Origin of the sequence: Anabaena sp. AL93, from assembly GCF_001672085.1 — a bacterium.
GTDB classification, from domain to species: Bacteria; Cyanobacteriota; Cyanobacteriia; order Cyanobacteriales; family Nostocaceae; genus Dolichospermum; species Dolichospermum heterosporum.
Map to the genome: position 1 here is coordinate 1 of NZ_LJOU01000049.1, position 42,117 is coordinate 42,117.

The window sequence follows — 42,117 nt, forward strand, 5'->3', positions numbered from 1 at the left end:
CTCCCCCAACTCCCCCAACCCCTCTGCCTCTTTACACCTGTATCCATCCGTGCATTGGTGCGATCGCTTTAGTGACTGACTCAATTATTTCTGGAGGTGCTTCTGAAAGCATGACACTGGGATAAACGGCGGTTCCCCATTGGGGATGGACAAGGACATGGCATTTATTTTGAATGGCGGGATATTTAAGTAAGGCTTGGGCTACTGCTGTGTCATCATGGGGAACTAGGCCAGAATGAGATAGTAATGGATAACCTGTGCGGGGATCTATGAGGTCTGTTAAATATCCGCGATCGCGCAAATTAAATGCCACATCGCAACCAAAACGCATAAATTTTTCTCGCAGTTTCTCTTTTTCTTGTTCTGTTTCTATAGTCATTTCTTCTAACGGATATTGTGATTGCTGCAAGACAACCACCACCCACAAAAACTGTTGTTGTTTCCAATCGGGTAATATCTGTTCGCAGTTGGCACAGATATATGGACTGGGAGTATGAATAGAAATCTCTACAGCTTGTCCTGTTTTGCCAACTAAATGAATCGGACAGCTAGGGTCAGAAATACAAACTTGGGGATAATACACCACATTAATTTGGTTTATGAAAGTTTTTATTTTATCTTTGTTAAAAATAATAACTCTTAAATCTGCAAATAAATCATCAAATTTTGCAAATACTTGAAATATGTTTTTTGTTAAAACTGCACATCTATCAGCATTTTCTGCCATTCTGAACTATTGTGGGGATTTTCTGCATCATCCTCCCAGTTTTGAGGATTATTCCCAATATATTCTTTAATATTACTTAAATGTGTTTCGTCCCTAATTATAGATTCATAATAATTACGTTGCCAAAAAGGCAGATCAGAATGATAACGAATTAAATTAACGCGCCGAGTCACAGAGGATTTAAACCCATTAATAAAAGAACCGAGCGAACCAGACCGTAGGGGCTTACGGCGTAAGCCCTCTTGGTTTAACTCCTTATTGCGTAAATCCTCATGGTTTAATTCCTCAATGCGATCGCACCTTCCCTGATCTTGATCCTGAATCCAAACAATTCCATGTAAATGATTAGGCATTAAAACCCATTCATCTAATTCAATCTCTTGGCGAATTGCTGATGATTTTAACCATTCTTGAACGACTATTTGACCAATTAGATTTAGTTGCATTTCCCCCCGTTTAATATCACCAAACCAACATTGTTTTTTATAAGTACATATTGTGACAAAATAAGCACCAGCTTGACCATAATTGTAATTAGGAAGCCGAATTGAACGCCGGTGATGTTTTTCGGGATCGAACTTCATATAACCAAATCAATAATTGTTAATCTCGTAGGGGCTTACGGTGTAAGCCCTCTTAATTTAAAATTATATACATCATATATGGGAAGGGCGCAATATGGAAGGGCGCAATATGGAAGGGCGCAATATGGAAGAGCGCAATATGGAATATGGAAAGAGGGCGCAATATGGAAAGAGGGCGCAATATGAGAAGAGGGCGCAGGCCCTGCGCCCCTACGGGTATTATGGTTTAGCCGCTGGTTAGTTGTTTAATATGAGCCGGGAATCTGCCATTTTGTAATGCTTGGACTGCTGTTCCCGAATCTTGTACCCAAAACTGTCTTCCAAAGCGGACAATTTCTCGGTGATCTCCAGCCTGAACAACACCAATGACAGGTATTCTGGATTTATCTTTATCCCCTGCTTGTGCTTTGAGAATTGTATTCAAACGATGTTGTTCTTCAATTGTTCCTGCTTGTTGTGGACTCAGTTCCACTAAAATCATTTTTACAGTTTCGACAGTTTCCGCATCTTCCAGAATAAATTGAACTTGATCGTCGCGGCGATCTATCTTACCCCAAATAATCAATCTGGCATCAACTTCGAGTAAAGAACTAATGCGTTCATAGGTTTTAGGAAAAACCACCGCTTCCGAGGCAGCAGATAAATCTTCAACTTGCAGAATTGCCATAGAATCACCTTTTTTGGTGACAACCTTTTTGACATTATTCAACATTACTACCGCACAAAGAATAGAATCATCTTTTTGTTCTGCCAATTGTGCTAAGTTAATAGGTGCAAGGACTGAAGATGATTGTCTGATAGATTTAAGAGGATGATCTGAGAGATAAAATCCTAATAATTCTTTTTCCATTCGGAGTTTTTCTTGAGGTGGTAAATCATTGACAGGGGGAGCTTTTGGTGCAGATTCATAGGCATTTTTCTGGGGTTGATGATTATTCCCTGCCAATCCCCCTCCTAATAAATCAAATATATTACCCTGTCCACTAGCTTTGTCTCTAGCGCGGGATTGCGCCCACTCATAAACTAATTCTAAATCATGAATTAATTGGTTGCGATTAGCTTGAATTTTGTCAAAAGCACCGCAGTTAATGAGTGATTCTAAAGTGCGGCGATTCATGGCACGTAAATCCACGCGATCGCAAAAATCCGCCAAAGATTTAAATGGGACTAATTCTCCTGATTCTTCCCTAGCTTCTAAAATTGAGGCGATCGCATTTTGTCCCACATTTCGCACCGCCGAAAATCCAAATAAAATCTTCCCATCCACCGGCGTAAAATCTAAACCAGAGCGATTCACATCCGGTGCATCAATCACAATCCCCATATTAGAGCAATTATCAAGATACTTCCGCACCTTGTCTGTATCCCCACTATTAGCGGTTAACAACGCCGCCATATATTCCAATGGATAATTTGCTTTTAAATATGACGTTTGATAAGTTACATAAGCGTAAGCTGTAGAGTGAGATTTATTAAAACAATTGGCAGCAATAAAACCATTTTTAATGACGAAATTATGGTCATTTTCCACACCAATATCATAAACATTGGCTTGACCGACATAAGTACGAGAAATTATTTTAACCATATCACTTAGCTTTGCCAAATTTGTTTATTTACATCTTAATAGCCATTATCAGCCACACAGATACCTTTACATTTAATACCATTTGTAGCAGTGCGTAGACAATGGGGACAGAGAACCTCTTCCTTCTCTGTTTCTTGATTTATCACTATATTAGTGCTTGTCTGGAGCTTATCTTTTTCGGTCTGGAGTTTGTCATTCATAAGAATAGATTTAATGAATTTCCATCTGCTGAAGTTTCTCTATTAAATCACCACGTCGGAAAGTGGCAGAAAGTTGTTGTAAAGAAATTTCCTGGTTTCCGTAAAGTGCTTGAAGTGCCTCTTGAACATCTCCGACTGAATCATTGAAATAATTATCCCAATTTTGATTAATCAACTGATTTGCATCCTTAAAATTACGGTGGTTAATTTCCTTCATTTGTAGATTCATTTTTTTGAGAAGTCTTTTCCCCATTTGCATAGCAATAAAGCACGAAGCATAACGGACACAAGCAGGATCATGGGGATACGGACGTTTACGTAGGGTTTCGGCAATTCTATACAACTGTACAGCTATGACGACTTGTGCGCCATTAAGCTGCTCAGTAAAAATTACATTATACAGTTTACCAAAATGCTCACGAGTGAAAAACTTAGCTTGATGAGGCTTTTGTCGCCAAACCGCCAGTATCGCCTCAGCCGCTACACCCGAAGTAATATCTGTGGATCTAGTGCCTGTATCAGAGCGTTTACGGCGATAATTAAATCCCAACTGTTGGATATCCATTTCCAGCCGCCGCTGTAGATTATCATTAGCTCGAAGGTCACGCAAATCCACAGGGTTCTGACTATTAGTAGCATAAGTAATTTTTTGGACTAAATCATCATTATCAGTAGGTAATTGATAAAGCCGAACTAAAACATAAGCTTGAGTATTTTGTTGGCAGAAATTTGGGTCTTGAAGAGTTTTAAAAATGGTCATACAAGTTTGACCACCATTAATAATTTGCAGGTTCTCAACTCGTACCTGATAATCACCATTTTGCAGCGCGTTATAGGAAAAACTGTCGCAAGTTAAAGTGATGCCATTATTATAAAAATAGAAATTGTTTTTTTCATCGCTATTTAAAGTATCCCGAATACCCTCGTTGACCCGGTTGCCTTGCAGCCCTAAATAACGGCGGATATTACGTTCTAACAAGCGTTCTCCGTGTCGCTCAATCAAAGCCGCAATTTCAGTTATAGAAATTCTGCCCACAAGTACCCGACTGAAATTCATATCTTCAACTACAGCTTTGCCACTTAGTTGTAAAGTATCTTTAACTGGTTTAGAAGCTTGCAGAATTTTGATCAGATGTTCATGATTAATGTGTTCCCATGTCACCTGATCACCGAATCCAGATCGATCAATTGCTTCTTGAGAAGAGTCATTCCATTTTATGCCATTATTACAACCTAATGCCCGCACCTGGGGAATATATCCATCCCGAATTAAACTGCGGGCTTCTTCTACTTTGGCAAGTAAGCGTTGATTAATATGCTCTAATTTTGCAGTGGGATCAAACAAAAATCGAATCGCATTAATGAGAGCCGTGATGCCATTTTCAGGAAAATTAGTCTTACCTTCTAGATTATTTACATACTTTACCTGAAATAAACTAACTGTAAACTCACCATCATATTCTTCAGAAATGTGCATGGCATCCACACCAAAATCTCCACCACCTTCTGTTAAACAATCAAAGGTATTAGAGTCTTCTAAATCTAGAATTGTTTGCACACAAAAATATACAAATGCCAAAGATTTAAGTTTGCCAGCATCATTAATATTTAATTCTTCAGCAGCCCGTTGTCGAATGACATTAGTTACTGAGCCTAAACGTTGATCAATAATAGAGGCATTAATATTCATGATTTGTATTTGAGAGAGTGACTTTGTAGACTTACAAATAATTGATCAATACTACTATCTTCATCGGCATATACAGCATCTATTGTTGAGTAATTTGATCCGGTTTGTGTAGTTGCAAATATTCTTGAAGTGCCACAGAAATGGAAGAATTTGTCGCTATAATTTGTTATACTTCTTCAAAGTCAGCCCACTCAATTCCTAGTTGTTTTATGGCTGTGCGTAACGTTCCTAGTTTTAAATCGCGGCCACTCCAATCAGGAATTACAGTTGCTTTCTGAGTAATTGGATTAAACCACTTTCTATGTGAACCTCCACCACGTCTGGGGATTTCTTCACATCCAAGTCTAGATAATTTCTTTGCAACTTCTCTATAGTTCATCTGATGGAGATAATTGTTTCTATTAAAGCTGGTGAGTTTTGGTCTACAGATTGTAGGTTAAGGGGAAGTTCTTTACCTAAATCTTGATATGTTTCCAGAACTGCTTCAAAGGCATCTCTAACATTGGCTAAAACCTCATCCATAGAGTCCCCCTCGGTTATCAATTCTGGCAATAGTGGAGAAGTTACGGTGAACCCTCCTTCTGGTTGAGGTGTAAGCAGTAATGGAATTTTGTAGAACATAATTGTGATTGTATAGTTGAGTTTATTCTATTTTAGATGTTTAGCTAAAAAACCATTAACAGATTTACCTGTGAACATAGAATATATACCTGCTATAATCAGTATCAGACCAAGGATGAAAACACCATGAGATAGACTCTACTCTGTTTACTAAGTGCTGAAACTAATATAATACATCTTCCAACACCATTCAAATGTACCAATGTTATAAAATAGATAAAAGCTCAACCCTAACTTTCCAATCATGAGTCTCCATCCTCTCTTAAAATTTGACATTTCTGAACTCAGCATTGCAGAACGTATCCAACTTGCTGAAGATTTATGGGACAGCATCTTAGAACAGCAAGAGGAATTACCCTTGAGTCCAGCACAACAACAAGAATTAGATCGACGGTTAGAAAATTACAAAAAAAACCCTACAAATGGTTCTAGTTGGGAAGAAGTTAAAAAACGGTTAGGATTCTCCCAATGAACTATAACCTAATTATTCAGCCAGAAGCAGAATACGATATCCAAAATGCTTTTGAGTGGTACGAATCTCAAAATCCAGGTTTAGGTTCAGAATTTGTTCGTGCTGTTGATGCTTGTTTGTCTGGAATTGGAAGACAACCTCTTGCTTACCAAGTTACCTACAAACAGGTAAGAAGAGTATTAATTCGCCGATTTCCTTACATAATTCTCTATGTTTTTGACCAAGATACTGTTTTTGTATTTGCTTGCTTCCATGCAAAACGCAATCCAAAACAGTGGTTAGATAGAATTGAATAAAACTTCTTTTCCTTGCCAAAGCCAATTAAATAATAGCATATCCCGTATATTGCCTAACATTTTGCGGATGAAAACCTAAAACAATTTTATCTTTAGGAATTCCCGCTGCTTCTAATTCATAAGTAACACCATCTTCAGTATCATCTCTTTGCACCCAGATTTTGCCATCAATAATATCAAGATGCACCAAACAACCATGAATTCTTTTATGATCATGCCAACCAAGAGTTATTAATAAATAGCTATCATTTTCATCATCAAAAACTGTTTTACATTCAATCACTCCATAGGAATAAGGAATTTGTGTATAAGGTATTAACACTTCTTTAATAATCCGGCGATAATTATCTAAGGTATCCATTGGGTAATCCTCTCAGCATCAGAATTAAAAACAAGTAAATTTCAGATTTTCGCTTTCTCTTAAAAGTTTACCAATTGGTTCTTCAAACAAATCTGTTAATACTATATTCATTGACTGCTTTTCTTTTGATTGTTTCGGGATGTTTCCATCTCTATCGCTTTACGATAAGCAGCATCTGGAATGTCAGGACTTTCTTGTGCTAGACGAGACAAGGCTTCAGCAAGTTGAGAAAGCTCGGCAACAGCTTCCGATTCAGGAGGATGTTCACTTAATTCATATTTGAGCGAAAACAAGTCTAATTTTCTTTTAACATCTCCATAATTAGCTCCAGCAATTCGATGTTTCTCAGCTAGTTCAGAAAACTTAAAAAATGTTTGTAAAGCTGATAAACCAGCACCAAGAAGTGAAATTAACCCCGTAAAGATTTTGATAGAATTATCAGGATTGCCATTCAAACTTGAAAATATTGCAGTTCCTACAATTGTACTGATGAGTGTTGCAGGAGCGCCAAGAAAAATATGTCTTTGGTTTGCTATTTTAGCGGCTCGATAATGCGCTGCTCGATTCATTAAAGCTGATTTTGAGTAACTTTCTGCTAGATACAAAGTTTTTTCCATGCAATTTTATATACCTTATATTCCTGTAATATACTTAAAGTTACTTGATACTGAACCTTAGCAGACAAAGTTTTGTTACATTTTGATGGAAAATTTTTCTTATACCAAGATATCACTAATCTTACCCCTACAAACAACGCAAACTCTATTCGTATAAATCCCTTACACAATCGAAAATTCCCCAAACCCCAGCCCTGTAAATGCTAAAATCAATGACTTGAATCATAAAGAGAACAATTATGGCATCCATCCGCGAGTTGCACGAACAGATAATTAGTAAAGAACGTTCTGCCGTTGAAATTACCCAAGAAGCATTAAATCGGATTCAAGAGTTAGAACCCAAACTGCACAGTTTCCTCACTGTCACGACAGAACAAGCCTTAAAACAAGCTCAAGCTGTGGATGCAAAAGTCGCTGCTGGAGAAGAAATTGGCATCTTAGCGGGGATTCCCATCGGCATTAAAGACAATTTGTGTACAAAAGGGATTGTCACTACCTGCGCTTCCCGGATTTTGGAAAATTTCGTGCCACCTTACGAATCCACCGTCACCCAAAAACTAGCTGATGCTGGGGGTGTGATGGTAGGTAAAACCAACTTAGATGAATTCGCAATGGGGAGTTCTACAGAAAACTCCGCTTATCAAGTTACCGCTAATCCTTGGGATTTATCCCGTGTTCCTGGTGGTTCTTCTGGTGGTTCAGCAGCAGCCGTAGCAGCCGATGAATGCGTGGTTTCCCTGGGTTCGGATACAGGGGGTTCAATTCGGCAACCTGCTTCCTTCTGCGGTGTGGTGGGCATGAAACCGACTTATGGGTTAGTTTCCCGTTATGGTTTAGTGGCTTATGCTTCGTCTCTCGACCAAATCGGACCATTTGGACGCAGTGTAGAAGATACAGCAATATTGTTGAGTGCGATCGCTGGCTATGATCCGCAAGACTCTACCAGTCTCAAAATCAAAGTTCCTGACTATGCAGCTAGTTTAAAACCGGATCTCAAACTTCGGAAAAAACTTAGAATTGGTGTCATTACAGAAACCTTTGGTGAAGGGTTGGATTCAGAAGTACAAGCCGCTGTCACCAAAGCCATTGAACAACTTCAAGAACTAGGTGCGGAAATTCATCCGATTTCCTGTCCCAGTTTCCGCTATGGTTTACCAACTTACTACATTATCGCCCCTTCAGAAGCATCAGCTAACTTGGCGCGTTACGATGGCGTTAAATATGGTTTGCGTTCCCCTGATGCAGACAATCTTTTATCAATGTATACCCGAACTCGTTCTCAGGGATTTGGGGCGGAAGTCAAACGCCGGATTATGATTGGTACTTATGCCCTTTCCGCTGGTTATTATGATGCTTACTATTTGAAAGCCCAAAAAGTCCGCACTCTCATTAAAAAAGATTTTGAAAAAGCTTTTCAATCAGTAGATGTGTTAATTTCTCCAACTGCACCAACTACCGCATTTCGAGCCGGAGAAAAAACTACCGATCCTTTGAGTATGTATTTAAATGATTTAATGACTATTCCCGCGAATTTAGCTGGTTTACCAGGAATCAGTTTACCTTGCGGTTTTGATAGTAAAGGTCTACCAATTGGACTACAAATAGTTGGTAAAGTGTTAGGAGAAGAGCAACTTTTCCAAGTAGCTTATGCCTATGAACAATCAACTAATTGGCATTTACAAAAACCCAAAATTGCTTAGAGGATGGTTGAAAAGTATCAGAATTAATCGAGATCCCCCCAACCCCCCTTACAAAGGGGGGCTAAATTCCTCAAAGTCCCCCTTTTTAAGGGGGATTTAGGGGGATCTAAAAATATTTGATACACCATGAGGGACCACCCTCTTAGTTTCTCACTCGCGGGGGTTTACGCCGTAAACCCCTACTACAGAGGTTTTACAATTATAGTGCATTGTAGCCCCCTCATCGCTTGCGGGGAGGGGGTTGGGGGTGGGGTTCTTGTACTTCATAATAAACTATTCAACAAAGAACTTTTCCAGACAGCGGACAAACATTTCCACACCCATTGGTAAAGCTGTTTCATCAAAATCAAATTGGGGATGATGATGAGGGTAATCTAATTTTTTCTCTGGATTTGCAGAACCAAGAAAAAAGTAACAACCGGGAACTTCTTGCAGAAAAAATGACATATCTTCCCCACCCATTGTTTGACATTCGGGAACGATACCAATAGGGGTTTCTACGACTTCTTCTGCTACTGAATGCACTAACGCTGCAATTCCCGTATCATTGATAACTGGTGGATAAAGATGAATATAATCTAAGTCATAACTTGCACCATGACTTTGGCAAATTCCCGCAATAATTTGTTGAATGCGTTCTTTAAAAAAACCTGCCAAATCAGGATTAAAATATCTCACTGTTCCCCCCATTCTCGCGGTATCAGCAATCACATTAACTGCTGTGCCGGCGTGGAGTTCTCCCACTGTGACTACAGCCGAATCAATGGGGTTCACATTACGGGAAACTATTGTTTGTAAAGCATTGACTATTTGCGCTGCTACCACCACAGAATCCACTGTTTGATGAGGAATTGCCCCATGTCCACCTTTACCGAAAATGGTGCAACGGAACAATTCGACAGCAGCCATTAATGCCCCAGCCCGGACTCCTACAGTTCCCAATGGCAGATTATTCCATAAGTGTAAACCGATAATGGCATCAACATCAGGGTTTTTAAGTACACCTGCTGCAATCATTGGTTTTGCTCCACCGGGACCTTCTTCTGCGGGTTGGAAGATAATTTTGACAGTGCCGCTAAAGTCTTTTCGGTGTTGATTGAGGTAATAGGCTGTACCGAGAGCGATCGCTGTATGTCCATCATGTCCACAAGCGTGCATGACTCCATCATGTTGAGAACAATAGGGAACTTGATTCTGTTCTTGAATAGGTAAAGCGTCCATATCCGCCCGAATTGCTAACACTTTGCCATTCCCAGGTTTTTCACCTTTAATAATAGCGACAATTCCCGTTTGAGCAATTCCGGCTTGATGGACAATTCCCCAATTTTGCAATTTTTGGGCAATAAATTCGGCGGTAATTTTTTCCTGAAAACCTAATTCTGGTTTTTGGTGGATCTGTCTTCTCCACTCCACTAATTGTGGTTGTAAAGCCCGAATTTCTAACCGGACATTTTTGAGATTTACTGTTGAAGCCAGAGGAAATGTAGAAACCATATTTATCAATTAAAAATTAGTGATTAGATTTATATTTCTTCCCTGTTCCCTGTTCCCTATTCCCTGTTCCCTATTCCCTACAATATATTTCCCAGTCCAAAGCCGCAGCCACTTCGGCAAGTTTTTCCAAATCTCTAGGATTTTCTAGGTAGGGAACACAACCTAAAACGGGAATATTTGTTAATGATCGAATTAAATCTGGTGGCGTTAAATCAGCAATTTCTTCCTCAGTGCGAGGTTGGGTACAATTGAGAATAATCCCCCGCAGATTGATTTTAGTTTGCCTAGCTAATGCTACATTAGCCACAGCACTAGCGATCGCCCCCAACCTCACCGGCACAACCAAAATAGTTTTCAATCGCCATTCACCCGCCAAATCAGCCACAGTCAACTCATTGGTAACTGGTGAACCTAAACCCCCCAAAGATTCGACCAACACAAAATCACGCTGTTTTTGTAAAGATAACAAAGTTCGCCAAGCGATCGCCAAATCAACTTGACGATTTTCCTTCGCAGCCGCAATTGGAGGTGCTAAAGGCGCTTGAAAATACAAAGGTGTAATTTCCTCCGCCGACTGTTCCAAATTAAACAGACTTTGGTACAGTTCCCTATCACCCACCCCCGATTGAATTGGCTTCATAATCCCCAAACTGCGCTGAGGATAATATTTTTGCCAATAAGCCGCTAAAGCTGCCGTCACCACAGTTTTACCAGCATCCGTATCAGTTCCCGTAATCAATAAAGTATTCAACAACGTTTTCCGTTAAAAATGACAACTTAATTTGCTTCCTTTCCTAATTTAGCCCTAATTAGTCCCATTAAACCCTGGTGTTGACGTTGGCGTTGGTGTTGCCGTTGGCGTTGGTGTTACCGTTGGTGTTGGTGTTACCGTTGGCGTTGCCGTTGGTGTTACCGTTGGTGTTGCCGTTACCGTTGGTGTTGTCGTTGGTGTTGGTGTTACCGTTGGCGTTGCCGTTGGTGTTGGTGTTACCGTTGGCGTTGGTGTTGCCGTTGGCGTTGGTGTTACCGTTGGTGTTGGCGTTTCTAAAGCCACATTCAAACTATAATTAACCTCTGCCACACCCCCGGACAAACCTAATTGAATAATATATTTGCCATCATTCGCTAATATTCCCTCATAAGATGTAGATTGTTGATCTTGAGTATTCACGACTTCACCATCAGCAGTTAAAATCGTCAGAATAACACCACTGTTTTCATTTACAGATACAACTAACTTTTCCCCAATCTTACCTTGCAAACTATATTGAACTAATTCATTTTCCCGCAGTGTTCCCTCAACTCTCGCCATATTAGACCTGTCTAATTTCAGCCGTTGGCGATTAATCACAGGTTCGCTATTAATCGGTGTTGGAGTTGGTGTTAATGTGATCCCACTAGGAATAACTGGAGAAGGAAAAGATTGTGGCGTTGTCATCGTTTCTGCCGATGAACGAGGCTTATTTTTAAGTGAACTTACTAGATTCCAAGAACCAAAACCTGCTAAAATAATTACAACAAAGCCGATACCCCCCAACGCCCAACCATTATCCAAAATAGAGCTACTTTGCCCAGAATCTACTGAAGGTTGCGGCTTTTCAGATGCTTTCGATATAGGTTCAGGACGGTGACCAATAGCAATAGTTTGTAAAGAAGATAAATTAGCTGGAGGTTGACTACTATAGCCTATGTTCAGCAGTGCCTGAGTAACATCAGCCGCACTTTGATAGCGTTCCCCAGGTAGATAACTCAACATTCGCTGTAAAACCTGAGCAAATTCTGGTTTCACCGTTGCCCATTTTTGCCAATTCCAGGTTAGTTGCTGCTCATCAAATAAATCTGCGGGTTCTTTCCCAGTCAATAAAACTATAGAAGTCACAGCTAACGCATACAAATCACTACTAGGATATGCCCTGCCCGTCTGCATTTGTTCGCTAGGCGCATAACCTAACTTACCTACAGTTGTTACTGATGTAGCACTTGATGATTGTAATTTTGTGGCTAACTCCTTAACCACTCCAAAATCAATTAACACAGGCAGAAAATCATTTTCCCGTAAAATTATATTTTCTGGAGATATATCTCGATGAATAATTCCCTTTCCATGAATATAACTAAGAACAGGTAATAAAGTTCTTAATAAATGCAGTACATCGGCCTCATTAAAGGTTTTTCCCAGGTCTTGACGTTCTTTGAGCAAATTGCGGTAAGTCTTACCAGCCACAAAATCCTGTACCAAAAATAACTTTTCGTTTTGGGCAAATTTTTCTCGAAATTTGGGGATTTGCGAATGTTCAATTTGATACAATGTTGCAGCTTCTCGTTCAAATAACTCCTGTGCTTTTTGCCCATGGGATGTTTCTGTGATTGGGGCAATTAATTCTTTCAGAACACAAAGTTCATTAAAGCGTCTTTGGTCTTCTGCTAGATAGGTTCTACCAAATCCCCCCTGTCCAATAATGTGAATTATGTGGTAACGATTTTGTAGGATAGTACCAACTGTAATCGGTGATTGCATGATCTATTAATTGAATATAATAGCAACTGAGCTAGAACTTAGTAAAAGCATCATCCATCCACAACGTGACACAATATGTCTCAATTGTAGCTTCCGTAATTTTCCTCAGTCACCCCGCCTGCAAGGAAGTGTATACTGGAAATAAGTCTTGCATTATTCTATTCTTACGTTCTGCCTTAAGTCAGGATGTGTTCAATATGGTAGCGTTTTTATACAGGTTGATTACCTTTCCTGTCTATTGAGAAGATGATAACATCAAATATAATCAACTTATCACTGGGGGATAAATCCCCTCTTACAGCTTTCATCCCCGACTTACAAGACATTGATACCTAAAAATTTTGGGGATTTTTAGGGATAAATTCCGGGGTTTTGAGCCTATCTTCTTATAAATCAAGCGGTTTAGTTCACGGCAAATTTTTCCAGGTCTGGGGATTTATTAAAATTAATATTTAATCTTCAGTTAACTGGGTTATTAATTGGTAATAAGTATCATAAAATAATTGTTTGCACGTTTGGTGCTATTTAATCATAGGTGTTGTAACACCCCAGAGCTAACTGGAAGATCAATATTATTTGTTTACTCAATTTCGGCGAAATTTGCTCAATCTCTGATGATATTTCTATGAATGCACTTCGAGGATCTGCTGTGCTAAGTTCTGCCACTTTACCAATTCAGTCAATAGCAACGGGACTACCTGACAATAATCGTCTGCGGCTTTTTTCCGGTTCTGCCAATATAGCACTGTCGCAAGAAGTTGCTCGTTATCTAGGTATGGACTTGGGGCCAATGATTCGCAAAAGATTTGCGGACGGAGAACTTTATGTTCAAATCCAAGAATCAATTCGGGGTTGTGATGTCTATTTAATCCAGCCCAGTTGTCAACCCGTCAATGATCATTTGATGGAATTACTCATTATGATTGATGCCTGTCGTCGAGCATCTGCACGCCAGATTACAGCAGTAATTCCTTACTATGGTTATGCTCGCGCTGACAGAAAAACAGCCGGCAGAGAGTCAATTACTGCGAAGTTAGTTGCTAATTTGATTACTGAAGCAGGTGCTAACCGCGTTCTAGCGATGGATTTGCACGCAGCCCAAATTCAAGGCTATTTCGATATCCCCTTTGATCATGTCTATGGTTCACCAGTTATCCTAGATTATCTCATTAGCAAAGGATTACAGGATATTGTGGTTGTTTCTCCTGATGTGGGTGGGGTAGCACGGGCTAGGGCATTTGCGAAAAAATTGAATGATGCACCATTGGCAATTATTGATAAACGTCGTCAGGCTCATAATGTCGCCGAGGTTTTAAATGTGATTGGTGATGTGAGAGGCAAAACTGCCATATTGGTGGATGACATGATTGATACTGGCGGTACGATTGCGGCAGGGGCTAAGTTACTACGTCAAGAAGGTGCAAGTCAGGTATATGCCTGTGCTACTCATGCTGTATTTTCCCCACCGGCAATTGAGCGATTGTCTAGTGGGGTCTTTGAGGAAGTTATAGTCACTAATACTATTCCCATCCCAGAGGCTAATCAGTTTCCGCAATTGGTGACGCTTTCTGTCGCTAATCTCCTGGGAGAAGCAATTTGGCGGATTCATGAGGATAGCTCACTCAGTAGTTTATTCCGTTAATCAACCAATAACTATCTTCCTAAAGGAAGAAAAAAGGAGTCAGGAGTCAGGAGGAAGAAAGAAGAAAGAAGGAGTAAAAGCATGATAACTTTGTACTTCCTGTAACCTGCAATATGCTGTAAATAATGAAGGATGAAAGTTTTCGTTCTTCATTTTTTGTATGCAGCTAAAATTTCTAATTCGGAAACTACTCTTTCTAGTTCTGCCACTAAGGGCGTAATTTGATGTTTTTGGAAAGCATTTGCTAGGGAACGATAATACCAAAGTGTGCCTTCTTTGCCACCTTGAAACCGTTCCCAAACTGCATCACCAATCATCCGATAATCTTTGAGAATTGAACGGACGTTATGGAGTTTGTCAGCGGCAGAAACTAGCAATACTTCTGGGGAAGCGGTGGAAATATGGGCAATATAGGCTTGTTTCCGGGGTTTCCAAGGGGGTTTAGGTGTGGTGTCTGTGTCTGTACAACCATCAACAATAGCAGTGACATGATCCCCAAATCGCCGACGAATTTCTGCTCTGGTGGCTGCTCCACCTTGGTCTTCTATGGCATCATGTAATAGGGCAGCGATCGCTTCATCTTCATTAGCACCATATTCTAAGGCTATGCTGGCTACTCCTAGTAAATGGGTAATATAGGGAATATCACCAGCTTTGCGTTTTTGCGTGGCGTGGAGTTCATGGGCGTAGGTAAGCGCTTGGGTAAATCTTTCTGATAGCATTTTTAGTTAGAGGTTATAGATCCCCGACTTCTTCGAGAAGTCGGGGATCAGGGTATTATTTAGTTAAACAGGTATTTCGGCGTTAGTGGTAGTATTACTAACAAGACTTACACAACTGGCATATTCACAGATTACTACGTGCATTCTAATTTAAGGGTTTTTAGAACATGATTTTGAAATCCTACTAATCCTCCTCGTCTTCCCCAATGTTGGTTGAATGTAGGCGTTTCTAATTTCATCACTTTACCCCCTTGAAGATGAACCTGATAATCAAACACCATGTCTTGTTCTGGAGGTACACTCGAAAAATCTGCTATCCAAACTATTTGAACTAGACGAGAGATACCAAATTCTCCACCATCAGGCTCTTTATACAAAGTCCTGTTCAGAAGTTTAACAATATGGGTCACTTTGGCACGCTGTCTTAAAAGAATGAGTTCACTTTCCTCTGGTTTAAGGGCATTCTTTTCTTGTTCTGTTTTCCAATTTAACCGAAAAATTTTTAAGTCCGAATCAATATCGTGATAAGCCCAATATTTATCATCACCCTGATGATTTATATTTTTAGTCCACTTTAGTTTTGTCAAATCCATAAATTTAGTCTCTATTTAAACAACAAACTTTATATATTAATCTCAGCTAGTCCGCTGTTAGTGAAGGTTTGTTTGTAGAAAATCCTAACAACCACTCTTAAACCTAATTCTTTTTCTATGGTATATTTACCATCTTGTAATTGCTGTCCTGACAACCAAGCCATAACCTGTAAACTTATAAATCTATAAGTTCATTTTGGCACAATTTTAGTTGTAAGTGCTAATTTCAGGTTATTATCTGTCTAAAATAGTAGAAAACACTTGACTACAAACTAAAAACCTGTGCCACAAACAATTCTCAAGGAAATTCTCAGTCAGCTTGATAGTTTAGAACAAGATGAACTACAGCAACTTAATCAAGCTATCCAAATATGTCTAGCTGATAAAGCACAAGTTAATCAAATCACAAACTTTCATCAAGCACTGTTAAGTTCTGGTTTGGTGAAACAAATTAAACAACCTGCTGACAGTAAACAACATGAAAGAAAACTTATTCAGGCAGAAGGAAAACCTGTTTCTCAAACTATTATTGAGGAACGTCGCTAAATGTCCGTTTATTTTTTAGATAGCAGCGCCTTAGTTAAACGCTACGTTGCGGAAATAGGTTCAGGTTGGGTTGTTAGCTTGTGCAATCCTACGTTAAAAAATGATGTATTTATTGCTGCTATTACTGCTGTAGAGATTACTGCGGCAATTAGTAGGCGATCGCGGGCTGGAAGTATTAATATTCAAGATGCTACAATGGTCTACCATCAGTTAAAAAATGATATCGAATCTGAATATCAAGTGATAGAAATTACAGACAATATCATTAATTCAGGAATGAGATTAGCTGAAAAATATTGTTTACGCGGCTATGATGCAGTTCAATTAGCTGCTGCTGAGTCCATAAATACCCTTTGCATTGCAAATGGTTTACCTCAATTAACTTTTGTATCTGCTGATAAAGAATTGAATATAGCCGCTGTCAGTGCAGGTTTGCTTGTGAAAAATCCTCACAACTATTCTTCAACCTAAACCATGCTCTTGATATTTATTATTAAAATAACAATATTTGTGACAATTAAGGTAGAATTATTAAAGGTTCGTTACAGATTTGGTAAATCATCTCCACTTCTGTTAAAACGACCGAAAATTAGCTTCTTAATCTAAAAACCTTAAAGTTTACCGAAACCCTCTATGACGCTCCCAATTCGTAACGTCGCCATTATCGCCCACGTTGACCATGGTAAAACCACCCTTGTTGACGCTCTCCTCAAACAGTCCGGCATTTTCCGCGAAGGCGAAGACGTTCCGGATTGTGTCATGGACTCCAATGATTTGGAGAGGGAACGAGGCATTACAATTCTTTCTAAAAATACAGCGGTTCGTTACAAAGACACTCTGATTAATATCGTTGATACCCCTGGACACGCTGACTTCGGTGGAGAAGTAGAACGGGTACTCGGCATGGTGGACGGTTGTATTCTGATTGTTGATGCCAACGAAGGTCCAATGCCCCAAACCCGCTTTGTGTTGAAAAAGGCTTTGGAAAAAGGTTTGCGTCCTATCGTTGTTATTAACAAGATTGACCGGGGACAAGCTGACCCCCACGTTGCTGTTGATAAGGTCTTGGATCTGTTCTTAGAATTAGGTGCAGATGAAGACCAATGCGACTTTAAATATCTATTTGCTTCCGGTATGGCTGGTTTCGCTAAGGAAAGCTTAGAAGCAGAATCAGTAGATATGCAGCCCCTATTTAATGCCATTCTTCGCCACGTACCTGCACCTGTGGGAGATCCTAACAAGCCTCTGCAATTGCAAGTGACTACCCTAGATTATTCTGAATATTTAGGACGGATTATCATTGGTAAAATCCATAATGGAACTATCCGCGCTGGACAACAAGCTGCTTTGGTAGTAGAAGATGGCAGCATTGTCAAGGGCAAAGTTACCAAGTTGATGGGATTTGAAGGTTTAAAACGGATAGAAATGGAGGAAGCTACCGCAGGTTATATTGTGGCTGTAGCTGGTTTTGCTGATGCTTATATTGGTGAAACTATTACAGATCCTAATGAACCTCTGGCTCTACCCTTAATTAAGGTGGATGAACCAACTTTACAAATGACCTTCTGGGTGAATGATTCGCCCTTTGCTGGTCAAGAAGGTAAACTGGTAACATCTCGGCAAATCCGCGATCGCCTATACCGCGAATTAGAAACCAACGTAGCTTTGCGCGTTGAAGACACCGACTCTCCCGATAAATTCCTGGTTTCTGGTCGGGGTGAATTACACCTGGGTATCTTAATCGAAACCATGCGTCGTGAAGGTTTTGAGTTCCAAGTATCCCAACCTCAAGTAATTTACCGCACAGTTAATGGTCAACCTTGCGAACCTTTTGAACTTCTAGCTTTAGACGTTCCCGCCGATGCAGTTGGTAGCTGTATTGAACGCTTAGGACAACGGAAAGCGGAAATGCAAGATATGCAGCCAGGTGGAGGCGATCGCACCCAACTAGAGTTTATTGTGGCAGCCCGTGGTTTAATTGGTTTCCGGGGTGAATTCATGCGGATGACTCGCGGTGAAGGGATCATGAACCACAGTTTCCTTGATTATCGCCCCCTTTGCGGTGATATTGAAGCCCGGAATAAGGGTGTTCTTATCTCTTTTGAAGAAGGTGTTTCTACTGCTTACGCGATGAAGAATTGTGAAGATAGAGGTGCATTCTTTATCAGTGAAGGAACAAAAGTTTACAAAGGTATGATTATTGGTGAACATAATCGTCCCCAAGATTTGGAATTGAACGTTTGTAAAACTAAGCAGTTAACCAACCACCGCTCATCTGGTGGTGAAGAACTGACTCAGTTACAAACACCCGTAGACATGAATTTAGAACGAGCTTTGGAATACATTGCTCAAGATGAATTGGTGGAAGTTACACCTGAATCTATCCGTCTTCGCAAGATGTCTAAGAAATTGGTGAAACGCTAATATCTGTAGGGGTGGGGTTTCCCCACCCTAATTAAATTGGCATTGCTGATTAAGGGTATGAATTTTAGTCTCACGCAAAGGCGCAAAGACGCAAAGGCAAGATTTTTAAAGGTTCAATTTGGAAATTTCATACCTCGATTCAGCAACGCCTTAAATTCATTCACAAGAATGATACAATCTTTGTTAGAGGGTTGTATTTTTTTATATATAATTAGATTGGATTAAGCGACAGCGCAACAAGGATTTTAATAATTAAGTTTAATAATGTTGGGTTTCCTTTGTCAACCCAACCTACATTTTCTTAAACTAAAAGTATTGTGTTGAGTAGAATTGATGAGCAAAACAACTATTAGTTAATTTTTTTTGTTCTCCATTATTGATTGTAGTCAAAAATTTGGGAATGCTTGAAAATAGGGATGAAATAACCTCTAGGGGTTGTGCAAATTTACATATCAAGCAGTTATTAGGCTAATAATCACAATGGCAAATTCAAACAATAAATTATTTACTCCTCGAAATGATGGAAATTATGTAAATACAAAAGAACAACAACGCCTACAAGCATTATTGAACCTGGGTTTGCAACAATCAGAAATGATTCCAGTATTTGAAGAAGCTGCTCAAACTGCTGCTCACTTTCTAGAAGTGGAAATTTCTATTTTAGGATTTATTGATCAAAAATTTCATTGGTTCAAATCGGCGGTGGGCTTATCTCGGTTAGGATTAATGAATGATTTAGCTTCTAAACGCCAACTTTTACGTCGGGAGTCATTTTGTTCTCAGGTAGTAGAAACTTTAGCCGAGTTACATCATGGACAAATTTCTATTCAAGGTTCGGTGGAGTCAGGATACCGTTATATAGTATCTTTGCCATTAAAGTTTGCGACTTCTTCAGCAAGTAGTTAAGGAAGTTTCGTAACTTACTAAATATGAATTTAAACGATTACTTGATTACACTGATGTTTTTGAGAGCTTTTGTCTTTGTTTAGGTAAATTTCTGATGAAAAAAGGTTGTCATCAAAAATCCAAAATTCAGCCAGTAATACTTTTGAGTCATTACTTTTATCTCTTTTATCTTTTATACGATTCAATGAATTTCATGAGAATTTATCCTGCGATCGCATTTCATGAACACAAAAATCTACCCCCGTTAACGTTGGGGGTGTCAATGCCTTATTTACCCAATGATTCGAGTTTTAATAGCCATAATCTTGTCCAAAAAAACACCGTATTGAGCAAGGTGTGGCTTCAAGATGTTATCAGCAAATGTTTGTTCAGTTGGTCGTTCTGCAAATAAATAGAGTCGTATCATTAGTGTGGACCTCCACCAATGATATTTTTTTCCCAAATTTCTCCTAAACTATATTCTTCTAACCAAGTTTCTAATTCTTGAGGATTTAACCGCTTAAATTGCGATTCCTTACCTACTCTATCTACCGTAATTACATCTTCAGGATTAAAGTTATCTAAAAAAGAAGTAGATTGGGTGCTGATGAGAATTTGTGTATGATAGGAGGCCTTACCAAACATCGCAGCTACAACATTGAGCGCGTAGGGATGAAGACCCAGTTCCGGTTCATCAACAATTATTAGTTCTGGGAGGTCTTCTTCTGGCTGCAAAAGCAACGTAGTCAGGCAGATAGCACGTAATGTACCGTCCGAAAATTGGTGTGGACCAAATACTTGATCTGAGTCTTTTCCCTGCCAGTTGAGAATAACATTATTCGCTCTAGGCTCAAGAACAAAATCATCGAAAAATGGGGCAATTAAACGGATCGTTTTAATAATACGCTGATAGGCTGTATTATGATATTCACGAAATCTCAGAAGTAATGCGGCTAGATTTCCAGCATCAGACACCAGCGAGCGGTTGTCATCAATATAACAGGATTGACGAACTCGCGCGGTAGATGACGTATCGTGAAAGTGGTAAACACAACAGCCATTGAGCAAATGTTTGATAGCGTTGGCAATTGTTGGCGTACCTTCTTGTGCTGCTTTGTTGATTTTTGTTTCCTGATGTCCTGCACCTAACGAGTAAGTGGTTGAAGGTTGAGGTAGGTGTAAGCCGTTTCGCGTCCCTGTTTCTTCAGCAAAGATTAAAACCTATCTTCCGCACCCTCAACTGTCACAATCGGTTTTTACTGTTTTTTATGATGAAATGAGGATGTATTATATACAGAATCTCAATGAATTAACGGATACATGATGCCGACAAGGCATAATTTATATCCAGAAATCAAGAGAAAATCAAGTGATAATACTATGTGACACCCCAGGGTGCGGAATGTGGGTTAAAATATCCCCTGCCGCATGAACTAGACAGATTTTATAGATAATATCCCCTTTGTCAATCTTGAACTCTAGTTGTGCCTCTATTTGCAGTGTTACCTTCGGTCCAAAGTGCAATAGGGATTGAGCATAACCCGATATGCCGATATATTCTTGAAGTCGTTCGGCCATCATCTCATTCAGCATCTTGAAAAAGGAGATCAGATTGCTCTTAGAGACTTCCAAATAAAAAAATGTCCCAAAACTGATGCAGAAATTCTCTCTCTGTGTACTCTGTGCCTCTGTGGTTCGTTTCTTAGGATAATTTATTTCTTGGAAGTCTCTTACCTGCTCCATTAGCTCCAATCAATATGTTTAAGGGACGCAACTCAAGATCCATTGTCTTAATGGACTTGAAGCCCTTGATAATTACTCGTTGTAGCATAATCAACAATCAGTATTTATACAAAATGATTATATATGTAGATGATGTACAGGGATTAAAAAAAAGGTGCGTTAGGCTAAAGCCATAACACACCCCAATTAAACTAAATTGCAAATACAACTAAGGATACAAACCCCGATCATTCAAAGCTTGCGCGACTCTACCTACACCCAAAGTATAAGCAGCTAATCGCAGATTTACCCCCCGTGCTTGCGACTCATGAATCACCTTGCGGTAAGCCTGAACCATCAAATGTTCCATTTCCCGGTTGACTCGTTCTTCGTCCCAGAATAGGTAGGAAAGACCTTGTACCCATTCTAAATAACTGACCACCACACCCCCAGCATTGGCTAAAATATCCGGTAACACGGTGACACCTTGGGCTTCTAGAACGCGGTTAGCTTCCAAAGTCACTGGACCATTAGCCGCTTCTGCGACAAATTGGGCTTTGATTTGATGGACATTTTCTGCGGTAATTTGGTTTTCCAAAGCGGCAGGAATCAGGACATCGCAAGGTAAAGTTAATAAGTCTGCATTACTAATGGGTGTTCCTTGGGGAAATCCCACCACACTGCGATGGTTTGCCGCAGCGTAGGCTTTGACAGCGGAAATATCAAGACCATTTTCGGCAAAGATACCCCCACTAGCACTGGAAACAGCGATAATTTTTGCTCCTTCTTGGTGTAGCAATTCGGCGGCTGCCCCACCTACATTACCGAAGCCTTGAATTGCTACCCTGACTCCTACCAGGGATTTACCGTGATCGGCGATCGCTTCACGAACAATAATCATCACACCGCGTCCAGTCGCCATTTCTCGTCCCAGGGAACCACCAATAGATAAGGGTTTACCTGTAACTACTCCGGGGACAGAATGACCAACATTGACAGAGTAAGTATCCATCATCCATGCCATTTCCCGCGCTGATGTTCCCATGTCTGGTGCGGGTATATCTACGGATGGTCCAATGTCTTTAATTAATTCACTAATATAACGACGACTAATCCGTTCTAATTCCCCCACACTGAACTTTTTGGGGTCTATGGGAATTCCGCCTTTGCCACCACCGTAGGGAATGCCTAACAATGCACATTTCCAAGTCATGAGCATGGCTAGGGCGGATACTTCTCGTAATGTCACTGCTTCATGGTAGCGAATACCACCTTTATAGGGTCCTAAAATATCCGAATGTTGTACCCGATGTCCAGCAAAAACCCGCACTTCCCCATTATCCATTTTGATGGGAATGGAAACTGTGACAACTTTTCGAGGGTGACTGAGTATTTCTACGATACCTTGATCTAATTTTAATTCTTTAGCAGCCCATTCTAAATAGCTACAGGCTTGATCATAAGGACAAATATGCGCTGGAGAATGATTTTCTATAAGTGGGAGAGACGTTGTCACCATAATACCTACTCCTCATCACCGTATGTTTGTGAACCGGACTGATATGGTTAGCTTACCCTCTTTTTTGAAAAAGATGTCAATTTTGTAGTTTCTGTTACAATTTTATTTCGATTTGTATGCTGTAAGACGCTTGGGCAGATAAACTATAAAAATATCTAAATTTTGGCGTTGCTGATTAAGGATATGAATTTTAGTCTCACGCAGAGGCGCAGAGGCGCAAAGAGTAAGAGTTTTAAAGGTTCAATTTGGTAATTTTATACCTCAATATGGCTGATACGCCACGCAGGCTATCAGCAACACCTGAAATTTTGATGACTTGGTTGGGTGACGCAGAAGCTTTTCCCCAACCTATATTAATTAAATGAATGTTTCAGGTGTAAAACTCCCGTGTAAGCCATAGGGAATATGATGTTTGAGGTGTAGTCTTGCAATTTCACCTTTTTCCAAATTTACAGCATCTAAAATTACCACATCTGAACGATGATGTTCTGCATCATAAACTAAGGCTATTAGCCAGCCATCATCTTCTGTTTGGGAATTTGGACGAGGAATAAAAATTGGTTCACCGATAAAACCTGCTGGTGCAGCACTCCATAATTGTCTTTGTTGTAACTCTAAATCAAGTTTGAAAATTGCTTGTAGGGGAGCATTTCCCGTTGATTTATGAGCCGCAGCCGTGTATAGATAACGATAGGATTTACCGACATGATGAGGGTGCATTGTGGGAAATTCACAAGATCGATCATCTATTAAATGATTTTCGACTGTATTGGTTGGTAAATTCAGATTAAACCGCCAAAGTTTGCCAGGAGAATTGGCATCAAAATCTGTTTCTCGATAATCGCTATTGGGTTCAACTTCTGGTAATGATTCATAGCAAATGGAATCAATGATAATTTCATTACCCACTTCAAAAGCATTAACATGATGGAAAATAAAACCTGCCTGAGTTTCTAAAACTTTGATTTTTTTAGTTGGGTTTTGGCGAGGAATAATGATGATTTTTGTAGGTTGATTTTTTTGGACTTTAATACATTGGGCGGCGCTAGATATTCCCAAAGCAAAAGGTATGGGGTGAAAACTAACAGGATTTTGGAAGAAAATACAGTAATTTTCTGTAATCACAAAATCATGAATGAAGCAAAAACCAGCAACGCTATGATTTTGTTTATTGGTGATTTCTCCGTCGGTATTTAACTCAAATATGTTAATTGTAGTTGATAGTCCTGGTGTAATAGCGAAATTAACTAATGTACCATTTGCATCAATTCGCGGGTGGGCGCTAAAGGCTTCCCCTTTAGATAAAACACCGTTAAAGTATTCATTTCCTAATGTTTCTAGAGTGTGCGGATTAAGTAAATATGGTTCGGATGCTTCCCATAGTGCTAATAGTTTTTTACCCCAATAAATTACATTAGTATTAGCAATATGTTTGATTTTGAAATCAAACATATTAGCTAACCAACCGCCCGGTTTTTGTGTACCAAAAACACCACGATAAAGAATTTTACCCGCTTTTTTTTCTGCTAAATAACCTGCTGTGGTAACAAAGCGGTTACGAAAATGGGCGCGGCCATTGGTAAATGTAATGCGGCTAATCATGCCATCACCGTCAAAGGGATGATGTAATTTTTGCCCATTAATATCTAGTAAACCAGGTCCATTTCTAAATAATGTTCCTTGCAATTCTGGTGGTATTTCTCCTTCTATATCATCAATCCAGTAATCAAATTCCTGGTGAAGAGATTCATATCCTCCTTGCCAATCTTTGAGAGTGTAGGATTTTTGGAGATTTTGCTGATCTTGAGGTTCTAATATTTGCATTTTTTCTTGGCTATGGTAAGTTTTTTCAGAAAACCAGGGATGTAAATATAGAGATAAATCTAATTGTCTTCGAGATTTTTATCTATTAAATAAGTACATCATTATCAATTCTATCATCTGGTAGCAATTTAACAAAAAATATGGGTATCAGAGAAGTACAGCTAGTGAGAATGATTAATAACCACAGGGAGTCAAATTGATATTCTGTGATTCCTAACCATTTCATCATGATTGATCCTAATGCGTAGGAAACTGTTCCTGCTACATTAAATACAGACATGATTAACGCAAAAAATGTGGCTTCTATGCCGGGAGGGCAAAGCTTTGTTGATAATACTAATATGGGCATGAATACAATTTGCCCAATCACAGTAATAATCAAACTATCACCTAAGCTAAACCAATGATCATCTATGCCTAACATTCTGTTGGTGTGCGTTACTAATAATAAATTCGTCATTCCTAAAGCTGTGGATAGGAAAATACCCGCAGTAATCATAGTTCTAAAGGGAATGTGCTTAAAGTAACGTTGGAAAGCCCAAACTCCAACTAGGGAAGCAAAACTCGTCACTAACCGAATTCGTCCTAAAAATTCTGGTTGAAAGTGGAGTTCATTAGTTGTGAAATAGAAGAATGCTGATTCAGTTTTTGGTGTAGCGTGCCAAATAAATATAAATAATGTGGGCAACCAAATTGTTTTTTGAGTAATTGCTTGGCGGATTTTTAGTAGTTGATCTTTTGTGTTGTTGCTTTTTTTGTGATCTTTATTAATAGGTTTTTCAGTAATTAACCAAGCTACAGATGAAATAATTAAAGGAAATAATGCTGTTATTAAAAATACTATACGGGTGGTAAAATATTCTAAAAGTAACCCGCTAAGGTAAGCTGTACATAAGGCACCAATAGCTGAACTACCCCAACAAAGAGATTGTAAAGAACCTATTTTGGCTTCTGATTCGTTTCTGGCTCTTTCAACTACTATGGAATCAACTATCACATCACTAATAGCCACAGAGACAGAAGAAAGTACAATCATAATTGTGGCTGTTGTACTGGTATGAGCGACTGTTCCTAAACATCCCCAAGCTGCACAGCCCAGAATTCCTGACATAACTATGTAAGGTTTTCTATGATAACCAAATATGGGTAAACTATCGGAAATAAACCCATATAATGGCTTAATCATCCAAGGTATAGTACAGATTCCCATAATTGTTGACATCTGCACGGGACCTAATAGTAATTCATCTTTGAGAAAAAAGCTGACAGCTAAACGCGATAATGTCAGTATACCTTGAACAAAATAGATGGTAAGAATTGCTATTAACTCAGCACTGGGTTCGTTACCTAAGAGAATTTTTTTGGTTAGTAAATCTTTGAATTTGGGTAAGGTAGGGGAGTCATTTAGCATTTGCATGAATAATGATTAAGTTTTATTTACTTTTATATCATAGATTTTTAAATTGAGGATAAGTTTTTATTAATTATGAAACTATAGGAATCCGGTTTGATTCTGTCAGTCGAGCGATCGCCTTTGGCGAATTTTGTATAGAAGAAACTTTCTTTTTAACCGTGTTCTCTGTATAAATGGTTATATATAAAACACATTAATTGACAATTTCCCAGGGGATGTGACTGAACATTAGTTTTTTGTAAAGTAATATTACAAACCTTGGAAATATATTGAGAAATTGTTCTTGAGGCAAACATAGATTTAAGGTAGAAGCTATAGGACAAAATTGAGGCCAGTTTTAAAATGAACACAAATAATATTCAAAACTATCGCTTTGTCTGTACCTTAACTTTTGGTGATATTTACGGTCAAATTATTGTTTGGTTAATTACGATTACTATTAGCTTGGCATCAGCTTTAGCACTAATGGGCGCAAAAAGACCTGTATACGCTTTAGCTACGGTAGGTCTTGTGGTTCTTTTATCTCTACCTTTTTTACTTTTCGCCTTTGTGACGACTTTATTAAATAATATTGAACTCAATGCTGTAGAGCCAAAAACCAAGACAGAATCAATACAAAGTAGTATTTCACAAAACCCAGTCCAAGTAACTAGCTAAAGGGGATTTCACCAATAGACATTTGGTAAAAATTAAATGTGTGTTTGCTACAACCCTTGTAGAGAAGTTACATGAAGCGTCTCTACATTTTTTTGCACCAGATGTCAAATTTACAATTTCTCTATTACCCTGTCTTGTAGATGGGGAATTTTTTTTTAATCGGTGGTTGATGATGCTTGAACATGATGTAATTATTGTTGGTGGTGGTTTGGCTGGCTGTCGGGCTGCGGTGGAAATTGCCCGGACTGACCCTAGTTTAAAGGTAGCGGTAGTTGCCAAAACTCACCCAATTCGCTCTCATTCGGTGGCTGCTCAAGGTGGTATGGCGGCTTCTTTAAAAAATGTGGATGGTACGGATTCTTGGGAAGCTCACGCTTTTGATACTGTCAAGGGTTCCGATTATTTGGCGGATCAAGATGCGGTGGCAATTTTGACTCAGGAAGCACCGGATGTGGTGATTGATTTGGAACATCTGGGGGTATTGTTTTCTCGTTTACCTGATGGTCGGATTGCTCAACGGGCTTTTGGTGGACATTCTCACAACCGCACTTGTTATGCGGCTGATAAAACTGGTCATGCAATCTTACATGAGTTGGTGAATAATTTGCGCCGTTATGGGGTGCAGATTTACGAAGAATGGTATGTAATGCGCCTGATTTTGGAGGATGGCCAGGCGAAGGGTGTGGTGATGTTTCACCTGTTGGATGGGCATATTGAGGTGTTACGGGCGAAGGCTGTGATGTTTGCTACGGGGGGCTATGGTCGGGTTTATAACACGACTTCTAATGATTATGCTTCTACTGGTGATGGTTTGGCGATGACAGCTTTGGCTGGTTTACCTTTGGCAGATATGGAGTTTGTCCAGTTTCATCCTACGGGTTTGTATCCTGTGGGGGTGCTGATTTCCGAGGCTGTGCGCGGTGAAGGGGCATATTTGATTAATGCCGATGGCGATCGCTTTATGGCTAATTACGCCCCCAGTCGCATGGAATTAGCCCCTCGTGATATTACCTCACGGGCAATTACCTATGAAATCCGGGCTGGTCGTGGAGTGAATACTGATGGTAGCGCGGGTGGTCCCTTTGTCTATCTGGATTTACGCCATCTGGGTAAGGAAAAAATCATGAGTCGTGTTCCCTTCTGTTGGGAAGAAGCACATCGTTTGCTTGGTGTAGATGCTGTAACTCAACCGATGCCGGTTCGTCCTACCAATCATTATTGTATGGGTGGTATTCCTGTCAACACTGACGGACAAGTTAGAAGTAATAATGATAGTTTTGTCGAAGGCTTTTTTGCGGCTGGGGAAACTGCTTGTGTGTCTGTTCACGGTGCAAATCGTCTCGGTAGTAACTCCTTATTAGAATGTGTAGTTTATGGTAAAAGGACTGGAGCAGCGATCGCTAATTATGTCCAAAATCGGCAATTACCATCCATAGATGAAACACGCTACATCAACGAAGCCAAACAACAAATACAACTCTTAATAGACCAACCAGGACAGTACAGAATTAATCAAATCCGTCAAGCTTTTCAAGATAATATGACTGAAAATTGTGGCGTTTTCCGCACCGACGAAGTAATGCGTCAGGGATTAGAAAAAATCGCCCAACTACAACAAAAATATTCACAAATATATTTAGATGACAAAGGAAAAAGCTGGAATACAGAATTAGTTGAAGCCTTAGAATTGCAAAGTTTAATGGTAGTTGGACAAACCATTTTAACTTCCGCCCTCAACCGCCAAGAAAGTCGCGGCGCACACTTTAGAGAAGACTTTGCCGAAAGAGATGATAATAAGTTTTTACAACACACAATGGCTTATTATTCACCCACAGGAATTGATATTCAATATCGTCCCGTCACAATCACAATGTTTGCACCAAAAGAGCGAAAATATTAATTAAAGATACAGCACTTTCCGGTGTTATGAGGTACATATCCAGCGGGCAAGATGCCCGCACTACAAGAGTTTCATGATTCAACTTTGTACCTCATAAGAGCGGAAACCGCTGTAATATTTAATTTTCTAAAATATGCGGTTATTCGGTTCTTTTTATCGAAAACCTGGTTCAAAATCAATGGCGGCCTTAGAGGATGTTTGAAAAGTTTTTAATGTATCAATAAACCCCTCTCCAAACCTCTCCCCTAAGCGGGGAGAGGCTTTGAAACCCCCCTTCCCAGCCTTCGGCACGCTGCGCTAACGTAGGGAAGGGGGGCTGGGGGGTTAGGTTTTTGGAGATTATCGGTTTCATCTAATACTTTTCAAACAACCTCTTAGAGGATGTTTGAAAAGTTTTTAATGTATCAATAAACCCCTCTCCAAACCTCTCCCCGACGCGGGGAGAGGCTTTGAAACCCCCATTCCCTTGTAGGGAAGGGGGGAAGGGGGGTTAGGTTTCGGAGATTGTTGGTTTCATCTAATACTTTTCAAACAACCTCTTATTGTGTGGGCATTTCATTGAAAATATAGAGATAATTGTTCAGAACCCTTGTCCCGCAAGGGTTTTGTTATAATCAATCCTCAATCACCATCAAAGAGACGCAAGAGCCAAATATGCCCACAATGAGAGGCTGTTACAAAAATGGTAACAACAGTTCAATTTTGTCATTTATCCTGGATAATCTTCTAAATACAATGTCATAAGTAAGTAGACGAAAATAAATCAAAGTAGATTAAGTAATGTAAAAAATCTGGAGATGATTTCGTAGTGAGGGCTTCAGCCCTCAAATGAGGAATAAATTCCTCACTACAAACTTTGAATTATTCAAGCCGTTCTACTTAGCTACCTTAGTCTATACCAAGTTCACCAATGAACAGAAAACCATATCTGATAGCAGTTACAGGGCTTGCTGTTTTATCCGTACAGGCTCTAGCATCACCAAATGGCTTGGCATTTCCCCAACCAAATCATCATTCCAACCCTGTCATAGCCCAAAACTCGGAAGAACAAACGCGCATTCGAGTGAATCAAAAAGCCAGTCCAGCCGTAGTTTATATCAACACAGGTAAATCAAGCGGCAGTGGCTTTATTGTTAGTTCTGACGGGTTAATTATTACTAATGCTCACGTTTTGCAAGATGCACCCGCAACCGTTACTGTAGTTTTAGAAGACGGGAAACGACTTCCTGCTAACGTGATTGGCTTTGCTAAAAATGGAATAGATTTAGCAGCCATTAAAATTCGTAACCAGAAGAATTTACCCACATTATCTTTAGCAAAATCAGCCCAAGTGGGACAGTCTGTATATGCTATTGGTAGTCCCTTTGGCTATGGCAATCTAAATAATTTTACTGCCGGTGTTTTGAGCAATCTTGACGAGCAAGATGGTATAATTAAACATGATGCTAGAATTAATCCCGGTAATTCTGGTGGTCCACTTCTCAATTCCCAAGCCCAAGTTATTGGCGTAAATACTGCTATTCAACTTGATAGAAATGGCAGCAATAGTGGTATTAGTATTGCCATCCTGGTAAATAAAATACAACCTTTCTTAACGGCAATTCGTCAGGGAAATATTTCCCGTTTACGGCGCTAATAGTCTGTTGAGAATTTAGCTTGGTATAGGCTTCTAGCTAGTTTGTCTATCTGAACAGGCAGGATGCCCACCCCACAGAAATTAAATGTACCTTTCCCAAATTAGGAGATTTAAGAAATGATGAAATTAACATTATTAACCACACTATTCTTAACCACCACATTAGCATCTACTCCTGTTTTTGCTCAAGAAGATGCTAATAATCAAATTCGCTTTATCTGTTCTACAAGTCGTTACTCCGAAAATGGAAAGTCTGTTCCTACTACTTTTCTTTGGACACCAAATTTCCAAAAAGCAATGGTGACTTGGACATCTGTTTTAGGAGGAGTTAAACCACAACAACGTTGTCAAAAAGTTTCTGATAACTTCCAAACAGCTTTTAATAACGGCAGTCTTAATTACGTTACCAATGGTTTTCAAAATGGGAGCAAAGTAATTTGTTCTGTGAGTTCAATTGATGGTGGTTGTGATACTGTATTATTTACATTGCGACCTCAGGACAAGTCTAGGGATGTTCTCAAACAGTTAAACAAACTCTGGTTTGGCAGTGCTACGACAGTACCTATTGCACAAAGTTCTGGAGAAGATAAATTTTACATTGATATTCGCCAATTCCTCAATACACCACCAGCGAATAAAATGCAATAAAGAAGATTCTCAAAAATTGTAGGTTGGGTAGAACGAAGTGAAACCCAACTAATTTAAGGAAGTTATCAAGAAGTGTTGGGTTTCGTTCCTCAACCCAACCTACTTAAAGAAGTTATCAAGAAGTGTTGGGTTTCGTTCCTCAACCCAACCTACTTATTTAACTAATGATCATGTAATCAATCCAGGTGAATCTTATCGCATTCAAGCACCAGATTCTCAAAAATTGTAGGTTGGGTAGAACGAAGTGAAACCCAACTAATTTAAAGAAGTTATCAAGAAGTGTTGGGTTTCTTTCCTCAACCCAACCTACTTAAAGAAGTTGTCAAGAAGTGTTGGGTTTCGTTCCTCAACCCAACCTACTTATATTCATCTCCTAATTTACTCAAACAAAAAAAGATCATGAAACACCTATTTTTTACCCTCATTTGCACAACCGCTTTATTAACTATTCCTCAGCAATTGTTATTGATTTCTCCTCAACTAGTTACCGCACAAGAACCTACAAAAAAACTATTAACCTCAGCACAATTACAAGCTTTAGCTAAATCAATCACTGTGAAAATATTAACTAAAAATGGCAGTGCTTCAGGAACTTTAATTGCCAAAAATGGTAATAATTACACTATTTTAACTAATGATCATGTGATGAATCCAGGTGCATCTTATCGCATTCAAACACCAGATGGAAAAATATATCCTGCTAATGTCATTAAAGAAAAACCAGCATCTTTAAAAAATCAAGATGTGGCTTTATTCCAGTTTCAATCAACAGTAGAATATACCATCGCTACTTTAGGAATTTCCGCACCTATAGCAGTAGAACAAAAAATTGTCGCGGCTGGATTTGTCAATGATAGTGCTAAATTAGTTTTCACAGAAGGACAAATTTCTCTGTTACCAGATAAGAGTTTTCAAAGAGGTTATCGTATAGGTTACAGCAATAAAGTTCAACCAGGAATGAGTGGCGGACCCATATTAAATTATCAAGGTGAAGTTATTGGTATTAATGCCGTTCATGCCTATCCTATTTCTGATAAAATATATACCTATATTGATAATAGTAAACCCAGTGCAGCGGAACGTCAGCAAATGCGTCAATATAGTTGGGGTGTACCAATTTATAGTGTCGCTAAAGTAGTCAATGAAGTTATTGCTAAATCGCCTAAAAAGATTGATGATTCTGCTTTGATAGCGAAAAAAGGTTTGATTAATGATATTGATAAAATTGCCCAAGAAATTACGGTTTTAATTCCTAATGCTAACCCCACAGATATGGGTTCCGGGGTAATTATTGCCCAGAAAGGTAATATTTATTATGTGTTGACTGCGGATCATGTTATCTGGAATCGTGATGAAAAAAAATTAAAAGATAAGTTAGAAATAGTCGCACCGGATAATCAAAGATATGCTATAAATATCAGCAATGCGAAAAGAATGCCTGGAGTTGATTTAGCTGTTGTTCAATTTACCAGTAATCAAAAATATCAAGTTGCAACTTTAGCAAAATATAGTTTAAATACTGAAAATCAAAAAGTGTTTGTTTCTGGTTTTCCTGGTAATAAACAACAAAATAAAAACAAACCTAATCGGATTTTGACAGCAGGAATTTTGAGAAAACAAGTAAGCATTAAGTTGAATAGTTATCTAAGCTTAAATAATCAAAGTTCCATAACACCTGCTCGAATACAAACTGTTTTAAGTGATGGTTATGATCTACTTTATAGTAATATTACTAAAGGAGGAATGAGTGGCGGCGCGGTTTTAGATACCCAAGGAAGATTAATTGGTATTCATGGCAGAGTGGAAGGTGAAACATCACTAGATTTTGATGGTGAAATCAATTTAGGTCAAAGTTCTGGTATTCCCATTAGTACATTTTTAAATTTAGTTCAACAGGTAGGAATAGATTCACAGTTAAAAGTCGAAACTACTGTACCAGCTACACTAAATAAAACAGAAGAGGATTTAATTAGTAAATATTTATTACCATTGGATGAAGTTCCTAAAAATAGCGATAATGAAATATCATGGCTAAATTATGCTAATCAACTATGGCGTTCTCAAAAATATGCAGAAGCGAGAAAAGCTGTTGATAAAACGATTGCGAAAAAACCGGATTTTTATCAAGCTTGGTATCTCAAGGGGATGATATTTAGTGAGGAACAAAAATATCCAGAATCCATTGCTGCTTTTGATAAAGCGTTGGAAATTAATCCCAACTTTGCTCAAGCTTGGAAAGAGCGTGCTAAATGGCTATTCGCTTCAGATAAATATTCAGAAGCATTGGTATCTATAGACAAAGCTATCGCTCTGAGTCCTAATCAGTTTGATCTTTACGTTTTGCGAGGTATTGGATTGTGGTGGTTACAGCGTTTTCCTGAAGCGATTGATACTTTAGATCAATCTATTAAAATTTACCCTCATGCTTATGCCTATACTATACGGGCTTATACTTATTTTTCATTAGGTGAATATCAAAAGGTTGTAGCTGATTTCAATGAAGCTATTCGTCTTGCTCCTGATAGTGCCGAATCCTACGGTAATCGGGGTAATGTTTACTCTTCCTTAAAAGACTATAAAAAGACTGTAGCGGATTACACGGAAGCTATTCGTCTCGCTCCCAACAATGCCGAATACTACATTAGTCGGGGTAATGCTTACTCTTTATTAAATGATGAAAACAAAGCTATAGCTGATTACAAAAGAGCCGTTAACATTGAACCAAAGGATGCTGATGGTTACAAAAATCGGGGTAATGCTTATTTAGGATTAAAAGACTATAAAAATGCTATATCCGATTTCACTGAAGCTATTCGCATTGCTCCCAAAAATACATTCTACTACGAATATTACCGGAGTCGGGCTGAAGCCTACTCTTTATCGAAAGACTATAAAAAAGCTATAGCTGATTATACTGAAGCTGTTCGCTTGTGTCATAACGATTTTGTCAAGGCAGTCTTATACTTAAACCGTGGTGATAACCATTTTAAGTTGAAAGAAGAAAAACAGGGTATGGCTGATTATACTGAAGGAATTCGCATTGCTCCTAACCAGATTATAGCTTTTTTAACTCAAGCAATTAAAATCGAACCTAAAAATGCAACATACTATCGTGCTAGGGGTTTTGCTTATGCTACATTGGAAGATTACAAACAGGCAATTGATGATTTCACTCAAGCTATTAAAATTGACCCCGAAAATGTAATATACTATGGTATTAGGGGTGTTGTATACTCTGAGTTAAAAGAGTACAAACAGGCAATTGATGATTACACCCAAGGCATTAAAATTGACCCCAAAAATGTCAATCTATACGCCAATCGTGGTGATGCTTATTTGCAGTTAAAAGACTATAAACAGGCTATTGATGATTACACCCAAGCAATTAAAATTGAGCCTAAAAATGCAGAATACTATCGTGCTAGGGGTTTTGCTTATGCTACATTAGAAGGCTACAAACAGGCAATTGATGATTATACCCAAGCCATTAAACTCAAACCAGACTATCCCCAAGCCTACTATCGGCGGGGTATTGCTCACCATTTATTAGAAGACTACAAACAAGCAATTGATGATTACAGTCAAGCCATTAAACTTAAATCAGACTATCCCCAAGCCTACTATCGGCGGGGTATTGCCTATCGTACATTAGAAGACTACAAACAAGCAATTGATGATTACAGTCAAGCCATTAAACTTAAACCAGACTATCCCCAAGCCTACTATCAGCGGGGTAATGCCTATCGTACATTAGAAGACTACAAACAAGCGATTAATAATTACAGCCAAGCAATTAAACTTGACCCGAAAAATGCCAATCCATACGCCGCTCGAGGTGATTCTTATTTGCAGTTAAAAGACTATAAACAGGCAATTGATGATTACACCCAAGCAATTAAACTTGACCTGAAAAATGCCAATCTATACGCCAATCGAGGTTATTCTTATTTGCAGTTAAAAGACTACAAACAGGCGATTGATGATTTAACTCAATCTATTAAACTTGACCCTAAAAATGCCAGCTACTACACCAATCGAGGTTATTCTTATTTGCAGTTAAAAGACTACAAACAGGCGATTGATGACTACACCCAAGCAATTAAACTTGACCCTAAAAATGCCAATCCATACGCCGTTCGGGGTCATGCTTATTTACAATTGAAAGAATACAAACTGGCAATTGATGATTATAATCAGGCCATTCAACTTGATCCTAAAAATGCAATATACTATGGTACTAGGGGTGATGCTTATTTACAATTGAAAGACTACAAACAGGCAATTAATGATTACACTCAAGCCATTAAATTAAAACCCGATTTCGCTGGTGCTTATCATGTTCGAGGTGTTGCGTACTCTGAGTCAAAAGACTATAAACAGGCAATTGATGATCTCACTCAAGCCATTAAACTTGACCCGAAAAATGCTGATTACTACTACAGTAGAGGTTTTGCAAACTATAAATTAAAAGACTACCAACAAGCAATAAGTGATTGGACTCAAACTATTAAAATCAAACCTGAATATCCTGAAGCATACACTAATTTAGGCATAGTTTCCTATGAAATGGGAGAAGTAGAAACAGCAATTAATTATTGGCGAAATGCGATAAAAATCAATAGCAATTTTGCAGAAGCACATCTAGCTTTAGGTGTAGCTTTGTATGCCAAAGGCGATAAAGAAGCGGGTTTAAAATCGGGAGAAACGGCTTTAAAATTAGATAAACGTTTTGGGAAGATTGAGTTTCTAAAAGAAAATAATTGGGGTGATAAGTTGATAAAAGATAGTCAGGAGTTTTTGAATAATCCTCGGATAAAAGGTTTGATTTAGAACCCACCTTCCGCACCCTTGGTATCACAATCGGTAATTTCGGATTTTTCAATACTTAAAAGGATGATTTTTATACAAAAATGTGAAAATTTCAGATAGCTATAGCGAAGTGCTGCTGTAAGCATTTCGCTAGTCCCAAATTTCCCAACGACCAATTTTCCTTGTGTGACAGTTTAGGGTGCGAAAGGTGGGTTATCACCAAAAAAAGCTACTTGTGCTTAGGTTGAAAATTCGGTAGTTCTACAGATGCTAAAGATTTGCGTCCCTTGGGTGGTCGTCGGGGATAAATCAATGGTGAAGGCGATTTATTGTCAGATTTATTATTAGATGTATGATCATCCAATAAATCCGGCAAAATATCATTAGTGGGTAAAGATGCTGTTGCTGGGGAATTGTCTAACCAATAATCTTCCATTTCCTCAGTATGGATCTGATGGCTGCGGAAATGAGAAACCACTGGTAATTCCTGTATTAGTGATATGGTAAAATCTTCCTTTACCGAATTTTCAGTATTAGGATAAGGATCAATTTCCATCTGCAAATCCTGTTGAATGATGATTTCTGGTTGTGGATGATTTTCTGAATTAGATACTAAAGCTTCTAAAAGAGATGTATCACCTTGATGAATATTCGCATCTGTCCCTGTTCTCTGGTCTGTTTCTTCAGATAATGGTGTAATAAAAAAGCGATGAATTATCCCTTCCAGTTGTTGGTCTAGAGATAATAGTTCAGAATCATCTCCAGTTGTTGAGGGCATAGTTGCTTCATTAACCTGTATAAGATCAGAAATGACTGGTTCTGGATGATGGGTATAGTTTTCCGAAGTTGTCACTGTAGAGTTAAACCAGGAACTATTGACAGACTCATTCACAGAATCTGTTTCCCCTGTCCAAGGTCGAATAGGTTGAGCGTTGGGAAACAAAGACCGGGCTTTTCTGGAGAATCGGGTTTGTTTGTGGATGACATCATGGGGATGATGGATATGATCCTCCAGGTTCTCATGGCTAGGAATGGGAGTATCTAGACATTTTTCCAGAGCCGATTTAAACTGCATGGTCTGTCGTTGTTGACGCATGAGTCTAGCCCGCAACTCACGACAGGTATTTTCCGAGTGTAATAGCTGCTGGGACTCTTGACTGTAGTTAGCTTGCAGAAGCGAGCATTCTCTTTCCAAATGTGCTAACCGCTGTTGGCTAATTTGCAAATTAGCTTGATAATTTTCAATACAAATTTCTTGTTGTTGAACAGTTTGGACAGCAGTTTCTAACTGCTGATACAGGGAATGAATTTGTTCTTGACCAGCGGAAAGTTCTTGATTTTGTTGGTTAAACATAGATTCCGTCACACTAGACCGGGTTTTGTGCCATTGCAAAATCTTTTCGGCTTCAGCTAATTCGGTTTTTAACTGCTCTACCTGAGCATAGAGATGATTATTAGCTGTAGTTAATTCTGTATTTAACTTGAGTAATTGCTGAAATTCTAAGTTGATCTGTGCTTGTTGATCAATATTAGGTTCTGCAATCCAGTCTTGTTGGTTGCTGTCTTCCAATTTTTCCATAACTACGGTTTCACATTGACAATCTGTAGTTGGCCGATAGCGTGGCGTTAGCTTGATTAGAGGTAAATTTGTCACGGTCATATTGTGATGATTCACAAATACGTAGCCGTTATCAGTTATTTACACAAAGAAAAATTGACTCTTGATATTCGACAATTGTTAATTATCAGTTGGCAATTGTCAATTACTTAAGGTAGCCAATGGGGATGAAAGCCCACTAATGGCAGTTGTTCTGGTTTAATATCTATGTTGATATTATCAGGGATGGGTAGCAAAGGCATTAACCAAAGACTACTACTAGCAATGGGTTCGCCGTCATCTGTTTTTAAGGTGTTAGCGGGTAGTTGGGCTGTGTTGTTGGTCACGGGAACTACTTGGTCAAATAAGAAGCCTAAACCGTCGGGGGCTAAATGGGTTTGCACATTGCGTTGAGCAGCGGGTAAGAGTAGCAATGGTTTTTGTACTCCTGTTTTTAGGTTAATGGATACCAAGTAAGGCTGTTCTATGTATTGTTCTTTAGAAACCAGTTGTGTAACTAAGCAGTAAAGGTTAGGGGAGGCTGGGTCAAACTGACAGCTAAGAATTGAGCCTGTTGTTTTTAATAGTTGTTTTTGTACGCCTTGGTTGGTGACTAAAAACAAATCTCTTGTATAGTCGGTGTTAAATTTGACCATTGCTGCCTGTGAACCGTCTTTAGAGAAGGCTTGTACTAAGCCAAATTGAGGCAGAAAATCCAGGGGTTTACTGCTGTTACCTTCTAAGGATACAATTGCTGTTCCCTGTCCTTGAGAAACGGCTACGGCTTTGCTGTCGGGTGTGATCAGAAAATCTCCGCCTGGTTGTCCTTGTAATCGTTTTGGGGTGGGTTTTTCGCCGGAATTGTCATTTTGGGTGGATAAGTACCAGAGGGCAAAGTCACCGGGATTATCTCGTTTACCTCTTTGAATAACGATGATTTGTCCATCTGCGGAGAGGTCAAATTTGAGGTTTTGATATTCTTTGTTATCTAAAATTAGGTCAACCTTACCCGGGGCTGCTGTTTCTTGACCAATTTGATTAGGTATGCCTGTGGTTACTGTATAAAGTTGGGCGGAGAGGAGGTCGGGATTTTTGGCGGAACGGGCGGAGAAGAGGATTTTTTCACCATTGGGGAATGGCTCAAAATCCATAACAATTAAGTCTTTGGGAGTAAGGACTTTTTTTTGTTCTTGGGTTAAATTATAAAGTACCAACTGCCCTTGGATTTCTGGCGCAGAGCCAATATAAAGGATGGCGCGATTGCGGGTGGTGAAGTTCCCTGTAAAGGGCTGCATGACGCGGTTTTTCCCTTCGGCTTGAGAGTATTTATCTTTGCCTTGTTCTAATTTGACTTGGTACGTTGTTCCGTAAGGGGCTGGGGTGAGGAGGGTATAGACCATTCTTCTGCCTGTCCAACTAATTTTCCCGGCTAGGGGTGGATCTATTTTTAAGTTCTCCTCAATGCTTTTGAAGTCCATTGGCCGACTAAAGGTGAGGGAGAAGGAGAGATCCTCCGCGCCGATTTGTTGGTTTTCCCAGGTAAAGTTGCGGACGCTAGGTTTGACTACATCGCCTTTCCAGATGATCAATCCGATGAGCATACTCAGGAGGAGCATGACTGCGATCGCAATTCCGTCTAATGGTTGTATAAGTTTATAGGATTTGCTCATCTAACGATTTTGGATTTTAGATTTTAGATTGATGATCCTGACTAATAACTGTAAGGGTTTTGAGGTTGGGGAATTTTTTTCAGAGAGTTGGCTTTGATTGTTAATTGACGTTTTTCGGCGACTGTTTGTGTGGTCATTTGTCCTTCTACTTCTAACCATGTATCAGGCGGATACTGTTGCCGTGTTCCAGATATTTGGACTGGTAATCCCACGGGATAAGCATCTGCGGCACAACAACTGAGAACAAATCTGGCTAAAAATATATATTCTTCACTGACGTTAGGTTGATGAATCACAAATCCCTGAACTTTTGCCTTTTGCCCTGTGTATGAGTCCGGTTCAGGATAGACATTCAGTGTGCGTACCCAGTCTACAAGCGATCGCTCTTCTGGGCGAACTGTAGCCCGAAATGCTTGAGGTTGAGCGCGACTAGCACCTGTTGATTCAGTGACACCCCGATCTAGGGCTGTTTGACTGGCAAAGACACGGGGTGTAATCATTAACCCTAAAATTGCCGTTGTTAGTAGTAAAAAACTGCCCCAACCAGGGGGAAATAAGTTAATATGCCCAGGATTAGATATTTGGGGACGGTGACGGTTTTTCCACAGTTGCAATCCTTTGGAAAAACCAATGATTAATAAGGCTATTCCAGCTACAACTACTAACCAAAAGAAGTCCGGGTGGATTAATAAGTAGAGTTTGCCTGTTAGCCAATATTTCAACATGAGAATACCCCAAGCTGTAATGGCTAATACATCTAGCCAAGGGATGAGTTTATTTGGGGCTTTAGTTTGGGAATTCAGCATTTTTGGGTGTCACAGATGATAGAGGCAGGGGGCAGGGAGTAGATGAACAGAAATTATTGACTACCTTTTTCTTAATCTTCAGTTACTATATTCTCACTTTCCCCAAGTTTAAACCCTATACCTCACACCCCACATTTCCGAGGTAAAGGAGAAAATTCTGATGAAAATGGGACTGAATCTCAATTAGATCACGTGCAGATTCAGAAATAAGGTGAATAAGAGCGTCAATTGTCCAGCTAAGAAAAATAGATAGATCAGGGCTTTTGGCTTAAAAATTGATAGCATCAAACCAATACCTTTAATATCAATCATCGGTCCAAATACTAAAAATGCTAACAATGACCCGCTAGTAAAAGTGGAAGCAAAAGATAGGGCAAAGAAGGCATCAACTGTAGAGCATATTGATACAACTGCTGCTAATACTAGCATGGCTAAAATTGAGCTAATTGGCCCAGCCCCAAGACTAAGAATCAAGTCACGGGGGGCTAAAACTTGGGTAGCGGCAGCGATCGCACTTCCTAATACCATGACTCCGCCTAATTCCCGGAGTTCTTGAACAATATTATCTAAGAGGGAGCGGAGTTTCTCTGATAAGGGTTTACTGAGGTTAGAAATTGCCGCAACTTCACTGTAATTATTGTCTATGCGTTGTGATGCTCCTGTTCTGCCGCCGAGGATATATGTTCCCGATTGCAATAAATTCGGTGTATTAGTTTGGGGTTGTAATTGAGATTGTTGTCCCCTGCGGGTTGTTTTCGGTGGTGCTGGGGGGTTAAATTTGAGATAACGGGCGATTGATGGTTGCAGAAAGGGAACTAAATCCGGTTGAAAGCTGAAGATAAAACCAATAATAGTCGCAATGGCTAGGGAGAATACCACTCTTAACACTACTATTTCTGGTTGATCCCGGAATGCAGTCCAAGTTGACCAAATGACAATTGGGTTAATTGTCGGTGCTGCTAATAAAAAGCCAATTGCTACTGGTGTGGGTACTCCCTGCATCAATAGCCGTCTGGCCACAGGCACATTACCGCACTCACAAACTGGAAACAAAAAGCCGATCATACTGCCAAATAAAGCCCCCAATAGGGGATTTCTGGGCATTTTCTCCACCAATTTACTTTCATCGACAAATAATAGTAATAGACTGGATAAAAATACACCCAGCAGTAAAAATGGCATCGCCTCCACTAGTAGACTGAGAAATATTGTAAAACCATTGTTCAGTTGATTCATGGGCGTTGTATTCAACAGCAGTTCTGAGTTTTAGAGTTTTGTGTTGTCATTTCATTTAATAGGGTAGCGAGAAATATGGCTAACACCAACCTATACTAAAGCGATACGGGGATCATTGATTAAGCAGCTAAAATTAAATCCCATTATAGTGAGGAAATTATAGCAGTCCTCAATAATTTATGAAAAAATTGCTTGTCTTTTGCCTACCATTGCTAAATTTACAACTTAAACTGGCTAGATAAGTTATTAGACATATCGGCACAAAAATATAGAGACGTTCCATGGAACGTCTCTACAAGCAAGTTTTAGGTTGATTCCGTAATCTCTAATTAGTTCAATAAGATATTAGTCTTTCGGACACTCTTTAACTTTGTTTTCTACCCAGCGACGACAAGGGGAAAACAAACCTCTACCTGATTCTGCACAGTATCCTTTATCAACCTCCTTTTTTTCTCTAGGAATTTCTGACACAGTAGAACTTCCACGGACAAATGAAGAAAATTGTCCCCTCTCAACTACTGAATTATCTTGTCTAATCTCATATTCAAATTCATTGGCATCTCTTTTCACAACAAATGCACTACCACTATGCCGAGTCCCGATACTTATTTTGGTGGACTCTGAGCCTCTCCCTTTACTATAATCTCGATCAGTGTATGGGAAATTGTCAGGAGACATTCCCCGAGAAATGTTTCTGATAATCCCACATTCCGCACCCTTGACTGTCACAAACGGTGATTACGGAGGTAAATTGATGAAAAATGAGTAAAAGAATACATTTATCTATAAAAAAACAAATTTTAGATAGGAAAATTGATTCAGATACATTCTCAATAAGAAGCAATAAAGAATGAGGGTGGTTTCTGGCAGAAAATATAATATAATTTTATTGTTAGTCTATCAAGACTTAATCATAACTTATATCCTTCTAGAAATAAACTTAAAAACAGCATTAAAACTTAAACTCATTAATAAAATCAATGAGTCAAATTGTATAAT

Annotated in this window: 38 protein-coding genes and 1 pseudogene; 13 read left to right on the forward strand and 26 right to left on the reverse strand. The window is 39.2% G+C overall.

The window, feature by feature from the left end; all coding sequences use genetic code 11:
* Nucleotides 1–31 precede the first annotated feature (31 nt).
* The 7 genes from AN486_RS13945 to AN486_RS13975 all read right to left on the reverse strand — a co-directional run bounded on the left by AN486_RS13945 (nt 32) and on the right by AN486_RS13975 (nt 5,410).
* Nucleotides 32–586 carry a methylmalonic aciduria and homocystinuria type D protein gene (locus tag AN486_RS13945; protein WP_027403832.1) on the reverse strand — a complete coding sequence of 185 codons (555 nt, stop codon included), beginning with the start codon at nt 584–586 and terminating at the stop codon, nt 32–34.
* Between the two features lie 107 nt (nt 587–693).
* Nucleotides 694–1,311 (reverse strand): transposase, encoded by a 618-nt coding sequence (locus AN486_RS13950; RefSeq protein WP_053539274.1) that lies wholly within the window; start codon nt 1,309–1,311, stop codon nt 694–696.
* Between the two features lie 226 nt (nt 1,312–1,537).
* Nucleotides 1,538–2,899 (reverse strand): OB-fold nucleic acid binding domain-containing protein, encoded by a 1,362-nt coding sequence (locus AN486_RS13955; RefSeq protein ID WP_290601140.1) that lies wholly within the window; start codon nt 2,897–2,899, stop codon nt 1,538–1,540.
* Between the two features lie 35 nt (nt 2,900–2,934).
* Complete coding sequence (locus AN486_RS13960) at nt 2,935–3,099, reverse strand: hypothetical protein (RefSeq protein WP_168637066.1); 165 nt, start codon at nt 3,097–3,099, stop codon at nt 2,935–2,937.
* A 10-nt stretch (nt 3,100–3,109) separates the two neighbouring features.
* Nucleotides 3,110–4,789, reverse strand: coding sequence for an AIPR family protein (locus tag AN486_RS13965; protein WP_290601141.1), 1,680 nt, complete (start codon nt 4,787–4,789; stop codon nt 3,110–3,112).
* 166 nt (nt 4,790–4,955) lie between these two features.
* Entirely contained in the window at nt 4,956–5,168 is a 213-nt protein-coding gene (locus tag AN486_RS13970) for a type II toxin-antitoxin system HicA family toxin (RefSeq protein ID WP_290601142.1), read from the reverse strand.
* Nucleotides 5,165–5,410: a type II toxin-antitoxin system HicB family antitoxin gene (locus AN486_RS13975; protein ID WP_015078469.1), complete on the reverse strand. Its 246-nt coding sequence runs from the start codon at nt 5,408–5,410 to the stop codon at nt 5,165–5,167. The genes AN486_RS13970 and AN486_RS13975 overlap by 4 nt, the downstream gene beginning before the upstream one ends.
* 244 nt (nt 5,411–5,654) lie before the next feature.
* On the opposite strand from AN486_RS13975, the gene AN486_RS13980 reads away from it, so the two are divergent.
* Both AN486_RS13980 and AN486_RS13985 read left to right on the forward strand, forming a co-directional pair.
* Nucleotides 5,655–5,882, forward strand: coding sequence for an addiction module protein (locus tag AN486_RS13980; protein ID WP_053539279.1), 228 nt, complete (start codon nt 5,655–5,657; stop codon nt 5,880–5,882).
* Nucleotides 5,879–6,178 carry a type II toxin-antitoxin system RelE/ParE family toxin gene (locus AN486_RS13985; protein ID WP_053539280.1) on the forward strand — a complete coding sequence of 100 codons (300 nt, stop codon included), beginning with the start codon at nt 5,879–5,881 and terminating at the stop codon, nt 6,176–6,178. The genes AN486_RS13980 and AN486_RS13985 overlap by 4 nt, the downstream gene beginning before the upstream one ends.
* A 25-nt stretch (nt 6,179–6,203) precedes the next feature.
* Here the strand turns inward: AN486_RS13985 and AN486_RS13990 are convergent, their stop codons facing one another.
* Nucleotides 6,204–6,539 (reverse strand): XisI protein, encoded by a 336-nt coding sequence (locus AN486_RS13990; protein ID WP_290601143.1) that lies wholly within the window; start codon nt 6,537–6,539, stop codon nt 6,204–6,206.
* Nucleotides 6,540–6,646: 107 nt separating this feature from the next.
* On the reverse strand, nt 6,647–7,156 hold the full coding sequence (locus AN486_RS13995) for an SLATT domain-containing protein (protein ID WP_290601144.1): 510 nt from the start codon (nt 7,154–7,156) through the stop codon (nt 6,647–6,649).
* 239 nt (nt 7,157–7,395) lie between these two features.
* On the opposite strand from AN486_RS13995, the gene gatA reads away from it, so the two are divergent.
* Complete coding sequence (gene gatA / locus AN486_RS14000) at nt 7,396–8,856, forward strand: Asp-tRNA(Asn)/Glu-tRNA(Gln) amidotransferase subunit GatA (protein ID WP_290601145.1); 1,461 nt, start codon at nt 7,396–7,398, stop codon at nt 8,854–8,856.
* 273 nt (nt 8,857–9,129) lie between these two features.
* On the opposite strand, the gene AN486_RS14005 is transcribed toward gatA, so the two are convergent.
* The 3 genes from AN486_RS14005 to AN486_RS14015 form a co-directional block, all read right to left on the reverse strand.
* A complete protein-coding gene (locus tag AN486_RS14005) occupies nt 9,130–10,350 on the reverse strand; it encodes a M20 family metallopeptidase (protein WP_290601147.1) in 1,221 nt (406 codons plus the stop codon).
* A gap of 70 nt (nt 10,351–10,420) precedes the next feature.
* Nucleotides 10,421–11,101, reverse strand: coding sequence for a dethiobiotin synthase (gene bioD, locus AN486_RS14010; protein ID WP_290601149.1), 681 nt, complete (start codon nt 11,099–11,101; stop codon nt 10,421–10,423).
* A 54-nt stretch (nt 11,102–11,155) separates the two neighbouring features.
* Nucleotides 11,156–12,868, reverse strand: coding sequence for a serine/threonine-protein kinase (locus tag AN486_RS14015; RefSeq protein ID WP_290601151.1), 1,713 nt, complete (start codon nt 12,866–12,868; stop codon nt 11,156–11,158).
* 625 nt (nt 12,869–13,493) lie between these two features.
* On the opposite strand from AN486_RS14015, the gene AN486_RS14020 reads away from it, so the two are divergent.
* Nucleotides 13,494–14,510, forward strand: a complete 1,017-nt coding sequence (locus AN486_RS14020; RefSeq protein ID WP_039204898.1) for a ribose-phosphate pyrophosphokinase — start codon at nt 13,494–13,496, stop codon at nt 14,508–14,510.
* 149 nt (nt 14,511–14,659) lie between these two features.
* On the opposite strand, the gene AN486_RS14025 is transcribed toward AN486_RS14020, so the two are convergent.
* The 3 genes from AN486_RS14025 to AN486_RS14035 all read right to left on the reverse strand — a co-directional run bounded on the left by AN486_RS14025 (nt 14,660) and on the right by AN486_RS14035 (nt 15,989).
* Nucleotides 14,660–15,232 (reverse strand): HD domain-containing protein, encoded by a 573-nt coding sequence (locus AN486_RS14025; protein WP_290601154.1) that lies wholly within the window; start codon nt 15,230–15,232, stop codon nt 14,660–14,662.
* Nucleotides 15,233–15,366: 134 nt separating this feature from the next.
* The gene (locus tag AN486_RS14030; RefSeq protein ID WP_053539287.1) at nt 15,367–15,825 is read right to left on the reverse strand and encodes a hypothetical protein; all 459 of its coding nucleotides are present in this window, start codon (nt 15,823–15,825) and stop codon (nt 15,367–15,369) included.
* 29 nt (nt 15,826–15,854) lie between these two features.
* The gene (locus AN486_RS14035) at nt 15,855–15,989 is read right to left on the reverse strand and encodes a hypothetical protein (protein WP_257720870.1); all 135 of its coding nucleotides are present in this window, start codon (nt 15,987–15,989) and stop codon (nt 15,855–15,857) included.
* A gap of 118 nt (nt 15,990–16,107) precedes the next feature.
* Between AN486_RS14035 and AN486_RS14040 the strand changes: the two genes are divergently transcribed.
* The 4 genes and pseudogenes from AN486_RS14040 to AN486_RS14055 form a co-directional block, all read left to right on the forward strand.
* Entirely contained in the window at nt 16,108–16,371 is a 264-nt protein-coding gene (locus AN486_RS14040; protein ID WP_053539288.1) for a hypothetical protein, read from the forward strand.
* Nucleotides 16,372–16,842 (forward strand): type II toxin-antitoxin system VapC family toxin, encoded by a 471-nt coding sequence (locus AN486_RS14045; protein WP_053539289.1) that lies wholly within the window; start codon nt 16,372–16,374, stop codon nt 16,840–16,842.
* A gap of 162 nt (nt 16,843–17,004) precedes the next feature.
* On the forward strand, nt 17,005–18,795 hold the full coding sequence (gene typA, locus AN486_RS14050) for a translational GTPase TypA (RefSeq protein WP_039204906.1): 1,791 nt from the start codon (nt 17,005–17,007) through the stop codon (nt 18,793–18,795).
* A gap of 480 nt (nt 18,796–19,275) precedes the next feature.
* Nucleotides 19,276–19,590, forward strand: a pseudogene (locus AN486_RS14055) (histidine kinase); the annotation flags it as partial.
* Between the two features lie 382 nt (nt 19,591–19,972).
* On the opposite strand, the gene AN486_RS14060 reads toward AN486_RS14055, so the two are convergent.
* The 6 genes from AN486_RS14060 to AN486_RS14085 all read right to left on the reverse strand — a co-directional run bounded on the left by AN486_RS14060 (nt 19,973) and on the right by AN486_RS14085 (nt 26,156).
* Nucleotides 19,973–20,107 carry a hypothetical protein gene (locus AN486_RS14060; protein ID WP_290601158.1) on the reverse strand — a complete coding sequence of 45 codons (135 nt, stop codon included), beginning with the start codon at nt 20,105–20,107 and terminating at the stop codon, nt 19,973–19,975.
* The gene (locus tag AN486_RS14065; RefSeq protein ID WP_290601160.1) at nt 20,107–20,655 is read right to left on the reverse strand and encodes an AAA family ATPase; all 549 of its coding nucleotides are present in this window, start codon (nt 20,653–20,655) and stop codon (nt 20,107–20,109) included. The genes AN486_RS14060 and AN486_RS14065 overlap by 1 nt, the downstream gene beginning before the upstream one ends.
* A gap of 390 nt (nt 20,656–21,045) precedes the next feature.
* Nucleotides 21,046–21,261 (reverse strand): hypothetical protein, encoded by a 216-nt coding sequence (locus AN486_RS14070; protein WP_290601162.1) that lies wholly within the window; start codon nt 21,259–21,261, stop codon nt 21,046–21,048.
* Nucleotides 21,262–21,631: 370 nt separating this feature from the next.
* Nucleotides 21,632–22,921: a Glu/Leu/Phe/Val dehydrogenase gene (locus AN486_RS14075; protein WP_290601164.1), complete on the reverse strand. Its 1,290-nt coding sequence runs from the start codon at nt 22,919–22,921 to the stop codon at nt 21,632–21,634.
* A gap of 357 nt (nt 22,922–23,278) precedes the next feature.
* On the reverse strand, nt 23,279–24,745 hold the full coding sequence (locus tag AN486_RS14080; protein WP_290601166.1) for a carotenoid oxygenase family protein: 1,467 nt from the start codon (nt 24,743–24,745) through the stop codon (nt 23,279–23,281).
* Between the two features lie 85 nt (nt 24,746–24,830).
* Entirely contained in the window at nt 24,831–26,156 is a 1,326-nt protein-coding gene (locus AN486_RS14085; protein WP_053541279.1) for a folate/biopterin family MFS transporter, read from the reverse strand.
* Between the two features lie 345 nt (nt 26,157–26,501).
* On the opposite strand from AN486_RS14085, the gene AN486_RS14090 reads away from it, so the two are divergent.
* From AN486_RS14090 to AN486_RS14110, 5 genes are all read left to right on the forward strand, one after another.
* Nucleotides 26,502–26,816 carry a hypothetical protein gene (locus AN486_RS14090; protein WP_039203801.1) on the forward strand — a complete coding sequence of 105 codons (315 nt, stop codon included), beginning with the start codon at nt 26,502–26,504 and terminating at the stop codon, nt 26,814–26,816.
* A gap of 172 nt (nt 26,817–26,988) precedes the next feature.
* The gene (locus AN486_RS14095) at nt 26,989–28,716 is read left to right on the forward strand and encodes a succinate dehydrogenase/fumarate reductase flavoprotein subunit (protein WP_053541280.1); all 1,728 of its coding nucleotides are present in this window, start codon (nt 26,989–26,991) and stop codon (nt 28,714–28,716) included.
* A gap of 910 nt (nt 28,717–29,626) precedes the next feature.
* A complete protein-coding gene (locus AN486_RS14100) occupies nt 29,627–30,352 on the forward strand; it encodes a trypsin-like peptidase domain-containing protein (RefSeq protein WP_290601169.1) in 726 nt (241 codons plus the stop codon).
* Nucleotides 30,353–30,469: 117 nt separating this feature from the next.
* Nucleotides 30,470–31,000 carry a COP23 domain-containing protein gene (locus AN486_RS14105; protein WP_290601171.1) on the forward strand — a complete coding sequence of 177 codons (531 nt, stop codon included), beginning with the start codon at nt 30,470–30,472 and terminating at the stop codon, nt 30,998–31,000.
* A 399-nt stretch (nt 31,001–31,399) separates the two neighbouring features.
* On the forward strand, nt 31,400–35,830 hold the full coding sequence (locus tag AN486_RS14110) for a serine protease (protein ID WP_290601173.1): 4,431 nt from the start codon (nt 31,400–31,402) through the stop codon (nt 35,828–35,830).
* A gap of 208 nt (nt 35,831–36,038) precedes the next feature.
* Here AN486_RS14110 and AN486_RS14115 read toward each other — a convergent pair whose 3' ends face one another.
* The 5 genes from AN486_RS14115 to AN486_RS14135 form a co-directional block, all read right to left on the reverse strand.
* Complete coding sequence (locus tag AN486_RS14115) at nt 36,039–37,469, reverse strand: hypothetical protein (protein WP_290601175.1); 1,431 nt, start codon at nt 37,467–37,469, stop codon at nt 36,039–36,041.
* A 107-nt stretch (nt 37,470–37,576) separates the two neighbouring features.
* A complete protein-coding gene (locus AN486_RS14120) occupies nt 37,577–39,076 on the reverse strand; it encodes an Ig-like domain-containing protein (RefSeq protein ID WP_039203803.1) in 1,500 nt (499 codons plus the stop codon).
* Between the two features lie 41 nt (nt 39,077–39,117).
* A complete protein-coding gene (locus AN486_RS14125; RefSeq protein ID WP_290601177.1) occupies nt 39,118–39,882 on the reverse strand; it encodes a TIGR03943 family protein in 765 nt (254 codons plus the stop codon).
* A 183-nt stretch (nt 39,883–40,065) separates the two neighbouring features.
* Complete coding sequence (locus tag AN486_RS14130; protein WP_290601179.1) at nt 40,066–41,118, reverse strand: permease; 1,053 nt, start codon at nt 41,116–41,118, stop codon at nt 40,066–40,068.
* Nucleotides 41,119–41,463: 345 nt separating this feature from the next.
* Complete coding sequence (locus AN486_RS14135; protein WP_290601181.1) at nt 41,464–41,688, reverse strand: hypothetical protein; 225 nt, start codon at nt 41,686–41,688, stop codon at nt 41,464–41,466.
* Between the last annotated feature and the right edge of the window lie 429 nt (nt 41,689–42,117).

Coding starts and splice junctions, on each gene's coding strand:
- AN486_RS13975 (WP_015078469.1), bottom strand. CDS start 5,410: ATGTTCTACAAAATTCCATTACTGCTTACACCTCAACCAGAAGGAGGG.
- AN486_RS14030 (WP_053539287.1), bottom strand. CDS start 15,825: ATGGATTTGACAAAACTAAAGTGGACTAAAAATATAAATCATCAGGGT.
- AN486_RS13960 (WP_168637066.1), bottom strand. CDS start 3,099: ATGAATGACAAACTCCAGACCGAAAAAGATAAGCTCCAGACAAGCACT.
- gatA (WP_290601145.1), top strand. CDS start 7,396: ATGGCATCCATCCGCGAGTTGCACGAACAGATAATTAGTAAAGAACGT.
- AN486_RS14005 (WP_290601147.1), bottom strand. CDS start 10,350: ATGGTTTCTACATTTCCTCTGGCTTCAACAGTAAATCTCAAAAATGTC.
- AN486_RS13980 (WP_053539279.1), top strand. CDS start 5,655: ATGAGTCTCCATCCTCTCTTAAAATTTGACATTTCTGAACTCAGCATT.
- AN486_RS14015 (WP_290601151.1), bottom strand. CDS start 12,868: ATGCAATCACCGATTACAGTTGGTACTATCCTACAAAATCGTTACCAC.
- AN486_RS13995 (WP_290601144.1), bottom strand. CDS start 7,156: ATGGAAAAAACTTTGTATCTAGCAGAAAGTTACTCAAAATCAGCTTTA.
- AN486_RS14100 (WP_290601169.1), top strand. CDS start 29,627: ATGAACAGAAAACCATATCTGATAGCAGTTACAGGGCTTGCTGTTTTA.
- AN486_RS13970 (WP_290601142.1), bottom strand. CDS start 5,168: ATGAACTATAGAGAAGTTGCAAAGAAATTATCTAGACTTGGATGTGAA.
- AN486_RS13985 (WP_053539280.1), top strand. CDS start 5,879: ATGAACTATAACCTAATTATTCAGCCAGAAGCAGAATACGATATCCAA.
- AN486_RS14125 (WP_290601177.1), bottom strand. CDS start 39,882: ATGCTGAATTCCCAAACTAAAGCCCCAAATAAACTCATCCCTTGGCTA.
- AN486_RS14075 (WP_290601164.1), bottom strand. CDS start 22,921: ATGGTGACAACGTCTCTCCCACTTATAGAAAATCATTCTCCAGCGCAT.
- AN486_RS13950 (WP_053539274.1), bottom strand. CDS start 1,311: ATGAAGTTCGATCCCGAAAAACATCACCGGCGTTCAATTCGGCTTCCT.
- AN486_RS13955 (WP_290601140.1), bottom strand. CDS start 2,899: ATGGTTAAAATAATTTCTCGTACTTATGTCGGTCAAGCCAATGTTTAT.
- AN486_RS14045 (WP_053539289.1), top strand. CDS start 16,372: ATGTCCGTTTATTTTTTAGATAGCAGCGCCTTAGTTAAACGCTACGTT.
- AN486_RS14070 (WP_290601162.1), bottom strand. CDS start 21,261: ATGATGGCCGAACGACTTCAAGAATATATCGGCATATCGGGTTATGCT.
- AN486_RS14060 (WP_290601158.1), bottom strand. CDS start 20,107: ATGATACGACTCTATTTATTTGCAGAACGACCAACTGAACAAACATTT.
- AN486_RS14080 (WP_290601166.1), bottom strand. CDS start 24,745: ATGCAAATATTAGAACCTCAAGATCAGCAAAATCTCCAAAAATCCTAC.
- AN486_RS13965 (WP_290601141.1), bottom strand. CDS start 4,789: ATGAATATTAATGCCTCTATTATTGATCAACGTTTAGGCTCAGTAACT.
- AN486_RS14025 (WP_290601154.1), bottom strand. CDS start 15,232: ATGCTATCAGAAAGATTTACCCAAGCGCTTACCTACGCCCATGAACTC.
- AN486_RS14035 (WP_257720870.1), bottom strand. CDS start 15,989: ATGGCTTGGTTGTCAGGACAGCAATTACAAGATGGTAAATATACCATA.
- AN486_RS14110 (WP_290601173.1), top strand. CDS start 31,400: ATGAAACACCTATTTTTTACCCTCATTTGCACAACCGCTTTATTAACT.
- AN486_RS14095 (WP_053541280.1), top strand. CDS start 26,989: ATGCTTGAACATGATGTAATTATTGTTGGTGGTGGTTTGGCTGGCTGT.
- AN486_RS13990 (WP_290601143.1), bottom strand. CDS start 6,539: ATGGATACCTTAGATAATTATCGCCGGATTATTAAAGAAGTGTTAATA.
- AN486_RS14120 (WP_039203803.1), bottom strand. CDS start 39,076: ATGAGCAAATCCTATAAACTTATACAACCATTAGACGGAATTGCGATC.
- AN486_RS14130 (WP_290601179.1), bottom strand. CDS start 41,118: ATGAATCAACTGAACAATGGTTTTACAATATTTCTCAGTCTACTAGTG.
- AN486_RS14115 (WP_290601175.1), bottom strand. CDS start 37,469: ATGACCGTGACAAATTTACCTCTAATCAAGCTAACGCCACGCTATCGG.
- typA (WP_039204906.1), top strand. CDS start 17,005: ATGACGCTCCCAATTCGTAACGTCGCCATTATCGCCCACGTTGACCAT.
- AN486_RS14090 (WP_039203801.1), top strand. CDS start 26,502: ATGAACACAAATAATATTCAAAACTATCGCTTTGTCTGTACCTTAACT.
- AN486_RS14020 (WP_039204898.1), top strand. CDS start 13,494: ATGAATGCACTTCGAGGATCTGCTGTGCTAAGTTCTGCCACTTTACCA.
- AN486_RS14105 (WP_290601171.1), top strand. CDS start 30,470: ATGATGAAATTAACATTATTAACCACACTATTCTTAACCACCACATTA.
- AN486_RS14085 (WP_053541279.1), bottom strand. CDS start 26,156: ATGCTAAATGACTCCCCTACCTTACCCAAATTCAAAGATTTACTAACC.